Here is a 57,671-nt window from a genome sequence, read left to right on the forward strand (position 1 = left end):
TGAAATTGAAGAGATGAAGCGATTGATTGAAGATTTAGAGGATGAAGAGGAGAACGCCGAGGAAAATCGTGAGTAACAGACATGCACAGTCGAAAACGGCTGTGCATTTTTTGTATGTTGAAAAGGAAAAATAAAGAAAGTAAGTTATAATTTGTTTTCCTTTATTTGAAATATAAATGACATATTTGTCGGTTCGTTTTGGTGGTAAAATTTTTTCAGTTAGATAATATAAAAAATAAAAATTTAAATACATAATTGAAAGGATTTACCGCATCATGAAACGAAAGATGCTCTCTCTCTTCTGTGCAGTCTTACTCACCATGGTAATCTTCACTCCACCCAGTACCCCTGCTGAAGCGGCGACCATGTATTATGTCAAAGTCACGACCAACAGTTTAAACGTCCGTTCGGGTCCAGGCACGATGTATAAGATTGTCGGTAGCGCGAAGTTGGGACAGTCGTTCAAATATCTCGGCGTGGGCGGGGGATGGACGAAAATCAATTTCAACGGGACATCCCGCTACGTATCGAGTACATATGTGAAGAAGTATAGTGTCTCCACGCTTTCAACGACATCGACTGCGAAGATGATCATCCCGACAAAAGGGACGTTGACACAAAAGTATGGTCCTGCGAGCGGGCAGTACGGTTATACGTTCCATAACGGCATCGACTTGGCTGCTCCAAGAGGAACACCGGTCGTGGCAGCCGCGTCTGGACAAGTCATTGTCTCCCGAAACTACGGGGCGTACGGGAATCACATCATGATGACCCATCAGTTAAATGGCCAAACCTACATCACGGTATACGCACACCTCGACGGCCTCCATGTCGTCAATGGACAGACGGTCACAAAAGGGGCGACGATCGGAGCCGTCGGGAATACCGGCAACTCGTTCGGGAACCATCTCCATTTCGAAGTACACCGGAACAGCTATGTATATAGCAGTTCAGCTCCTGCCAACAGTATCAATCCATATACGATGTTTTGACGCAAAAGCACGCGCTCCCCAATCGATGGGGGCGCGTGCTTTTTGGTTAGTGGATCGTTGTTCGTTTGTTTCGTCCGAGTTGGTTGGCAACGATGAGGCTCGCGCCAAGAACGACACCGAACACTAATCCGAATAAGTTGTTGAAGAGTAACATGAGGATGATCCCGAAGACGAGACCGATACTCATGAGGCCAATCCGATCAAACATAGTGAATCCCCTTTTCTGTAGTTGTGCACCTCAATGATTACCCGAGAATTTCAAAGAAAGAACACCGACGAAATGGATCGATTGATTCATTATACGTGTTTGTCCGAACTAGGTTTCGTTTTGTAGAAACTATAGAGAACGCTAATCAAGATGACGAGAACGATTGTCCCGAGCGACATCCAGATCGGCATCTTGTACACATCACCTAAAATCATCTTCGCCCCGATAAAGACGAGCATGAAACTGAGGCCGTGCTTCAAGTAATAGAAGCGGTCGATCAAGTTGGCGAGAACGAAGTAGAGACTACGAAGTCCAAGAATCGCCATGATATTCGCATAGAAGATGATATACGGGTCACGCGAATACACGAAGCTCGCGGCGACCGAATCGACGGCGAAGACGATATCTGACAACTCGATGAAGATGAGCGCGATGAAGAGCGGTGTGAAGAACAACTTCCCGTTGATCCGTTTCGTGAACTTCCCAGATGAAATGTCTTGTGTGATCGGAAGGCGTCGTTCGAGCCAACGAATCGTCTTATTTTCTTCAAGTGACTCGTCTTTCCCGATATTTTTATACATCACCCAACCCGTATAGACGAGGAACGCTCCGAACACGTAGTACACCCAACCGAAGTTTTCTAACAACGATACCCCAGCGACGATGAAGACGGCGCGGAAAAGAATCGCTCCGAGAATCCCCCAGAACAACACTTTGTGCTGATACTTGAGCGGGATGGCGAAGTAGGCAAAGACGAGCGAGAAGACGAACACGTTATCAATCGCGAGTGCCTTCTCGATGAAGTATACGCTCGCATATTCCGTCGCGGCCGTACTGCCTTGCGTGTAGAACAACCATCCCCCGATTACGAGGGCAATCCCAATCCAGACAAACGTCCATGTCCATGCCTCGTGGAGCGAGACTTCGTGTGCCTTGCGGTGGAACACCCCGAGGTCAAGCGCGAGCATGAAGATGACGATGAGTAAAAACCCGATGAGTAGGGTCAACAACAATTCATCCTTTTAAGTTCATATGAACCTTTATATCGTTAATTTAAGTTCGAATGAACTTAAAGTCAAGTGTTATTTTGTTATCGAGTTAATTGCATGTAGAGAACGGGAATATATTCTGAAGCATGAGAAAGGGGATGGCCGCATGAAATATTTAGTCACCGGAGCAACGGGTAAACTAGGCTCAAAAATTGTGGAGGAGCTACTCAAATCAATTGATACGAGTGATTTAGCTGTCAGTGTACGGAATCCAGAGAAAGCCGCTTCACTCAAAGAGCGCGGGGTCGATGTGCGACATGGTGACTTCGATCAGCCGGACACACTCGATGAAGCGTTCAAAGGTGTCGAGCGTCTGTTGATTATCTCGGCAGATGGTGATAACGACACGCGAATTCGTCAACATACGAACGCGGTCGAGGCGGCAAAACGGGCTGATGTTTCATTCATCGCCTACACGAGTCTCGCCGATGCGACAGACAGTGAGAACTTGATGGCACCTCCACACGTCGTCACCGAGGAAGCAATCGTGGAATCAGGGATACCTTACGCGTTCTTACGGAACAACTGGTACTTAGAGAACGAGTTGTCGAGTATGCAAGCAGTTGTTGACGGGGCACCGTGGATCACGGCGGCTCGGGACGGGAAAGTCGGTTGGGCACTGCAACAAGATTATGCAGAAGCTGCGGCGAATGTCCTGTTGAAAGAACAGCAGGAGAGTGCTGTCTATGAATTGTCTGGACCACTTCATACCCAGCAAGATCTTGTAGACGCACTCAGTGAAGTGTTAGGCCGTGAAGTGATGATGCAAGAGCTGAGCCTCGAGGCATACGAAGAGACGATGCGTGGGGCAGGGATGCCCGATGACCTGGTCGCACTTCTTGCTGGCATTCAACGAAGCATCCGTCAAGGAACGCTCGAGATTCACGAGAGCGACTTTGAACCGGTTCTCGGACGTCCGGTCACACCGCTTCAAGAAGGAATTCGTCAATTACTCGATCGATAATACAAATGCCCCCGACCGCTTGGTCGAGGGCATTTGTATTACGTGCGTGATGCGTGATCTTCGAGTTGTGTCGTCACATCTTCAAGTGCGTTCGCCGTGATGGCAAGACGGTCTGACATCGAACTGAGCTCTTTTTGGACGGCGACCTGTTCTTCCGTTGCGGCGGCCACGTGATGAATCTGTTGTTGCAGTTCGCTTGAAGCGTGTTTCGTTGATTCGAGGCGTGTTTCGAGCGTCTCCATCTGCGTGGTCACGAGTTGTCTCGTTTCTTGAATCGACGCGATTTGTGCATCGATTTCGGACACGTCTTCAGTGAGGCGACCGAAGACGGCCGTCACGTCATTTGTGACGGTTTGACAGTTCTCTGTTGCTTGTTTGAAAAGGTGAGCCGATTTCGACACGACCGTCGTATCATCCATCAATCCACCGAGGACACGGGTCATCTCGGATGCATATTCGCGTGACTGGGCGGCGAGCTTCCCGACTTCAGAAGCGACGACGGCAAAGCCACGACCAGCTTCTCCGGCACGAGCCGCTTCAATGGATGCGTTCAAGGCGAGCATATTCGTCTGTTCACTGATTGAGCCGACTTGCTGCAAGATGCCTTGGATTTCAGAGGAACGATTCGTCATCGTTGCGACGATCTGCTCGAGTTGCTCGGATTCCGTGATGATTTCATGTACTTTTTCTTCCATGAGACGCATATCCGTATTCCCAGAGAGGGCGTCTTTGGCGATGCGGGAAGAGGCTGCTGCCGTTTGCGCCATCCGTTCCTGGATGAGTGCTGTCAGGGAACGAATCGATTGAATTTCATCAGCCCCTTGCACCATGGAAGCTTGTTGGGACGAGGCGTGCGCGACAATCGGGTCGACCGTGATGGCAATCTGTTCACCAGATTCGAGTGACTGGTTCGCAGCCGATTCGAGTTCTTCCGCGTGACTATTTAAGGACTGAACGAGGGAACTGACGTCTTGAATCGCTTGTCGCAATAACTGTCGCGTCTCCTGCTCGTGCGCCTTGACACGTTCCGTCTCTTTGTTGCGGAAATGAATCTGGGCGACGAGTACGGCACTGAGCAGAATCAAGTACACGGCGTGGACGAGCAGTAGGCTAAAAGGATAATCGCTCGTCCCACAGATGAGTGCCGGGAATAAAAAATATCCCGCCAAATGTTGAACTGCGAAGATGCCTGCACTATATAAAATCAAGTCGATTCGACGCATGAACGACAAAATCGCCAAGACGACAAAAATCGAGAAGTGATATTCAACGAGTCCTTGTCCACCGGCGACCGTCGAGATGCTCGCGAAGGTGAGCGTGAGCATCATCCAATACGGGAACGTTTTATCTTCTCTTTTTAGGCTGACGAGCATCATTCCGAAGAAGACGAGTGGGAGTGCGAAGAGCACCCACGTCACACTTGAATACACATAGTCATCTGCGCCGTTTCGTAAAATCGTATACGTATAAGCAAATTCCGTGAAACGGTGAAGCAAATGGACGACAACCGACGTCATTACAATCAATAACGTCGTCAACAACATCAACTGATTTCGTTTCGTAAAACTCATGTTTCTTTCCTCACATTCTCGTTTTCATTTGTTGTAGCTCTATACATATCGGAAGAAGTTCACAGAAGTTTATTCTATTTACACATTCACGGCACAAAAAAAGAGCATGATGCTCCTTTTCATGAGTTTTCAATTCAACCCAAGCCACTTTTTAACAGGCTCACGGAAGATATATGTGACAACAATCAACCCGGAGAAGACGAGCGCGGCGATGAAAATCGTGGTGACACTACCTGAAGCGAGGCTTGCTCCAAGAAAACTATAAGCGAACGTACCTGGAATCATGCCGAGCACGGTCGCCGGGACGAAGGCACGGAAACGGACGCGTGAGATTCCGCCGGCGTAGCTGAGTAAGTCAAAACTAACGAGCGGGATCAGTCGTAGGACAAATACATATAAAAACCCCCGGCGCTCCATCTGGGTGAACAGTTTCTCTGACCACAGATAACGGTCAACATTGATAACCGAGCGACCGAAAAAGCGCCCCATAACGTAACCGGTCGTCGCAGCAGCGGTCGCACCGATGATGATATAGAGGACTCCTGGCCATACGCCGAACGCGAGACCGGCTCCAAGTGACAGCACAGATGTCGGTAAAAAGGCGACCGGCCCGATGGCATAAAGAAAAATAAAGAAGAGTGGACCCCAAAATCCAAATGACAAGACGATGTCCCGGATGTCAGACGGACGCAACTCATAATGAAAATGAGTGATATAAAACAACGTGCCGAACACGAGTAAAAACAGAGTGATTTTTAGCCAACGTGGCATGAGGCGTCCCTCCTTTTTTCTAAGCATACCGTAAACTCAGCTCATGAAAGAATACGAATGTGCGAAAAAACCGAAGCGTTAGCCTCGGCTTCCTTCGTAGCGCTGAATCCATTCCTCGACAGTCATCTTCTCGACGAGTTCTCCGACCAAGTCAAACGGGATTCGCTTCACGTTATTGAAACGGATACAGCTTTTTCCCATATCAAGTTTCGTCGGGACACGACTGGCATACTCCCGTTCGAACCAAGCGATTAATTCAGGGTCAGCGTAAATGCCCATGTGATACAGTCCGACATGGCGCTTTTGCGCGATTACACTGATAAACGGTAGTGGCGTCCCCGGTGTGACATGATACCCGAACGGATATCGATCGAGTGGAACGACGTAATGGACACCATGTCCGTCCGTCGTTTTTTCAAATCCGCCAGGTAAATGAGCATCGATGACCTCGAGCAGATGAATAAATGAATCGAGCCGTGCCTCGTCGACGAGTGTCGTCACGTCCATCATGATTCGCCTCCTCGTAAGATTTTCTCCATTTTCTTTCCTTTTGCCAACTCATCGATGAGTTTGTCCAAATAACGGATCTCACGCATGAGCGGTTCTTCCACGTTCTCGACGCGGACCCCACAGACGACGCCTTTGATGAGGGTGCGGTCTTCGTTGAGACGAGGTGCGGCAGAGAAGAATGTGTCAAAATCAACCCCATCAGCAATTTGACGCTCGAGTCCGAATTCATCATACCCGGTCAACCACTCAATGATGGTGTCGACTTCTTCTTTCATCCGTCCTTTCCGTTCGGCTTTGACGACGTAGAGCGGATAGACGCTCGCAAAGCTCGTAGTGTAAATACGGTGTGCCATGTGTCTCCCTCATTTCGGTCCTATTTTCTTTATTTTCTCATATTTAGATCGACGTGGGTTACACCCATTCCATAATCCCGTTCAAATCTTTATAAATCGCATCCGGGTTAACATCGAGCTCCTCGAACGGCAAGTCATTCCGATTGATCCAGGCCGCGTGGAAGCCGAAGTTTTTCGCCCCGGCGATGTCCCATCCGTTCGACGATAAGAAGAGCACCTCGTCACGACGAAGACCGGACGTCTTGAACCAATGCATATAGGCGGCTGGCGTTGGTTTTGGTTGTTTGATGCCGTCGACGCTGACGACTTCATCGAAATAGTCGGTCAGTCCGGCGTTTTGAAGCAATACCTCGAGCATCTCGTCCGTCCCGTTCGAAAGGATGACGGTCTCCACGTCATGCAGCTCTTTTAGGACCGACTCGACCTCCTCATACGGGGTGAGGTGCGCATACGATGCAATCAGATGTTGTTCGATTTCATCCGTCGCTTTTGCGTCATGCACGTCGAGCGCGTAACGGAGTGCGTCCCGGGTCACTGTATCGAAATCTTCATATCGTCCCATCATGTGCCGCCAAAAGAAATACTCAAGTTGTTTCGTTCGCCACACTTGACTGATAGCTGCTCCTTTTTCAGGGAACTCTTGTTCACAGGCATCTTTTACAGAATGGACGTCGAATAATGTGCCGTATACGTCAAAGACGATGGCTTTGATCGTTGGTTTCATAAAAACATTCCTCCTTCTGTGTCGATATACCCGTCTTGTTCAGAATATAATAGGAGAAAGGGGGACATTATGTATATTCCAAAACAATATTCGGTCAAAGAGCGAGCTGAGATTTACGCATTTCTCGATGCCCATCCATTCGGTACCATCGTCACGCATGATGGGGACAAACCGATTGCGACACATGTCCCGTTACGATTCGATGAGGCGAACAGTCAATTGACGACGCATATTGCGAAAGCGAATCCGCAGTGGCGAACGATTGAAAATCAAACCGTTCTCGTCATATTTCAAGGACCAAACGCTTACGTGTCGGCGTCATGGTACGGCCATGAGGACGTTTCGACATGGAATTATCAAGCCGTACACGTGTACGGACGTGCGACGATTCTCAATGAGAAAGAATTAGTGGAGGAACTTTCAGGATTGCTCCAAGAGCATGAAGGGGAACGTGAGCATGCAGTGCGTTGGGATACATTATCAGAACCAGTAAAGCGACAAATGCACGGTGTCGTCGGATTTCGGATTGAGATCACGGACATGCAGGCGACGTTCAAACTAAGTCAAAATCGAAACGATATGGATCATGAACGGATTGTATCAGAGCTTGAAAAACAAGATGAACCGATTGCTGATGTCATGCGACGCCATCGGGAGTTGTAATCAACCTGTCCTAAAAAGACAGGTTTTTTCATATTTCTTTGCCGAATAGCGGTTGACATGACTTAGATGCACGTCTATACTCATAAATGATAATGATTATCAGTATCGAGAAAATAGAGAAGTTGAAAAAGGAGAAGAAACACGTGAACAAGAAAATGAAGAAGTGGTTACATATGTTTATTTTTGCTTCAGCGTTTGCACTTATTTTAGCCGGCTGTGGTTCGGAAGAAGCTGAGAACGCTTCCACGAACGAAGGGACGGAAGAATCAGCAGAAGGATATCCAATCACGATCGAGCATGCGTTCGGTGAGACTGTCATCGAAGAAAAACCAGAGCGTGTCGCAACGATTTCTTGGGGGAACCATGACGTCGCGCTTGCACTCGATGTCGTACCGGTCGGATTTTCAGCTGCGAACTACGGTGTCCAAGATGACAGCGGCATGCTTCCATGGACAGCTGAGAAGTTGAAAGCGCTCGGGGAAGAGAACCCGAACATCTATCAAGATACAGATGGATTAGACTTTGAAGCAATTGCCGATTCAAATCCGGACGTCATCTTAGCGGCCTACTCAGGCATCACGCAAGAAGACTATGACACGCTTAGCCAAATCGCGCCGGTCGTGGCGTACAAAGAGACACCTTGGGTCACGTCATGGCAAGACATGGTTCGCTATGACTCACTCGCGATGGGACTTGGTGAAGAAGGCGAACAATTGATTAAAGACACGGAGCAGTTGATTACAGACAAGGCGACAGCCGTTTCTGAGATTGCCGGTAAAAAAGCCGCTTTCGTTTCGATGAGCGCGGAAGACCTTTCAAAATTCTATATCTATACGACGGGTGACCCTCGCGGTGCTTTCATTGAAGAGCTCGGGATGGAGTACCCACAAAACATTTTAGATGAAGCGGAAAAAGCAGATAGCTTCTATCTTGAACTCAGTAAAGAGAACGCCGACATCTTGAATGACGTCGACATCTTCGTCACTTACGGAAATGAAGACACGTTGAAGGCGCTTCAAGCAGACCCGCTCTACAGTAAAGTACCAGCCATCGAGCGTGGTTCGGTCGTCTTGATCGAAGACAACACACCACTCGCAGCGGCTGGAACACCGACGCCACTCTCAATCGAATATACGATTGATGAGTACGTCTCACGCGTATCGGATGCCCTTGCGAAAGTAAAATGATGCAAAATCAGGTGAAACAGATGTATACCCCGAAGTACTTCCCGCTCCTGTTAGTTGGGACGCTCGTACTGACGGTGCTATGCATCGTGGCATCCCTTGCCTTCGGCTCTCGAACAGTCGGGTGGAATGAACTGCTGGACGGTTTATTCCGTCCGGCTGTTCAGTCGTATGAAGCAGACATTGTCCGGGAGCGGGTCGTCCGGACAATTTTCAGTTTTATGTGTGGCGCAGCACTCGGTGTGGCGGGTGCACTCATGCAGTCGGTGACGCGTAACCCGATCGCTGACCCGAGTATTCTCGGGGTCAACACGGGAGCGGCCCTCGCCGTCGTCATTGGAATCGCGTTCTTCAACATCGCGACGGCGAGTGCGTTCATCTGGTTTGCGCTTGTCGGGGCGCTATTGACGGCCATTTTCGTTTTCGGCATCGGTTCACTCGGAAGGGGAGGGGCGACCCCGCTCAAACTCGTCTTGGCGGGAGCGGCGACAAGTGCAGCATTATCGTCGCTCGTCATGGCTCTTATGATTCCACGCTCAAACGTCATGGATCAGTTCCGCTTTTGGCAAGTGGGGAGTGTCGGTGCGGGAAATCTGGATTCGATTTATACATTTTTACCGTTTCTTCTAATCGGTCTCGTGATTGCGGTAGTGACCGCACCTTCCTTGAACGCACTTGCGCTCGGGGAGGAGATGGCGAAGAGTCTTGGTGTTCGGACGGGGACATTGAAGTTGACCGCCTCGTTCGCAGGCGTGATTCTGTGTGGGGCTGCGACGGCACTCGCTGGACCGATTGGGTTTATCGGACTTCTCGCCCCGCATTTGATTCGACTCGTGCTCGGTCCTGACCAACGCTACCTCATGCCGATGTCTGCCTTAGCAGGTGCCATCATTCTGACCTTCTCGGATGTCATCGGACGTTTGCTTGGAAGTCCGGGTGAACTTGAGGTCGGGATTGTGACGGCGTTCATCGGGGCACCGATCTTGATTCTATTGACAATGAAAGTGAAAGTAAGAGGACTATGATGCAACCAGCGATTGAACAAATCAGACAAGGTCGCATGAAGCGACGCCGTCGTTATGTCGGGATGACGCTTCTTTTGACCATCATAGCGGTAGCATTGAGCGGGTTGATGCTCATGTTGGGCAATACGATTTATCCCGTTCAAGATGTCATCCGCGTCTTGCTCGGGGAAGACGTAAAAGGAGCGACGTTCGCCGTAGAGGTACTTCGTCTCCCGCGTATGCTCGCCGGCGTCTTCGCCGGAGCGGCATTCGGGGCCGCGGGAACGATTTTCCAAACGATGCTCCGTAACCCGCTCGCCAACCCGAACGTCATCGGAATCACGACCGGTTCGAGTGCGGCGGCTGTCTTCTGTATCGTCGTCCTTCAGTCGAGTGAGGCCATCATCTCGATTGCCTCGATTATCGGAGGGCTCGTCACCGTGCTCGTCATCTATTTCCTATCCAAAGGTGCCGCGTTCTCCATTGGTCGTCTCGTATTAGTAGGGATTGGGATTCAAGCGATGCTCACAGCCGTTATCAACTATTTACTGCTAATCAGCCGACAAAACGATGTCGCGATGGCGATGCGATGGTTGACAGGAAGTTTAAATGGGGCGAAACTTGAGGAGTTGCCACCTTTAATCATCACGGTACTCATCTGTTTACCGATTGTACTGTTACTTACCCGTCAGCTTGAAATGCTCGAGCTGGGAGAAATGGCGGCGACAGGGCTTGGAATCAACACGAACCAGACCAGACTTCTACTCATTGTGGCGGCAGTATTCATGCTCGCCCTTGCAACATCGACAACGGGACCGATTGCGTTTATTGCCTTCTTGGCAGGGCCCATCGCGAAACGTCTCGTCGGAATGAACCATGCGGGAATCCTCCCAGCGGCGCTTGTCGGGATTATCTTAGTGCTCGCGGCTGACCTCGTCGGACAATTCGCCTTCACGGCACGTTATCCGGTCGGTGTCATCACCGGCATCATCGGCGCGCCTTATCTCTTATACTTGTTGATTCGGATGAACCAGAAAGGGGACTTCTAAATGGCAACCATTATGAAAGTGGAACATCTCACCTCAGGATACGAGGACAAGATGATTTTGAACGATATCAGCCTTGAAATTCCGAGCAATCAGATCAGCATCATCATCGGTGCGAACGGTTGCGGGAAGTCGACGCTACTGAAGACGATGGCACGCCTCATCAAACCGAGTGCCGGTCAAGTGACGCTTTATGACAAACCGATCTCGAAGATGGCACCGAAAAAGCTAGCGCGTATCCTCGGGATGTTGCCACAGTCCCCGGTCGTACCGGAAGGCATCACGGTCGCCGATCTCGTCGGTCGCGGCCGTTATCCGCATCAATCATTCTTGAAGGGGTGGACGAAAGCCGATTACGAGGCTGTCGCTGAAGCGATGGAGATGATGAACATCACCGAGTTCGCGGACCGTCCGATTGATGAGTTGTCAGGCGGACAGCGTCAACGCGTCTGGATTGCGATGGCACTTGCCCAACAGACGGACGTCCTCTTTTTAGATGAACCGACGACATATCTAGATATCACATATCAAGTCGAAATTCTCGACTTGTTGACGGACTTGAACCGAAAGTACGGGACGACGATCGTCATGGTGCTTCACGATATCAACTTGTCGGCGCGTTATGCGGACTATATCTTCGCACTCGATAAAGGGAAGTTGATTGCCGAAGGGAAGCCATCGAACGTCATCACGTGTGATTTGATTCATCGGGTCTTCAACCTTCGCTGCTCGGTCATGTGTGACCCGGTATCCGGTTCACCGTCCGTCATTCCGATTGGTCGTCATCACGTGCAGACAGAAACAGAAGAAGCGCCCGTCGCGCAACTTGAATTGGTATAACTACGTATAGAGAGTCAAGAAGGGGTGAGCGCTCCTTCTTTTTTTGTTCATTCATGAAAGCGTTTGTAAAAAGTCATTGACTTCTCTTCGGGGTGGGTGTATGCTAAAAATCCTGCCTAAAAATGAGAGGCATGGGGACTGGCATCAGTTCATTCGATATTCGAGAGGAATGACTTAGATGAACCAACAACAATTAGTCGAACGCGCACGCCAATTGAAGGACAATGCGTATTCACCATATTCGAAGTTCCGCGTCGGTGCGGCACTTCTCATGAAGGACGGTACGGTCATCGACGGCGTCAACGTCGAGAACGTTTCGTTCGGAGCAACAAACTGTGCAGAGCGTACAGCGATTTTCACAGCAGTCGCTCAAGGATATAAAAAAGGTGACTTCGAAGCGGTTGCCGTGTCTGGTGACACGGAAGACTTCTTGCCACCTTGCAGCATCTGCCGCCAAGTCATGGTCGAGTTCGGCGATCCTGACTTCAAAGTACTCCTCACAAACGGCAACGCCGATGTGAAAGAAGTGACGCTTGGGGAACTCGTCCCGCTCGCGTTCACGGATTTGGATATGTGATGTTGGGCCCCTCAGATTTCTGAGGGGTTTTCTTATCCAAAAAAGCGAAAAAACAATCGTGGAATGGCCTGTATGACGTAAAGAAGAAGTTCTGAGAAATCGAGGGCTGCAATCCCATACGACCATCCCTCTTCCTCGCGGGAAGTGACCACTTTTCCACGAACTGGTCGCAATCGACCTTTTCATCGAATCGGTTCATAAAATAGCTTGTTAGAAACCATTTACCTGACGAGTAGTCCTAAAAATGCTGAACGTCTATTCGAATCCGTAAAGCAGCTGGAATAGCATAAGTCTGTAGGATAAATATTGAAGTATATAAGTTAGCATTTCAAAACACCCAGTGAATCGTTGGATTCACTGGGTGTTTGTGGTTTCATGTCTTCTCCCTGCTCGAATGATAAAGCGATATTCTTCACTCTTGAAATAGGTTTCGGTGAACTCAAATCGACTACCGTCCATGAGAAATGAATAAAGTTCGACTTTTAGTATTGGCATTCGATCGCTCACCTCGAGCATTTCAGCAATTTCTTTCGCCGGTAAGACCGGGATAAATTCTTGAACACTGTCGGCAATCTTCATGTTCTTGACGTTTTCAATATAATCGTACTTCGACCGTGTCATTACCTCGTACGTTAAATCCGGGAACAATTGGAGCGGAAGATACGTATCTTCGACAATGAGCGGCTCTCCGTTCGCAAAGCGTAGACGGCGAATGTAGTAGACAAGAGCATTTTCATCGAGTTCGAGTATTTCCCTTATTTTTTCAGTCGGAGGTTGCACGGTGAAAGTGAGTACTTTACTCGTGACTTCCTTTCCTTCCCGTTTCATATCTTCAGTGAAGCTTTTTAATTCGTACATATTATGTTCAATCTTTTCGGGTTGCACATACGTGCCACTTCCTTGTCGTTTCCAAAGCAGACCTTCCTCTTGAAGTAGTTTGACGGCTTGTCGAACGGTGACTCGACTTGCTTTGAATTCCTCGACGAGTTGTGCTTCTGTCGGAATCGCTTCACCGGGCGCCCAATCGCCTGCCTCGATAAACGTGCGCATCTCCTGAGCAATCCGCTGGTATAGCGGAGATTTGGCTTTCATGTGGATAACCTCCTGATCTCATACATTCATTACTCATAGTATACAAAAATAAAACGTTTTCAAAAAGGTGTTGACGACTTAAATAATATGTATTAAATTTGTATTGTAATCAATTAGATATGTATTGAAAGGGGAACGCACACATGAAAACACCACAGCGTCTCGTAGTCGTCGGTGGAGGTAGTACGTACACAATCGGCATGATCATGAGTTTGATTGAGGAAAAAGCACACTTCCCACTTCGTTCCATCACGTTTTACGATACAGATGAATTACGTCAAGAACGTGTCGCGAAAGCGAGTGAAGTCATCTTGCGTGAGCATTATCCAGAACTCGAGTCGTTCGAATACACGACGGACAAAGAATATGCCTTCAAGGATAAGGATTTCTTCTTCGTTCAGATTCGAACGGGTGGCTTGGAGATGCGCGAAAAAGATGAACAGATTCCGCTTCGTCATGGCGTGGTGGGACAAGAAACGTGTGGACCGGGCGGAATGTCGTATGGGATGCGCTCAATCGGAGATATGATTGAACTCATCTCTGACATTCGCGCCGGCTCACCGGATGGCTGGATCTTAAACTATACGAACCCTGCTGCGATTGTCGCCGAGGCGCTCAAACGTGCGTACCCGAACGATCAAAAAATATTAAATATTTGTGATATGCCGGCAGCAATTATGGTGAGCTATGCGAAAATTCTAGGTAAAGAGATTTGGGATCTCGTCCCGGAATATTTCGGACTGAATCACTTTGGCTGGTTTACAGGCATCTTTGATAAAGAAGGAAATGAATTAACGGAAGATATCAAACGTGCCATTTTAGAAGACGGCTTCATTCCAGAAGATTCAGAGATTGCGAATGATCCGTCGTGGATCAAGACGTTCAAGCAAGTCGAGAAGATGCTTACAGACTTCCCAGAGTACTTGCCGAACACTTACCTTCAATATTACTTGTATCCATCTGATATGGCAGAAAAAGAGGACGTCACGAACACACGGGCACGACAAGTGATCAACGGCCGTCAAGAACGTGTCTTCTCGATGTGTGACCAAATCATTGCGGACAACTCGCTCGAGAACGTCCACCTAGAAGTCGATATTCACGGTTGTTATATGATTCGAGTTGCGGCATCGTTAGCCTACAATAACGGTGATATTTTCATCGTCATGGTGAAAAATGACGGGATCATTTCGAACTTACCAGACGATGCGATGGTTGAAGTACCGGCGATGCTCACAAATCGTGGTCCAAAACCATTCGCAGTCGGGAAAATCCCACGTTTCTATAAAGGCATGATTGAAGGGCAACTAGCGTATGAACAACTCGTCGTTGATGCGTATTTTGAGAACAGCTACGAAAAAGCACTTCAAGCGCTCACGCTCAATCGTACAGTCGTCGATGCACCGGTGGCTCGTCGAATCTTAGATGATTTGATTGAAGAAAACAGAACGTACTGGCCGGAATTAAAATCGGGTGAGACAGTAGCGATGCGGTAACTAGAGAGGGGAGAAAATCCCCTTTCTCATTGTCTAGATTGATAACGCTTACAAGATGAGGAGTGAATCGAATGAGTCAATGGTTTGGAGTTTTTCAAAAGTTCGGGAAAGCGCTCATGGTACCGGTCGCTTTGTTGCCGGCTGCCGGAATTTTGCTAGGACTAGGTGCAGCACTCACAGGTCCCTTAGCAGATAGTTGGACTTTTTTACAGAACGGAACGGTAGAAGCAATCAGTGCTGGGATGTTACAAATCGGTCTAAGCATCTTTGCGAACTTACCAATCATTTTTGCCATCGGCGTCGCAGTTGGTTTGTCAGGGGGATCAGGGATTGCCGCACTCGCAGCACTCGTCGGATATGTCATTATGAATACGACAATCTCGATCTCACTCGGCATCACGGCAGAAATGGCTGCTGAGAGTGGGGAATACGGGATGTTACTTGGTATTCCTTCCCTTGAAACCGGTGTGCTCGGAGGGATTGCGGTCGGGTTGCTCGCAGTTTGGGTATATAAAAAGTTCCATACGTTCAATCCGCCAGAAGTGTTAGGGTTCTTTGCAGGTGATCGTTCTGTCGGGATTGTGATGGTCTTCTTCTCCATTTTACTTGGATTTGTCATGATGCTCATTTGGCCACCGATTCAATCGGCATTGACTTCAATGGCAAACGTCATCGCAAGTGATGCGACCAATCCGGCATACGTTGGGTTATATGGAATGTTGGAGCGGTTATTGATTCCGACAGGATTACATCATATTTGGTATGCCCCGTTCCTGTGGACATCTCTCGGTGGAACAGCGACGGTCGGTGATGCGGTAGTGAACGGCGATCAATATATTTTCCTCGCTCAGATTGCTGAAGGTGTTGAAGTGACGGCGGGTCGCTTCATGTCTGGTAAGTTCCCGATCATTATGTTTGGTTTACTCGGGGCGGCGCTCGCGATGTATCGTCAGGCTGATCCGGACAAACGTCCCGTTGTAAGAGGGTTGTTGATTGCCGCAGCCGGTACAGCCTTTTTAACAGGGATCACAGAACCGATTGAGTTCACTTTCTTATTCGTGGCACCAATCCTGTATGTTATCCATAGCGTGTTGACGGGGATTTCCTTCGCGCTCATGTATGCGCTCGATACACATATCGGTTGGGCTGGAGGATCGGGGTTGATTGACTATATTTTAGTAAACGTCTTACCAGGAACACCGCGTTGGTGGATGAATATCGTCGTCGGCATTGGGTTCTTCATCGTTTACTATAGTATCTTTACATTTGCCATCAAGAAGTGGAACTTGGCGACACCTGGTCGAGGTGGACAAGAAGCGAAACTGTATACACGGAAAGATTACAATGATAAAAAGTCAGGTCAGTCAGCGATTCAAACGACAGCACTCGCGATTGAGGAGGCACTTGGGGGCCGAGAGAACATTCTCGATATCGACGCTTGCTTCACACGACTACGTGTTGAAGTGAGAGATGTCTCTCAAATCGATGAAGACGAATTAAAAGCACTTGGGGCGGCGGGAGTCGTCAAAGTGAAAAACAACATTCAAGCGATTTTTGGAGGTCGTTCTGACCTATACAAAAATGAATTGTTACGGATCCACAAAGAAATGGATGAAGCAAACTGACAAATGGCTCAACCTCAAAGGTTGGGCCGTTTCAGTCTTTATACGTATAATGCGGCAAGGCGTTTTGTATGCTCCTTCATCATCTCCCGCAACGCACTCGGCGCCTTGACCTCCACTTCCGCTCCAGCCTTCAACAGCTGTCTCGACAAAAACGGAAGCTCTTCTTTAGGGACAACCCACTCATTCAATTCGTCGATATCGGGTAATATATCTTCAAGTAAACGACGACCGAGTGGCGTCAGTTCGAGTGCAACGGTCACACCGACCCGTTCGTCACTTGCCTGTAGTAATGTCACCAAGTCTTCGGATTCAAACGTTTCTTCCAGCAATTGTACCGCTTCGATGCGATCAACCCGATATTGACGGAGTCCTCGTTCGGAGAGCCCGAAGACGTACCACTTCAAGTCAAGGAGTGCCATGCCGACCGGCGCGACGGTGAACGTGCGTTGTCCTTTAGTCGTTCGATACGCTATCTCTATCTTGTTTCGATGTTCAACCGCCTGATAGGTGTTTTTCGTGAACGGAGCCTTTGGAATCTGTTTGTTCCCGAGCCACAGGATGTTTCGTTCCAAGCGATGAATCTTTGTCTCCAAGTCTTGTGGTAATTCGTTCGCGTACCAGTCGGACAGCGTGTTTCTTATATCACCGAATGGCACGTCGGGGATTTGTTCCATCCATTTGAGCGTGAGATAAAGGGCGACTGCTTCTTGTTCGCGGAGGTGGAGTGGCGGCAACAAGCGATTCGGTAACATCTCATAGCCCCCACCAATCCCGGGCACGCTCCAAATCGGATACCCGAGTTCTTCAAGTGACAGCATATCTCGTTGAATCGTACGGATGGAGGCGCCTGTCTCTTGAGACAGTTCTTCTGCGGTAACACGTCGTCCACGATTGAGTAGCCGAATCAGTTGTAAATGTCTTTTTTTCATCGTGACCATTCCCGTCATCTTTTGTCGTGTTTATTCGTTAAGCTGACTATATCACGAATCAAGGAGGAAGATACGATGCCAAATGTAGTGTTATATATTGCGATGAGTTTAGACGGAAAGATTGCTCGGTCGAACGACCAGCTCGATTGGTTGTACGCGGTGGAGGGAGATGGGGACAACGGGTATGCAGAATTTTTCAAAACGATTGGTGCCGTCATCATGGGACGGAAGACGTATGAGGAAGTATTGCAACTCTCAGAAGAATATCCGTATCCAAATATCCCGAACTATATTTTGACATGTCAGCTTGACCGTGAAGCCAAGCATGTCACGTTCACGGATGAACCAATCGAAGAATTGATTGATCGGTTGAAAGGAGAAGTCGATCAAGATATCTGGCTCATCGGTGGTGGGAAAGTCATCAAAGCGGCGATGGAACATGAGTTGATTGACCGTTATGAGATTGCGATTGCGCCGGTCGTGTTAGGGGAGGGAATCCCTCTCTTTCCAGAAGGCACAAAAGAGACGAAACTTCAACTGACGAATCAGCGTGCATCCGGTCAATTTGTGATGGTGACATATCAAAACTAAATTTGAGTCGAGTCCAATCAAGGCTCGATTTTTTGGTGGTATGTAGAATGATAATAATCGACTTACTTTGAATAAGCACGGAATTCATATCTCCGTCTCAATTGGTATTGCCAATGGGAAGAGGAAGTATCTTTATATGATGTGTTTTTTACGAGAAGTTGGAGACACAAGGTGAATCACAGTCGTCTTTTCATTTATCCCTTGAGTCAAAATAAGTGACCTATGTAACCGACCTAATCACACATCCGAGACACCGAGCTGATAAATCTGTTCATCCATCTCTGTCGTGAGATAAGTGAAGTTCAATTTTCTCAATAATGCGATGGACGCCACGTTCTCCTCTAAGACACCGGCTTTGAACGCTTCCGCTCCTCGGTCGGCCAAGTGACGAATCAACTCCGACATCACCTCGAACGCATAGCCTTTTCGAGCGTGAGTGGGCGAAATCGTGTAACCGATCCAATATGTTGTACCTTCCTGCTGGATATACACATCCCCAATCAGTTCACCGGTCACTTGGTCGATGATGGCGAGTTGCGCGCCTTGAAGAAGCGATTGTTCGCCGAGTAGGGCGTTTTCGTATTCTACGTAGCTAAGTCCTTTGAATGACTGATGCTTCATCCAGTCCAAGTCGTTCCGATACGTCATGAACGACTCGATGTCTTGTCGTTCAAACGGACGGATGAGACAGCGGGTTGTCGTAAGTGTTATGGTCATATCATTCAAACCATCTTCTTTTCTTTTTTGAATAGACCGACCAATAGAAGAGCAAGACCACTAAAGAAAATCACAGGAAAAATGAACCACATGATTAGTGCGGCCCAACCGTTCTGCACACTCATTGCGTAGGAGAGTCCGATTGAAAAGGCCAAGGCCGGTGAAATAGGAATCATGAGAGCGACTCCCCATATTTTAAATTTTGTGTTTCGTGATTCGCCCGTACTAAACCAATACGCCACGAACGCGCCTATACTTGCGATGAGATATCCGATTGCGATCGCCAATTCCATCAATCCCTTCTTTACTTTCCACAGTTCAATCTCGCTCATATGTTCCACACTTGTAACGAAATCTCCTGTTCCCATTCAAAAAACCGAGCCCTTGAAGGACTCGGTTTGTCTTCATACATGCTTCCGCTGAAAGGCTGAAATGGCTTCATATTCTTCCGATAGATGACGCGACAGACGAATGTAGATTGGCAAGAGTTCGCGATATACGTTCGTTGCTTCCATGTTCGGTGCATGCTCATGGGTCACTTGCGGAACCTCTTGAAACTCCTGAATGTCCCCAAAGGCATACTCCCCGAGCATGACGGCCCCGAGGCATGAACTTTCGTGACTTTCCGGCACGACGACCGGCGTATCGAAGATGTCTGCCATCATCTGGCGCCATAGGCTCGACTGGGCGAATCCACCCGTCGCATGAATCCGGTTCGGTGCGCCCGTCAACTCGTCGAGTGCGAGCATGACCGTATAGAGATTAAAGATGACACCTTCTAACACAGCACGGATGAAGTGTTCGCGCTTATGGTGAATGCTGAGTCCGAAGAAGGAACCACGGGCGTTCGAATCCCAAAGTGGTGCCCGTTCACCCATCAAATACGGATGGAACAAGAGACCGTCCGCACCTGGTTTGACCGTTTCTGCGATTCGGGTCAACACGTCGTACGCATCAATCCCGAGTCGTTTCGCCGTCTCGACCTCACTTGCCGCGAACTCGTCACGGAGCCAACGGAGGATGATGCCACCGTTATTGACGGGTCCACCGATTACCCAATGTTTGTCCGTCAGTGCATAACAGAAGATGCGACCTTTCGGGTCTTCGACAGGCTCCGAGACGACCGTTCGAATGGCGCCACTCGTCCCGATCGTCACGGCGACAACACCTTGTTCGAAGGCACCGACACCGAGATTTGAGAGTACGCCGTCGCTTGCCCCGATGACGAGCGGGAAGTCAAAACCGAGTGTCTCGGTCACGTCAGGCGTCACGTGTAAAATTTCTGTCGTCGGAACGAGTTTTGACAGACGATCTGGCGTCATACCGGCGATTTCGAGTGCTTCAGCATCCCAATCCCGTTGTTTCAAATTGAATAGTCCCGTCGCTGAAGCGATGGAGTGGTCGACGACGAAGCGTCCCGTCAACCGATAGAAGACATACTCTTTGATGGAGACGAACTTATCTGTCTGTTCAAACACATCCGGATGTTCCGCCTTCAGCCAACGTAACTTCGACAGCGGAGCCATCGGATGAACGGGTGTGCCGGTACGCATATGGAGAGCGCTCGCGTCAAAGTCGCGTTTGATTTCTTGCGTATACGGATTCGCACGACTGTCGGCCCATGTGATGCTGTTTGTGAGCGGACGTCCTAATGCGTCGAGTGCGATCAAGCTGTGCATCGCTGAACTGAATGATGCGAAGCGAATCGGACCATCCGCTTTGGCGCGGACCGCCGAGACGGCTTCGAGCACGGCCCCATAGATGACGACCGGATCTTGCTCGGCCGTCTCCGTACCGGGCGTGAGAAGCGGGTACAACACGTTATGTACCGCCAGTTGTTGATGACCGTTGAACAGGACAGCTTTCGTACTCGTCGTCCCGATATCGACCCCAATCGTAAACACACAATCACTTCCTAACTTAGATGATAAATAGACTAATCAAGAACACGACGGCGAAGCCGGTGAGTCCGATAATCGTTTCCATGATCGTCCATGACTTGAGCGTGTCTTTCACATCGAGACCGAAGTAACGGTTGACGAGCCAAAAACCTGAATCGTTGACGTGCGAGAGGATAATCGCTCCTGAGGCGATGGCGATGACGATCAAACCGAGTGCCGCGCCCGTGATGTTTTGGATTTCGAGTAGCGGTGTGATGAGTCCCGCTGCTGTGACCATCGAGACCGTTGCCGACCCTTGGGCGACACGGACGACCGTTGCAATCAAGAAGGCGAGGACGATTGCCGGAAGTGGTGAACCGGCCATCATTTCACCGAGGACGTCACCGACACCTGAGTCGATGAGTACTTGTTTGAACACACCACAGGCCCCTGTGACGAGGATGATGATCCCGGCTGGTTCGAGTGCTTTCGTTGCAATCTCTTGTACTTCGTCACGTGAATACCCACGGCGTGTCCCGAGGAAGACGAACGTGAGAAGCGTCGCGATCGTCAAGGCGACGAATGGATGTCCGAGGAACGTCAAGAAATCACGGACGGCGTTGCCTTCGTCCAAGAGTCCGCAGAGAGCGTGTTCGCTAAAATCAACACGAGCGGGATCAAGATGAGCGACAAGATCTTTTTGAAGCTCGGCAATTCTTTCGATGTATCGATTTCTTTGAATTCCATGTAATCCGGAATCGTCACATGAATCTTCTTAGCAATATACTTCCCAAAAACAGGACCTGCTAAAATCATGGATGGAATCCCGGCGAGGACACCGAACAAGATGACCCATCCGAGGTCAGCACCAATCAAGTTGGCCACGGCGATTGGACTAGGTGTCGGTGGGATGAAGCTATGCGTGACTGCAAGACCTGCGAGGAGCGGAATCCCGTAGTAGAGAAGCGAACGTCCCGTCTTTTTGGCGAGACCGTATACGATTGGGACGAGAATGATGAATCCAACATCAAAGAAGACCAGGACGGCGACGATGAAGCCTGTAATCCCGAGTGCCCATTGCGCTTTATCTTCTCCGAACTTACTGACGATCGTCTGGGCGAGGCGTTCCGCTCCACCTGACACCTCGAGCATCTTCCCGAACATCGCACCGAGACCGACGACGACGGCGACGAAGCCGAGCGTTCCGCCCATCCCGCTCTGGATGGAAGCGATGACGTCCCCGAGTGGCATGCCGGCCGCGACCCCGACGATGAGACTGACAAGTAACAATGAAACGAATGCATGAAGCTTTGTGCGAATGACTAAAAATAAAAGCAAGAAGATCCCGGCTAAAGCGATCAAAATAAGTGTTGAGCCAGACATTGAGTGTTCCCCATAAATTCCGAATATGTAACCGTTTACAGTTTCTTACAAAGGAAAAGGCCAACTCCCCCGTGACCTTTTCAAACATTCCTTACTTCTTGACGACCGCGTGGCCACCGAACTCATTGCGAAGCGCGGCGACGACTTTTCCAGAGAACGTGTCATCTTCGAGTGAACGGTAGCGCATCATGAGCGAAAGGGCGATAACCGGTGCCGCTGCCTGAAGTTCGAGTGCTGTCTCGACCGTCCATTTTCCTTCACCGGACGAATGCATGACCCCACGAATCTCATCAAGCTTCGCATCTTTCTTGAAAGCATTCTCTGTGAGCTCCATGAGCCAAGAACGGACGACCGAGCCGTGGTTCCAGACACGTGCGACTTGTTCGTAGTCGTAATCGAACGGGCTCTTCTCTAGGATGTCAAATCCTTCCGCGATCGCCTGCATCATCCCGTACTCGATTCCGTTGTGGATCATCTTCAAAAAGTGACCGCTTCCGGCTGGACCTGTATACAGGTAACCGTTCTCGACAGACAAGTCTTTGAAGATCGGCTCAATCGTTGGCCATGCGCTCGCGTCACCACCGACCATCGTACAGGCACCGTTCCGTGCCCCGTCCGTCCCGCCGCTCGTCCCGCAGTCGAAGAACTTGATTTCCTTCTCGGCGAACTGCTCGGCGCGTTCGACCGACAGTTTGTAGTTCGAGTTGCCGCCATCGATGACGATGTCACCTGGTTCGAGTCGCTCATATAGTTCGGCGAGCACTGCTTCTGTGACGTCTCCGGCAGGAACCATCGCCCAGATGATGCGTGGCGTCGACAGCTTGCTCACGACGTCCTCGAGTGTCGGCACAATCGTGAACGCATCCGATGTGACGTCTCCAACGTCCGTCCCAACGACCGTGTGACCGTGGTCACTCAAGTTGAGGGCCAAATTATATCCCATCTTTCCTAATCCAATCAAACCAATTTCCATAATGTCACCCCTAAAAAAGAATTTTTTTCCGTCTCTGCATTCATCGTATCAAAATAAATTCGATTTACAAGTAGGTTTACGGAATTTTTTTCTTTTTATAACAAAAAACCGACCCCCGTTATGGAGGTCGAACGAATCAACTTGATGATGCTTTTTTGAATTGTTGGAAGAAGACTTCGATTTCTTCCGCAGGTAAAGGACGATTGTAGAAATACCCTTGCGCCTGGTTGCATGATTCGGCTTTTAAGAAAGCGACTTGATTCTCCGTTTCGACACCTTCTGCGATGACGTTCAAATCAAGCTCGTGCGCCATGCGGATGATCGTTTTGACGAGGGCGGCGTCTTTCTCATCGCTCTCGATATTCTTCGTGAAGTGTTGGTCGATTTTCAGCGTATCTATTGGGAACAGCTTCAAGTAGCTGAGGGACGAATACCCGGTCCCGAAGTCGTCGATTGAGAGATGGACGCCGAGAGCGACGAGCTCATGCATCGTATCGATGGCCCGGTCTGCACTTTGGATAACGCTTTCTGTCAACTCCAGTTCTAAATACTCTGCCTCGAGACCCGAAGCGTCGAGCGCACGGCTGACGACTTCCGGCAAGTCTTTCTGGGCAAACTGGATGGCCGAGATGTTGACGGCGACCCGGAATGGGGGAATGCCGGCATCTTGCCACGCCTTGTTTTGGCGACACGCCTCGTTCAAGACGAACTCACCGAGACGATGGATACTTCCCGTCTCTTCGGCGATTGGAATGAACTCGCCCGGGGAAATCATCCCAAGTTTCGGGTGCTGCCAACGAACGAGTGCTTCCATGCCAATAACAGTCTCCGATTCTAACTGGATTTGAGGTTGATAGTGAACAGTGAATTCGCCACGACCGAGCCCTTTACGGAGTGCCATCGATAAGTTCGAACGACGGGACACCGACTCATTCAATTCATTGGTGAAGAACTGATAGCCATTTTTCCCGTCTGCTTTTGCCCGATACATGGCGATGTCGGCGTTTTTAATCAACTCATCGGCCGTGTCTCCATCTGACGGATGGAGGCTGATGCCAATCGAGGCACCGGTGAACACTTCCTCGTTCTCAAGCTCGAACGGAGGATGGAGGACGTTAATCAACTCCTGGGCGTGATGGGCCGCCAAGTTACTTTTCGTATGCGGCGACAAGATGATGAACTCATCTCCACCGAGACGTGCGAGCGTGTCCGATGTTTGAATCGTCGATTGGAGGCGGGTCGTGACTTGTTTCAAGAAATGGTCGCCGATCGAATGACCGAAGCGGTCGTTGATGACTTTGAAATTGTCCAAGTCGATATAGAACAAGGCGAATTGTTCAGATTGGCCTTGACCGAGTAATGCATTAAGCCGATCACTGAATAGGCGGCGGTTCGGGAGACCGGTGAGCGGGTCCAAATAGACGAGGTCGTTGATTTGTGCCTCGATTCGTTTCCGTTCACTGATGTCACGGATGATGCTACTGAAAAAGATGCCCTTTCCCGTCTTCCATGTCCCGAGAGACATCTCAATCGGTACTTCGGCACCATCTTTTCGTAATCCGATGAGTTCCACTGTTTGACCGATCACACGTTTTTCACCCGTTGTCTCGTAACGTTTCATGCCACGTTCGTGCGCTTCTCGGAAGCGCTCTGGGATGATGGTGGCCATCGACTGTCCAATCACCTCTTTAGATGTGTACCCGAACAAGTCGGTCGCCCCTTGGTTCCACTGAAGGATGGTGCGATTGTGATCGGCGACGATGATGGCATCCGAGGCAGATTCGATGATGGATTCGAATTTTAATTCTAGTTCTTCCGACTGTGCCTCGAGTTGTGATGCCGTCCGGAGCGAGATGTACATCAAGATGAATAGTGTCATGACGCTCGCCGCGATGACATAGGCGAGGAGGGTGCGATCGATCGCATAGCCACTCAAAGGCTGAGCGACTCCTTCCGTCGGCGTGAAACGGGCTGCGCCCATCCCGACATAATGCATGCTAGAAACGGCAACCCCAATCAAGACCGAACTGGCTAGACGGCGCCAATGAAACCTTGAGACGTTTGGGATATAAAAGAGAATATAAAGTCCGACGAGCGACGCAACGAAGGCGGCGATGGCAGATGCAATCCACATGATGGGGTCGTATGTGAGGATGGCGTTCATTTGCATCGCTTCCATCCCGATGTAATGCATGGAGACGATGCCGACGCTAATCAAGAAGGCACCGAAGACGAGCTGGATGGGTCGTGTCTCCGGATGGCTGATCATCCAAAAGGCAAGTCCGGAAGCGACGACGGCCGGCACGATGGATAATAGGACGATGCCGAGATGGTACGTCACATCATCGTGCAAGTGAAACGCCAGCATACCGATGAAGTGCATGGCCCAAATGCCGAGACCGAGGCTGAAGGCACCAGCGACGACCCACCTGAGTCGCGAGGCGTGCTTCGCATATTTCAAACGACTGCTAATATCGAGAGCGACACCGGCAGCGAAGATGGCGACAGCGATGGAAAGAATGACGAGTGGGAAGTTATATGAGCTACTCAGGTGATGTTCGATGAGAAACAGTCCTTTCAATTTCAAATGGTACAAAGAATGAATGAAAAAGTGCTTTATTAGAGTAGCACACTCGGGAATCACGCTTCTTGCCTACTTTTGTAAGGTGGGTCAATCATTTGCATGAATCACACATTGCGGAATTTTTTTCGAAACGGTATCGTTAGATGAAGAAGAGAAAGGGTGATGCTTGATGGAAAAGATGAACGGGACGGCTCACATCCGTGGCGCCTATTCGACACTGAGTAAGAAAGAACAACGCATTGCCGACTATATCTTGAAACAACCCGAAAAAATTATCCACCATACAATCAATCAAGTGGCAGAAGACCTCGACGTGGCGGAATCGACCGTGTTCCGTTTTTGTCAGCGGGTCGGATTCAAGGGCTACCAGGCGTTAAAGATTGCCCTCGCCTCGGATGTCGTCGCACCGTTGCAAGATATTCATGAAGATATCACGGAGATGGACACGGCGCTTGAAGTTGCCGAAAAAATTTTTTCGACGAACGGGAAGACGATTGAGTCGACTCGTCAGATTTTAGAGGCGTCTTCACTCGAAAAAGCGATTGAGCTGTTTCTCACAGCACGTCGCATCGAATTTTTTGGGAGCGGCGGGTCGGCCGTCGTCGCACTGGACGCCTATCATAAGTTTGTCCGGAGTGGGCTTCAGGTGAGCGCAATCCTTGAATCGCATATGCAACTCATGTCGGCCTCGCAATTGACGACAGAAGACGTAGCCGTCGTCATCTCGCACTCCGGTGCCTCAAAAGAGACGCTCGACATCGCAAAGCTCCTAAAAGAGAAGGGTGTACCGATGATTGCGATTACGAACTATGCGAAGTCACCGCTTTCTAAATTTGCGGACGTATCACTCTACACGGTGTCTCAAGAGACGGCGTTTCGTTCGGAGGCGCTTGTCTCTCGAATCGCTGAACTCAGTCTTGTCGACGCACTGTTCACAACCGTCATGATGCGGCGCGGTGAAGCGGCTCGCACCTCTCTTCAGCAGATGAGTGAAGCGATTTCGCTACGTCGAATTTGAGTGAAACAGGGTTAACTTCTACAAAAAGGTGGAAATTATAAACCCTGAGAGCAAAGCGAGGCTTAGAGAGAGAAGGTGGACCGATGAACCATATTGATTTTTTATCTTCCGACCACTACAACGAGTTCAAACGGTTGGCACAACGGCTCACGGATCCGGGCAGTACCGGTCGAGAATATTTCGCCGCGCTGTATGTGATTGCGGGAAACACCCATGTTCGTGAACGGTTGCTTCCTTATATGGATTTAGAAGCAGGGAAGATCCGGACCTCGACCATCATCGATGACAATACGTTCGATAAACGAGAATTTGTGCTCACCAAGCTCGTCATCCATCTGTATAACTCAAAAGAATGGGTCCTTCCGACCGAGTTGATTGCCTTGCCGGAAGAAGACTATAAGTTGGCGATGCAAGCAATCACGCTATGCCGCAATGAACAATTTGACGGGGTCACGATCCCGAACGACTGAGGACACCCTGTTCCTTTGACGGGGTGTTTTTTTGTTGAGAACGGGTGTGATGATATTTTGTATATGACGGCCGATTTAATCAGGTATAAAAACTTTTGGAAAGGGAACAGCTAATTGTGTTGACTCATTTGAAGGAGGGATTAGATGAAAGCTCTATTCTTGAACTGTACGTTAAAAGGTGGCGACACGACGTCGCATACGGAAGGGTTGATTCGTGATATCTTGCCACACTTCGATTTACTCGGGGTCGAATCAGAAATCGTTCGCATCGTCGACTATAATGTTTCTTTTGGGGTGACGGAGGACGAAGGAAACGGGGATGAATGGCCACGGATTTTTGAGAAGGTGAAAGAGTCAGACATCGTCGTCATCGGCACACCACTTTGGCTCGGTGAGAAGAGCAGCGTTGCGACACAAGTGATTGAACGGTTATACGGTGGTAGCGGGCTGACGAACGAGGTAGGACAGGCGATCTACTACAACAAAGTCGGTGGGGTCGTCGTCACGGGGAATGAAGACGGGGCGAAACATGCGTGTGCCGGCATTCTTTATGCTTTGTCGCATATTGGCTTCACCGTGCCACCGAACGTCGACACGTATTGGGTCGGGGAAGCAGGACCAGGTGACTCATATATCGATGCCGGGCGCGACAACGAGTTCACGAAGTCACATGGGGAAACGATGGCGTATAATCTCGTGCATTTTGCGCGCATGTTGAAGGCACACCCAATCCCGGCAGAAGGAAACAAGATGGAATAAAACATACGGAGGAACAACCATGAACACCTTTCCGAGTAAGACTCAATATTATCAAATGATTGAACTCTTTGAGAAAGCAAATCGGAACTTTCTAAATGACCATCTCATGTTACTAGAAAGTCGGGTTTCTGAAAGGACAATGTGTGGTCAGCTCCAAATCAATATCAATGATTTAATTAAGGGCGATGAGTTTTATGAAGGATATTATGTAGACGTCGAATACAATAGAAATGTGGGAAGAAGGGGTAAGAGAATCCGGAATGATCGATTCGAAAAAGTGAATATCAATTGTGATTTAATTGTGCACAGTCGAGGGAAGGATTTGGAACAGGATAATCTAATCGCCATTGAGATGAAAAAAGTCGAGCAAAGAAGTTTAAGAAAGGAAGAAGAAATTGTTAAAGATAAAGAGCGCTTAATGGCGTTGACTCGACCGAGTTATGGTGAAGATTGGCGATACGATGGTGAAAATTTACCTGATTTCGTATGTCGATTTATATTAGGTGTCTATTATGAAATCAATTATATAAACCGTAAGATATATATTCAATATTATCGGAGTGGAGAAATGGTGGATGATCGAGTCATTGACTTTGCTGAGATTGGATTATAAAGAAGAGCCTCACCTTGATTCAATCAGGTGAGGCTTCATTAACGTGTATTACTCTTTCTTCTCCACTGCATGCCCACCGAACTCATTCCTGAGCGCGGCGACGACTTTACCTGAGAACGTGTCGTCTTGTAGCGAACGTTGTCGCATCATGAGCGAGAGGGCGATGACCGGTGTCGGCACGTCATATTCGAGTGCCGTTTCGACTGTCCATTTCCCTTCTCCTGACGCATGCATGACTCCTCGAATATCATCGAGCTTTGCATCTTTCGAAAATGCGCTTTCGGTCAGCTCCATCAACCAAGAACGGATGACCGATCCATGATTCCATACGCGTGCGACATCCTCATACTCATAGTCGAACGGGCTTTTTTCGAGCACTTCGAACCCTTCGGCAATCGCCTGCATCATCCCGTACTCAATCCCGTTATGCACCATCTTCAAGAAGTGACCACTTCCGCTTGGCCCCGCGTAAAGATATCCCTGGTCGGTCGAGACGTCTTGAAAGAGTTGCTCGATTTTTCCGAACGCCTCCATATCGCCCCCAATCATCGTACACGCTCCGTGACGGGCTCCTTCCATGCCACCACTCGTCCCGACGTCAAAGAAATATATGAGTTTTTCTTTGAAATGGTCGGCGCGCCGCATCGACTCTTTATAGTTCGAGTTCCCTCCGTCGATGACGATATCACCAGGTGAGAGGGCGTCATACAAGTCGTTGAGTACATGCTCGGTCACTTCGCCAGCTGGTACCATCACCCAGATGACACGTGGTGCCTGAAGCGCCGAAACGACTTCTTCTAGCGATGATTTTGTTTCAAATTGACTCGTTGACACATTTCCCGGGTCATAGCCATGGACGTGATGTCCATTGTCCGTTAAATTCAGAGCCAGGTTCAGTCCCATTTTACCAAGTCCAATCATGCCGATTTCCATTCGTTCCACCCCATTTTTAAAATTTACTCTTCTATAGGGCATACCCGAAATACAGCTTGCTCAAAAGGACAGGTTGATTGAGGTGTAGAATGATATAGATGAATACTTTATTGAAAGGCGGGCAGCTATGGGAGAGAATTTGTTTCGTTTGGCGGTGGACGTCAGGCACCGCTTCAAAGATCATCACATAAATGACTATAGCGCGACACTGGCCTTCTTCTGGTTTTTAGCCATCTTCCCGACGTTCTTTGTCCTCTTTGCCGTGATGGCATGGTTTCAAATTGATGATGCACTTCTCATCGAACAGATTGAGACGCTCATTCCAGGTTCGAGTGTCCGTGAGCTGTTGTCGGTCGTCTATGATGTCAGTGGGAATTTAAACGGAGGCTTGTTGTCAGTCAGTGCGATTATCGCGTTTTGGTCTGCTTCGAACGGGACGGCGCGACTCGTCAAACTGACCGTATTCGCTTATGGAGAAACGGAGGCGCGTGGTTACATTTTCCGTCGGTTGATTGGGTTACTCGTGATTTTAGCAGGCAGTATAGGTGCCGTCATCTTGATTGTCTTTCATCTATTTGGTCAGGAGTTTGTTCAACTTATTTATGCTCTTTATCCTGAAGTCGAAGAGTTTGACCGGTTGTCGACGATGACACGCTATACGGTCTCAACGCTCATCCTGATTATTGCATTCTCACTTTTCTATAAAATCGCACCACAACAGCGTGTGCGGTTCATGGAAACGATTCCGGGAGCCGTGTTTGCGGTCATCTCGTGGCAATTGTTATCAACCGGATACAGTATCTATGTCGAACGTTTCTCAATCCTCGGTGACACATACGGCACGATTGGTGCGGTCATCTTGCTGCAAATTTGGCTCTATTTGACGGCTGCGACGATGCTGATTGGTGCGGAAATCAATGCGGCTTGGTCGAACCATATGACACGTCAACCGGAGAGGACGCACTTTCCGTGACAAATGAGGGGATATGACTATCATTTTTTGTGAACATACTTTAAAACAACCCGACCGCCGGGAATAAAATAGTACTATTTCACGGAAGAAGGTGTGGCCACGTGGCGAAACAACGTAAACCATCAAAGTGGAAAATCGTACTAGGGGTTGTAGCAGGCGTCATGGCCTTGTTGCTCATTACAGGTGGAGCATTTGTCTGGTCGATGGTACAGGAAGTCGATGACACGGTTGCGCAAGTGAATGACAATTTAAAGATTAGCAAAGAACGTAAACAAGTGGAGACAATCGAACGAAAAGAAGCGGTTTCGATTTTATTGTTAGGAATTGACCGTCGGGGGAGCGAACAAGGACGGAGTGACTCAATCATCGTCCTGACGCTCAACCCTGAACTCGATGAAGGAGCGATGCTGTCGATTCCGCGGGACACAAAGACGGAGATTGTCGGAAAGGGGACACGTGACAAAATCAATCATGCTTATGCATTTGGTGGGGCCGAAATGGCCATGAACACGGTCGAGAACTTCCTCGATATCCCGATTGATTATGTCATCGAAACAGATATGGAAGCGTTCAGTGATGTGGTCGATGCGCTCGGCGGGATCACGGTCATGAACAAATTCGCCTTTGCGACAGACGGATTTACGTTTCCTGTCGGTGAAGTGAAGTTAGATGGAGAAGCAGCGCTCGCTTACACCCGAATGCGCTATGATGATCCGAATGGTGACTTTGGACGACAAGAACGTCAGCGAGACGTCGTCGCCGCCATCGTCGAACAGGGGCGGACGGACTTCTCTCTCGACAAGGTCACTGCGTTACTCGATGTCGTCGGAAATCAAGCGAAGACGAATATCGAACTCAATGAATTCGTCTCTTTGTCGACAGACTATATGAACGCATTTCGTAATGCGAGCGTCTTACGACTAGAAGGTACAGGAGGTTTAGAAGGGGATGGAATCTATTATTGGAATCCGGACGAGACCTCGTTGAGTGGCCTACAGGAAGAATTGAAGCGATTGATGGAGTGAGCTGTCTGACTAAGGTCAGGCAGTTTTTTTGTTTCAAACCGAACAGAAAGTGGGAGAAATAAAGAGATGCCAAGGAGGGATGAATCATGAAATGGGAAGCGATTGAAGAAGTGCTCCATGAACTCGGGGACACCGCACGACAAGACTGGAACCGATTGTTTGAGAAGTGGTCGAATCATCACTGGCACGATCATGAGCACCCTTCTGAAAAAACAAATATCTTGTTAGTGGATGCAGGCTTTATCCTCACGGACGGAAGAGCCAATTTAGAGGCGCTCCATCAATTGTTGGCGGATCACGTCCAAACGACAGTGAGTGACCTCTATCTCGTCTCACTGTTTCCATACAAAACGAGACAAAATGATACAGCCATCGACTCGCGCGTGCAACTGTTTGAAGATTTGGGGCGTTTCACGGATGAGTTTGATCTCATGTACGAGATGGTACCTGAAGCGTATAGCGAACATCAATTTGACCTGATCACCGAAACGGATGCACTCATTGAACGTTTAGCGTACGGAGCGACGAAAATCAGGGTTCACGTGGAATCGTTTCGTGGAATCGAACCAGAACGAATTAAACTAGTCCTCAAGCTGTGGAGAATGGTCATGCATGCGTATAAGCCGAATGCACAACTCGTCGTCGCCAATGAGCGAGTCGATTCTTCTCTCGTGTACGAGCAAGAGGCGGATGTCGTCTGTCATTTTGATTTATCTAGTCATGTAATCTTAGCGTTTGCGCAGTCGGATGTGACAAGGTTGGCAGACTGGGTGAGACAGGTTCATCCGCTATCATCGGATAAAACGTATTTTAATTTCCTATCTTCAGCGGAACGCGACCCGTTTGAGAAGAATTTAATGGATGCTACACCTGATGCGATTCTTGCTGCACACAGTGTGCTGTTCTCGCTTCAGGGCATTCCGTTGATTGACTACCGAACACTGTTTGGAGCGGCACAACCAATCGAGCAAGACGAGTTGCTTCAAGCGCTAAAGCGTGATCCGAACCGCCTTCGTGTCTATGAGGGTATATTGAGTCAATTGAACGTCAAACGACTCCACCCGGCATTTTCACCTTATATAGGTCAAGAAGTGGTGAGTCTCGATCGTCGTATCTTTGTGGTCAAACGACAGCACAAAGATGAGACGCTTCTCTTATTGACGAATATGAGTGAAGAGACGGTGCAAACCGACTGTGAGGGGATGAGTCTTTTCACAGAAGAGCGGATGACAAATGTAACGCTTCGCCCGTATGAATACGTTTGGCTAAAACAATCTCACATTGGAGAGTGAACCCTCATGATCGATGTACATTGTCATTTGTTGCCTGAGGTGGATGATGGCCCACGTACAATCGAAGCGTCACTTCAACTGGCGAGACGCGCGGTGGAAGAAGGTGTGACATCGATTGTCGTGACGCCTCATGCGTATCATCCGTACTTTGAAACACGACATCACGATGTGGCGCTAGAAGTCGCACAATTGCAGCAACGACTAGACGAAGAAGGCATTTCATTAACTTTATACGTCGGACAAGAAATTCGAATTTTTGGGGAGTTGGTTGAAGCACTTGAGTCTGGGGAAGCACATTCACTCGCCGGATCTCGCTATGTACTCGTGGAATTACCGAGTCAAAGCATACCGGCGTACACGGAAGCGTTGTTTTTTCAACTCCAAACGGCGGGTTACATTCCGGTCATCGCGCATCCTGAACGGAATCGCGAACTCGCGCTTCATCCTGAAAAATTGCATCATCTCGTATCGTCTGGCGCATTGTCGCAGGTAACGACAAGCAGTTTGACGGGGCAATTCGGAAGACAGGTGCGGGAACTGGCGCTTACGTTCATCAGTAACGGCTTGAGTCAAATCATCGCGTCAGACGCTCATAACGTAGAACATCGCGATTTCAATTGGCGAGCAGCGAAACAAGAAGTCGTCAATGAACTAGGAGAAGAGATGTGGGAGCAACACCTCCATTTCACGGAGCAAATCTTAGCAAATAAACAGATTGCGATGAACCCACCACGATTGCCAGAGAAAAACTGGCGGGGGCGTTGGAAGTGGTAAAAAACTACCCGATTACGAATCAACCGGTCATGGTCGGCCACAGGTAACTAGAGATACTGACCCTTGATGGGCGCTAGAAACACAGTACGATTTGTCTCGAGTTGCAGGTGTCCCCGGATAGCACGACTTCGATTCAACTTAAATCGGGTGAGCTATATCACTCGCGGACAGTGTAATGGTTTGGGATGGAATGTACTAAAAGACCTGATGACGCAGTCGCGTTGTCAGGTCCATTTTCGTTAAGTTCGCAAATATTCTTCGATTAATACATCAATTAAGACAAATAATGGAGAACGAGGCGTGATATCATATCCTGATCGTGATTCTGTTGGGAAAGCCGTACTCAAGTTAAAGTGGACAAGTTGAGATACCGTACTATCAGCCGCGTTAGTGAAGGCGAATAGTTGAGCTCCGGTGAAACGGAGCTTTTTTACGGATTGGATGAGGGTTTGTGTCTCGCCGCTCATCGAAATGAAGATGACAACATCGTTCGGTTTCAGTAAATTTGGCAACAAGTCGATTAAATGTGATTCGTAAGCATGCATGGCAGGCTTGTTTGCTTGAATGAGTCGTTGAGAAGCATACTCCCCGACCGTTTTTGTTAAACCTACAGATACGATAAAAATAGAAGGGGCTTGTTTAATAATGTTACCCATTCGTTTTAAACGAATGGGATCGATTTGATCGAATGTTTCGGTTAAAAATGGGATATACTCCTGTATAAATGATGAATAAGCAATCGTTTTTGATTGGTTCATTTGTTTCAATTTATATTTTAAATCAGAGAAACCTTCTAGTCCGAGTTTATGTGTCATTCGAATGACTGTCGTTGTAGAAACACGCGTTGCCTCAGCCAGTTTGACCAGTGTCAAGGCATCTATATCATCGATGTGGTTATCCAAATAATATAAGACAAGCTTCTCTGATTCACTTAACTGTTCCATTTCATTATGAAACGTAGCAATGATTTTCCCCATCTAACCCCTCCTTATTCCTTGTACAATTATACACAATCCGTACAAAACGAAAAGCACTACCATGATAAAAATAGAGTGTAGATGAAAGCGCTTCAACTAACAATGGGTATTGGGGGTATTAACATGGAACTACGGCAGATGACCAATGACCGTCTGTTGTTTCTCGACGCAACGTTTGCGTCAAAAGAAGAGGCAATCGACCAACTCGTCGGTGCCCTATATGAACAAAATATCGTCTCTTCCAAAGAAGGATTCAAACAAGTCGTCCTCGAGCGCGAGGCTCATTCGGCAACGGGACTTGAAGCTGGACTTGCTATCCCGCATGGTAAGTCCACACTCGTTAAGGAAGCGAAAGTGGCGATTGCTCGACTTCAGACACCACTCACAGATTGGGAATCCATTGACCCTGAGAATAGAGTGGACTTGATTTTCTTGCTTGCTATTCCTGAAGCAGAAGCGGGATCGACGCACTTGACGTTGCTCGCCGAACTATCGACTCGACTCATGAAACCTACCTATCGCGAAGGGTTGTATGCGGCGAAGACAAACGAGGAGTTCCTCCAAAACTTAGATCGCCTCGAACAGACGATCCAGTCTTCACCAGAAGCGGCAGAGAAAACCGTCCTCGCTGTCACAGCTTGCGCGGCTGGTATCGCGCATACTTACATGGCTGCTGAGGCACTCGAACAGGCCGGACGTGAGCTCGGCATTCGTGTCCTCGTCGAGAAGCAAGGGGCGAACGGCATTGAAGATCGTCATATGAAAGAGATCATCCAAGAGGCAGACGCCGTCGTCTTCGCAGTCGATACGAAAGTGAAAGACCAAGAGCGATACGCCGGACTTCCATACGTACAGACTCGTGTAGCAGATCCGCTCCGTCGGGCGAAAGAACTTCTCCTTGAAGCAACATCAACGACGCAAAAAGTAGCCGGTGACGCGAGTGACGTCACCGATGAGGCTCCAAAGAAAAAAGGTGTCAAAGGGTTCTTTGGAGAGATGGCGCAAGCCGTTATGACGGGGATTTCGTATATGATTCCACTCCTCGTCGCCGCAGGTCTCATGCTTGGGATTGCCAAGCTGACATGGATGTACGGACTTGGGCTTGATATCGCGGATCTTGCAAATCCTGACAACGGGACAGCTGGCGGTGCGATTCAGTTCTTCTACTTCTTAGATTTATTCGGCGGTATGATTTTTAAATTCTTATACGCGATTTTTGCTATGTTTGTCGCTTATGCGATTGCTGATCGTGTTGGTCTCGTACCTGGTTTTCTTGGTGGATTATTTGCCAACGGGCTCCATTACACGTTCTGGGGAATTGAAGGTGGAATTCCAAGTGGATTCCTTGGCGCACTTGTTCTCGGTCTCTCTGCCGGTTACTTGGCCCGTTTCTTGAACCAGAAGATTAAACTATCGCCAAACTTCCAAGCGATGAAACCGATGTTCCTCATCCCGGGGATTACCGTGCTCGCGGTCTTCATTTTGAACCAATACGTCGTCGATCCAATCTTTGGTCAGTTGAATGCTTCGATGGCGGCCTTTATCACGAGCATGACCGGTGCTGGTGAACTTACACTTTCGGCTATCATCGCGGCAGCGACTGCTTTTGATCTAGGTGGTCCAATAAACAAAGCAGCTGGTGCGATTGCGATTGGTATGGCAGCGGATGAGATTTTCCCACTCACGCCGCGCGTCCTAGCCATCGTCATCCCACCGATGGGACTCGGTCTTGCCACCATCATTGACCGTTTCGTTGTCGGACGTCGCGTATTTGACGCCAACTTACGCGTCGCAGGAAACACTGCATTCTTGCTCGGTTTCCTTGCCATCTCGGAAGGGGCGATCCCGTTCATGCTGCGTAACCCGCTCATCACGATTCCAATCAACATCATCGGAGCAATCATCGGGGCATGTACGGCCGTCTATCTCGGTGCGATTCAGTGGTACCCACTCCCAGCAGTTTGGGGTTGGCCGCTCGTTGAGAACTTCTGGGCTTACTTCATTGGCCTAGCATCAGGCGTATTGTTTATCGCTTTCGCCAATATCTTCATTCGCTATGCATTCATTAAACGTCGCGAGCGCCGTGGAGAAGAGATCTTTTAAACAGTGAATAGAGACTGGGGAAACCTGGTCTCTTTCTTATTTCTAGGAGGGTATACTATGAAAACAGGCAAACCGAACGTCCACGTCGTCCCACATTCGCATTGGGATCGGGAGTGGTATTTCACAATCGAAGATTCGAATGTTTTACTAGTCGAAAATTTGGACCGTCTGTTGGACGTCCTCGAAGGAGATCCGACCTACGTTTCCTACGTATTTGATGGACAAGTTTCAATCGTCGAGGAGTACTTGAAGATTCGTCCGGAAGAGCGAGACCGCATGAAACGTTTCATCACCGAGCGTCGTCTCTTCGTCGGCCCGTGGTATACACAGACCGATACGCTTCTCGTCAATCGCGAGTCAATCATCCGAAATTTGTTGTATGGGACACGGATTGCCAAAGCGATGGGTCACTCAATGAACGTCGGGTACCTCCCTGACATTTTTGGACAAAATGCGTATCTGCCTTCATTTTTTAAAGACTTCGGAATTGATTATAGTGTCTTACAGCGCGGGATTTATCACGATGAGATCAAGGGTGATTTAAACTTCCATTGGCAATCTCCTGACGGTGCCCGGGTCAAGACGAACTACATCTTTTTCGGCTATGGGCCTGGTAAGTTCTTAGAGGCGACGGACGCATATAAGACAGAACGACTCGATCCAATTCTCAAGACACTTGAGTCAATGAATAGATCGACGGATGAACTGTTGCTCCCGTCGGGTGGAGACCAGGTGCTCGTGCGTGAGCATTTCCCTGAGGCCGTTCGTCGTTTGAACGAAATGGACCGAGAGCGGACGTATCAACTGTCTGACTACGAGACGTTCATGGAAGCGGCGTTTGCGAGAGAGATTCCAAACACGATTGAAGGCGAGCTGATTGCCTCACAAAAGTCACGGATGCACCACACAATCCGTTCGCAGCGCGTCGACTTGAAGCAAGGGAACTATGCGGTCGAGACGAAACTGATTGACCAGCTTGAGCCGCTCGGTGTCATCGCTGAATCTCTCGGATTCCGATATCCGAAGGCGTGGATTGATCAAGTGTGGAAAGAACTGTTCGACGTCCATTCCCATGATTCGATTGGGGGTTGCAATTCGGACGCGACGAATGATGACATCAAGAAAAGGATTGAAAAATGTGAGCGAATCGTCGATGGGCTGATCAATTTGCTGAAGAAACAGATCGCCCGTGCCGTCGACGTGCCAACAGGAGAGCTCGTCTTGTTCTTCAACTATGTCCCAAAACAGCGCACGCTGATTGAAGACGTCGTCGTCTTTACGAACGAATCGGATGTCGGGCTCGTGACGTTTGACGGCGACACGGTCAACACCGTCATCCGCGAGCAAAGTTATGTGAGCGGTGGCAAGAAAATCGTCGTCACGGCAGATGGCGAGAAAGAAGTTGAAGTGCCAGGCTATTACCGGACGGTGCTCGCGGCTGAAGTCACATTGCCGAGCCTAGGGTACGCGGCATACCGAATCGTGAACGAGACGAAGGCGACACTTGGAGCGACGGACGTGGCACGGATCGAAAATGACCAACTGGCCGTCACGTTCGCAGAAGGACGTGTCACGATGAAGGCCGGAACACATGATGTCGAACTGTTCACGTTCGAAGATACGGCGGACACGGGCGACTCGTATGATTACTCACCGCTCGTCGGTGAGACACCGATCACGACAGCACAGGCTGAACTAATCGACGTCTCCGAGAGCGATCTCGTATCAACGATGACCGTTAAGCACACATGGTCGCTCCCAATCGATTTAGAGGCAAGGGGAACGGACAAGTTGAAGCAACAGACGATCGTGACGAAACTTGAGGTGCGTCAAGGCGAAGCGTTCGTTCGTGTGAACCACGAGATTGATAACGACGTCAAAGACCATCGTGTCCGTGTCTTGTTTCCATGGGCGCTTGAACGCACATTCGCCGACCAAGCATACACGGCGTTTGAGCGAAAGCAAAACCCGCGTGCCACCGTCTGGAAAGAAGAGAAGTATGCCGAGAAGCCCGTCTCGATTTATCCACTCGAGAATTACGTGGTCGCGGAAGGCGTCGCCGCACTCGGCGTCATCACCCAAGGGCTAAAAGAGTATGAACATCTCGATGACGGTCTCGCGCTCACGTTGTTCCGCTCTGTCGGCTTGCTTGGGAAAGACAATCTCGCTTGGCGCCCTGGTCGCGCTTCGGGAATCAACAATAAAGTCGTCGAGACGCCTGACGCGCAAATGCTTGGACATATGAGTTTCGACTACGCAGTCGGCGTCGCGGACTGCTTCGACACGGTTGACTGGACAGAACGGACCGAAACGTATAAAGCGAATCGTGCCAGCTACCATAAACAATCGCTCAACACGTTCGAGGAACGGTTGGAGCGCTTCGAGATTCCGCAGCCGGTCGATCATGTCCCGACGACTTACTCGCTCTTGACGACAAGTCACTTCGTATCGGCCATCAAACAAGGTGCGGACGGCGGACGGATCGTTCGACTGTTCAACCCGTCAAGCGAGGACGTCCCGCTCCACATCGAGACGGCAGGGATAATCCAACATGTCTCGCTCGCGGAGATTGAAGTGGACGCGCAAGACGTCATCAAGGCACACGGATATACCACGCTACACATCAAGGAGGAAACCTCATGAACTGGACTGTGATCGAACAACATTTACGCTTTGTGTATAAAGAACGGGCCGATGAGGCGGTGGAAGGGATGTGCGCGCTCGTCGACCGCTTTGAACAGGTCTCGTTTGACAAGACGTCGCCGCTCACGGAGAAGAACGTCTACTTGATCACGTATGGGGACGCGATTCAACGGAAAGGTGAGGTTCCGCTGCAGACGCTCCATCGCTTCTTGAACCGAGAAGCAAAAGGTGTCATTACGGACGTGCATCTGTTGCCGATGTTCCCTTACACGTCCGATGATGGTTTCTCGGTCACGGATTACCGTGCCATCAACCCGGACTACGGGACGTGGCAAGACATTGTCTCATTCTCTCATGACTTCCGGCTCATGTATGACTTCGTCGCCAACCACTTGTCGAAATCGAGTGACTGGTTCAAAGGCTATGTCGCCGGTGACGAACGCTACGCAGAATTCTTTATCCCGGAAGACCCGTCGTTCGATGCGAGCCGTGTCGTGCGACCCCGTACGTCACCGTTGATTCATACGTACGGCGAGAAAACAGCGTGGACGACGTTCAGTGAAGATCAAGTCGATGTGAACGTGGCACACATCCCGGCGTTTCTTGAGTTGACGGACGTGCTCCTCGATTACTTGGCGAAAGGGGCGTCCTCAATCCGCCTCGATGCCATCGGTTTCCTGTGGAAAGAATCAGGGACGACGTGTATCCATTTGCCGGAGACGCATGTCTTGATTCAAGTGTGGCGTGAACTCGTCGACCACTTCAAACCGGGCGCACAGATTATCACGGAGACGAACGTGCCACACCAAGAGAATATCAGTTACTTTGGGAGCGGGAACGACGAAGCGAACCAAGTGTACCAATTCTCACTTCCGCCACTCGTGCTCTACAGCTATACGACAAACGATGCGACGAAGCTCTCTGACTGGGCGCGACAAATCAAACCGGTATCGGAGACGGCGACATACTTCAACTTCCTCGCGTCACACGATGGCATCGGTATGCGCCCGACCGAAGGAATTTTAGACGAGACAGACCGCCAACTCCTCGTCGACAAGGTCGTCCACAACCATGGACGTGTGTCCTATAAATCGAACCCGGACGGCAGCCAGACGGTATATGAGTTGAACATCAACTACATGGATGCGCTTGCGAATGCTGGCGAGGAAGACACACCGCTCCATACTCAAAAAATGTTGTCCGCTCATAGCATCCTTCTCTCCGTCGTCGGTGTGCCCGCGATTTATTATCATTCGCTGTTCGGCTCGCGAAACGATGAGGCAGCAGTCGAATCGAGCGGTATCAATCGTCGCATCAACCGTGAGAAACTCGACGCGGACACGCTCCATGAGGAGCTCGAGAGCGATGCACGCCGTCGCAACGTGTTCAGTGGTCTGAAGCATATGATCTCTCTTCGTGGTCAATACGATGCGTTCAGTCCTTATGCTGATCAAGACGTTCTCGATTTGGACACGCGTGTCTTCGCGGTGAAGCGGACCGGTGCGACGTCGACGATTGTCGCGGTCGCCAACGTCAGTCCGGAGACGGTCGAGTTGGACCTGTCCGGAAATAACGTCTTCAAGGACACGACAGACCCGATCACGCTCCAACCATATGGTTTTGCCTGGATTGAGGTGTGACATGCGGGTCATCTGTGCGATTGATTCATTCAAAGGCTCGCTTTCTTCACGGGAGGTCGGGGAAGCGGCCGCAAACGGAGCGATTCGGGCCGGCGCGGAAGCGGTCGTCTTCCCTATCGCTGATGGGGGCGAAGGGACGCTCGAGGCACTAATGAGTTTTTTGCCCCATGAGCTAGTTCATGTCACCGCAGAAGATTTGATGCATCGACCGTTCGAGTCGAGCTACGCTCGGTTCGGCGACTTCGCACTCATCGAATGTGCGGAGACGCTCGGTATCACTAAATTCACCCCTGGCCCTGAGTTCGTCCCATATGTGAGCAGTTACGGTCTCGGGCAACAGATCAAAGACGCTTTGCCGGCCGCGCGAATCGTCGTCACCCTCGGTGGGAGTGGGACGACGGACGGGGGGACGGGGATGCTCCAAGCGCTCGGAGCTGTCTTTACTAGTAATGGGCGCGTTATTCCGCACGATACGAACCCTCTATGGACGTTTGATGACGTCGATTTGTCGGGACTCGATTCCAGGTTGCAGTCGACAGAACTGGTCATCGCGACCGACGTCACGAACCCACTCGACGGAGAGACAGGAGCGGCACACGTCTTCGCCGCCCAAAAAGGAGCCATGGTCGAACAGATTCAACGGTTGGACCGTCAACTTGACTTACTTGGACATAAGCTCGGGGATATCGCTGACATCCAGGGAAGTGGAGCGGCAGGAGGTCTTGGGGCAGGCTTGCTCGCGCTTGGCGGACGTATCATTTCAGGGTTCGATTGGGTAGCAGAGACGATTGGTCTGAGAGAGGCGTGTCTTGGAGCGGATTTGATCATCACAGGAGAAGGGCGAATCGACCACCAGTCCGCCAAAGGCAAAGTACCGGTCGGTGTAGCGAGACTTGGTCAAGAGCTCGATGTCCCCGTTGTCGCATTGGCTGGCAGCGTTGGAATGGAGCTCGGCGACTTTGCGGATCAATTCGCTGGCGTCTTTTCGATTCAAAGCACATGCCGTCCACTCGAAGAAGCGATGTTGCCTCATATCGCACGGGCTGAAATCGAACGAAGCGCAGAACAAATTGTTCGTTTGAGACGGGCTTGAACCTCGATAGCGATATCGAAGTTTTTCCTTGTTGTACAAGAAACGTAAAAACCTATGAAAAAATTATGCTATGCTTTTGGTGGAAAACTGCCAAAGGTGGAATGGACCATGACGGAACGACAACGTAAACTGTTAGATTTGCTAAAGCATAAGGACTGGATGTCGACAAAAGATATCGCCTGGTCACTAAAGTGTTCGGAACGCACGGTACGAACCGAGTTACGGCTCCTCGAACAACTGCCGGATGTCATGATTGAGACGAGCCGCGGAAAAGGCGTTCGATTAATCGAGAACCGCCATGTCGATACGCCAGAGGCAGAAGATCGTGACTCTCGTATCAAGCATGAACTCGTTCAACTATTACTTGATGAATTGAACTCGATGCAAGCTGCTGAACAAATGTTTTACGTGAGTGAAGCCACTGTGAAGCAGGACATGGATGAAGTGGAACGATTGCTCACTGAACACGGACTGACATTCAATCGACGTACCTTTCATGTAGAAGGAGAAGAACTTGTAAAGCGTGAGCTTTTGACACAACTACTTGTTCACGCTCGATTTAATTGGGCTCATAGTCAAGATGTACAACTCATTGAGACCTTCCTGCTTCAATGGGAACATCGCGTCGGGAAGCGATACGCCGATTCGGCGGCGGAATTGCTTCAGACCCGATTTCTCGTCACACTAAAACGTATGCGACGACGTAGCTACGTTGAACTGTCACCAATTGGTTACGAGATGGTAGAAGCGACGAACGATTATCCATTGTTATGCGAACTTGTGGAAGACCTCGAGCGAGCACTTGGACTATCCATCCCGTTTGCCGAACGTGCTTACATGATGCTGGCACTCGCTGGTGCCCAAGAATTCCTCCCGTCAGAAGATCGGGTGACGACAGAACTCGCACGGACAACGAATCGATTCGCCCTCGCTGTAATTGGCACGATTTATGGGGGTGTCTTGCAACGTGAGTTATTCCAATCACTACTCGCTCACATTCGACCGATGGTGTATCGACAACTGATTAAAGCGCATGTCGACAACCCGCTTTTGGACCAAATTAAACGTCGGTTTACAGCGACGTATGCAGCGGTTTTACGTCACGCATCGATTTTAGAGGAAGAGTTAGACTTATACGTGACCGAGGCTGAAGTCGGTTTTTTGACGCTCCATTTCCAAACGATGCTTGAAGAACGACGCCCCGTCGACAAGAAGCGAATCTTACTCGTCTGTACGTACGGTGTGGGTACGAGCAAGCTGATTGCGGCACGACTCAAGAATCATTTCCACGATACGGTTGAGATTGTCGGTTTCTCGTCATTACGCGATGTTGAGCATCAAGTTTCCATTCACACTCCTGATTTGATTTTGTCGACCGTTAGCTTAAAGCAAGACCTTGTTCCGGTACACGTCGTTTCGGCCGTATTGACGGAACAAGACGTGGCACATTTAAGGCAGACGTTTGGAATCGGCGGTGTCTCATATGCCACGATCGCCTCGCTCATCGAACATATTGTTTTCATTGATAGTGTACTTTCACGTGGACATGCGCTTAGTTTATTGATGGATCAAGTCAAAATCGATTCGACCTATGCAGGAACTGTATATGCTAGGGAACAAACTGGTCCGACTTCCATTGGACAAAGCGTTGCCATTCCACATGGAGATTCTGAGCATGCAACGATGAACCGAATCGATGTACTCGTTTCAAAAGAACCGATTGAGTGGGGACAAGAGAAGGTTCAGCTCGTGTTTCTTCTTCAATTTCGAGACTCAGACGCAACGTTCTCGAGTCATTTGTTTGAAGAGATTGCAGCTCTTACAGAAGACCCGGGTCTCGTCCGAAAACTCATTGAGACGAACGACAATACGGCATTCCGCAATTTGCTGTTGCCGTAGACAACGGCAAAACGTTATCTGAAACCCCTTTCATATACGAGTAAAGTATAGATGTAGCAAGTGAAAATCAAATACTTACACGAAAGGGGAATACGATAATGAAAATTGTTGCTATTACAGCCTGTCCAGTCGGGATTGCGCATACGTACATGGCGGCTGAGAAGCTCTCAAAGACTGGCGCGGAACTTGGTCATGACGTCAAAGTCGAAACACATGGATCAATCGGGATTGAGAACGGATTGACTGAACAAGAAATCAAGGAGGCAGACGGGGTCATCATCGCCGCCGATAAGACGGTGGACCTCGAACGCTTCGCTGGGAAACGTGTTGTGGTGGTACCGGTCGCCGAGGCAATCAAACAACCGGCAGAACTGATCGAACGCATCAAAACTGCTCCGATTCAAAAGGGAGCAGTGAAGGACGTCAAGAAAGAGAAAGATGGAAACATTGTCTATCGAGCTCTCATGAACGGTGTCAGTCACATGATTCCATTTGTCGTCGTCGGGGGGCTGTTGATTGCTCTTGCTCTCGCTATCGGAGGCGAACCGACAGCTAACGGACTTGCGATTCCAGAAGGTTCGATTTGGCAGAAGGTGTTAGACGTGGGGGCGGCATCCTTCATGTTCATGGTTCCAATTCTAGCCGGTTATATCGCTTATGCGATTGCAGATCGTCCAGCCCTCGCACCGGGTATCGTCGGAGGATACATCGCTGCGAACGGTAGTTTTTATGGATCTGAGGCAGGAGCTGGTTTCTTAGGCGGTATCTTAGCAGGTTTTGCAGCCGGTTATCTCGTTCGGTGGATTAAGACGTGGAAAGTTCCACAGATGATGCAGCCAATTATGCCGATTCTTGTCATCCCAATCATCAGCATGGTCGCTATCGCGGCACTCTTTATTTTCGTCGTCGGGGCACCGATTGCTGGATTGATGGAAGGCCTTACGACGATGCTTCAAGGTATGGAAGGGTCAAGTAAAATCGTTCTCGGTCTCTTGCTTGGAGCGATGATCGCCTTTGATATGGGTGGTCCGGTCAACAAAGTCGCCTTCTTGTTCGGAGCCTCAATGATTGCCGAAGGACAGACTGGCATCATGGGTGCCATTGCGGTCGCGATTTGTATCCCGCCGCTCGGTATGGGAATCGCTACATTCATCCGTAAAAAATTGTTCGTAAAAGAAGAGCAAGAAGCTGGTAAGGCGGCCTTCATGATGGGGCTAGTCGGAATCACGGAAGGGGCCATCCCATTTGCAGCCGGCGACCCGCTTCGTGTCATTCCCGCGAATATGATTGGTGCGATGGTGGGAGCGGCCATCGCTATCACAGTCGGAGTGACGAACAATGTCCCTCATGGTGGACCAGTCGTCGCGGTACTCGGTGCTGTTGACAATGTCATCATGTTCTTTATCTCCGTTATCATCGGATCGCTCATCACAGCGTTCACGACGATCTTCTTAAAAGAACGGGCACAGCGTAAAGTCAAACAGTCGGAATCACTCAAACAAGTCGGGTAAGGAGAGATAGAGATGAAACTCATGAACTACATGGAAGAGACATTGATTGAATTGGACTTAGCGGCAACGTCACGTGAAGAAGCGTTTGAAGTATTGACGCGAAAATTAGACGAAGCCGGGTACTTGAATGATCGTGTTGCATTTGTCACGGCACTTGAAGCGCGGGAAGCACTCAGTTCGACGGGAATCGGTTTTGAAGTCGCGATTCCGCATGGAAAGACGAATGCGGTGAATCGTCCAGTCATTGCCTTCGCAAAAGCACCGAAAGGGATTGAGTGGGATAGTCTTGACGGCGAACCGGCTAAATTGATATTTATGATTGGTGTACCTGAAGCGTCAGAAGGGGATGAGCATCTACGGATTCTTGCTCTCTTGAGCCGACGTCTCATTGACGATGAGTTCCGTAACAAATTAAAGGAAGCGACAACTGTTGAAGAAGTCGTCATGCAACTTGAAACGGTATACGCATAATGTATAGGACGCTCATGACGAGCGTCCTATTGGTATGCAATTAAATAAAAAATCAAAATAGGAGGATTCATGATGACGATTTTAACATGTAAACCAGTCTTTCAAGAACGACTTTGGGGTGGACGGAAGCTCGAAACGATGTTCGAATATGACATTCCAAAAGGGAACATCGGCGAGTGTTGGGGCATCTCGGCCCATCCGAACGGGATGAGTGTCATCACTTCTGGAGAGTACGTGGGGCGTACGCTTGCTGAACTATGGGAGAAGAAACGTCATCTCTTCGGGGATTATACACTCGACAGCTTCCCGCTTCTCGTTAAATTGCTTGATGCGGCGGATGACCTTTCCGTCCAGGTTCATCCGAACGATGAGGAAGCGATCCGCTTAGAAGGGGAGTCGTACGGAAAGACGGAATGTTGGTATGTCGTAGAGGCCGAACCTGGAGCAGAGTTGATTCTCGGTCATACAGCGGAGACGAAAGAAGAGTTGGCAAAGGCGATTGCGGACAGTGAGTGGGACACGTTGTTACGTCGTCAACCGGTGAAGACAGGCGATTTTATTTTCGTGCCGAGCGGGACAATCCATGCGATCGGGGAAGGGATCGTCATCCTCGAGACGCAACAGTCTTCAGACACGACGTATCGGGTATATGACTTTGACCGGACAGACGATGCGGGAAATACCCGTGAGCTCCACTTGGCTCAAGCGATTGAAGTAACGACGGTACCGGATACGCCGTCAATCGTCCATCCGACGACGACAGAAGTGACGGGTGGAACGATTCAGACATTGATCGAGACGGACGAGTTCAACGTCTATCGGATGGATGTCACAGATGGGTTCACACTCAAGCCGCTAGACCGCTTCCGTCTCATCAGTGTACTCGACGGGACAGGTACGTTAGATGGGGTTCCGCTCGAGAAGGGCGACCACATCGTCGTAACGGTGAGCAATCAACCGCGCATCGTTACAGGTAGCATGGAGTTCATTGTAAGCGATTGCAACCCGAAATGATGACGAACCGAGACTATTTTGATGGGAAGGGGATTTTCATATGTTTGGAGCGATTGAATTAGGAGGAACGAAAATCGTCTGCGGCGTCGGCACGGAAACAGGAGACATTATACGCCACGTGTCCATCCCGACGACAGATCCGAAAGAGACGATGGCGAGCGTGTTCGAATTTTTTGAAGGAGAGACAATCGAGGCACTCGGCGTCGGCACGTTCGGTCCGGTCGACTTGAACCGAGATAGTGAAACGTATGGGCACATTACGACGACACCAAAAGTAAAGTGGGCAAACTATCCGCTCTATGAAGTATTGAAGGCACACTTTCAAGTTCCAATCGTACTCGATACCGATGTGAACGGGGCAGCGTTCGGGGAGATGACGTTTGGCGGGGCGACGGACGTCTCGAGTTGTCTCTATATGACGGTCGGGACCGGAATCGGAGCGGGCGCCGTCATTGATGGGGAGCTCGTCCACGGGATGGGGCATCCGGAGATGGGACATATGATTGTCCGTCGTCATCCCGAAGACATGTCGAAAGGCGTCTGTCCGTATCACGGAGACTGCCTCGAAGGTTTGGCATCAGGTCCCGCCATCGAGGCGAGACATGGCAAGAAGGCACACTTGCTCGATCCGACCGACCCGGCGTGGGACATTGAGGCGGATTATTTGGCGCAGGCGCTCGTCAACATCGCCCTCATTCTCGCACCGGAGCGGATGATTCTCGGCGGTGGTGTCATGAAGCAGTCACACCTGTTCCCGAAAGTACGTGAAGCGTTTCGACAGAAGATGAACGGCTATATCCAAAATCCGTATGTGAATGAGTTGGAGACATATATCGTGCCACCGACACTCGGTGATTTCGCCGGATTAAAAGGAGCACTCGCCCTCGCCATCAAGAAAGGGGATGTCGTCCATGCCGGGCGTTGATGGTTGGTAAGAAAGTGTATGAAGGTGACTTTCAATTTTTAAGGGAAATGGTGCAGATTGTCTCGATTCCTGTCATTGCGGAAGGGAATGTGATTACACCGGAGCATGCACGTAGAGTTCTTGAAATTGGGGCATATGCGGTCGTCGTCGGTGGCGCCATCACACGACCACAGCAGATTGCAAAGCGTTTTGTGGAAGGGATTCACAGCCTGTCACCGAGGTAATGGAAGTGTAAGTCGTTCGATATGAGGGAATCGATAGGGAACGACTTTATAGGATGGGTGATTGGATGAAACAAGCAACGATTCAAAATAGTAACGGCATGACACTATCCGCCATCGACTATGGCTGTGCGATGACGGAGCTGACGGCCCAGGACCGAGAAGGTAACCTAGAATCGGTCATTTTGAAATACGGGGACGTCTCTCAATACTTAGAAAACCCGATTTATCTTGGATCGGTCGTCGGGCGAATCGCCGGACGCATCCGAAACGCAGAGATTGATGGTGTCGCCTTGTCCCCAAGCGAGGCGCCTCATCATATCCATGGAGGAGACAAAGGCATCACGGCCCGTTACTGGGAGATGGATGCTGAAGAGCGTTGTATCCAGTTTACCTACGTGAGCCCGAATGGGGAGGAAGGATATCCCGGGAATGTCTTCTTCAAAGTGATTTATGAACTGACGGACGATAATGAGCTGATTGTCACAATGACGGCGGAGACGGACGAACTGACATGGGTCAACCTGAATCATCACAACTACTTCAATCTCGGCGGACGATCGACCATCCATGACCATATGCTGACGCTACCAGCGGATTCGGTCGGGGTGCTCGATGCAGAATCGTTGCCGACAGGAGAGTTGCGAGACGTGAGCGGGACGCCGTTTGACTTCCGAGATAAGAAAGCGGTCCGAGAAGCGCTCGAGTCTGGAGATGAGGCGATTGAGCGTGCTGATGGACTCGATCATCCTTTCATCTTGAAGGATGAACCGATCCGATTGCATGACCCGGTGAGCGGACGGACAATGACAATCGAGACGAATCAACCCGTCATGGTCGTCTATACGGGCAACTTTCTCAGTGAAGCGACGCCGGTGACGCTTGATGGTCGACAAAAACATAGCGCGATTTGTCTCGAGGCACAGGCGTTCCCGGACGCTCCGAACCATCCACACATCGCGACCTCGATCGAACTGAAACCGGGTGAATTGTATCATTCGCGAACGGTGTATCGGTTTTCAGCGAGTTCACATTAAAAAACACATCCGATTCGACAATCGGATGTGTTTTTAATGTGAACTTTTTGGCTTTTTGAGCATGTAGACGCATCGGTTATTTCTTTTTGTTGCGACGTAGATAGAAAAGGATTGCGACAATAAGGGCAATCAATGCGATGAATCCGACGAAATACCAAGTCGGGTTCATCGAAGTAGACTCGTTAGACGTGACATCTCCTTCTGCTTGCTCACTTTGGATACTCGCACTATTCGTAAAAACTGCGCCATTCTGATTTTTTACCGCTACACTAAACGTCTCACTCGGAAAAGCAAGTGTTTGAATGAGGGCTGAATCGATCGTATCGTTCGTTGACACAACAATCATTGCCTTATCCTCGTTCCAAGGAGAAGGTTGAATCCATGCATATTCAGAAGACGTCTCTGGAACGAATCCATACTGCGATAAATCCACTTGATTGTCTTTTGTGACGAGCCAGCTCTCTTTCTGCTCGTTGAAGAGGGGACTTTGCTCCGGATCTCCGATATAGATGATCGAGCGGTTAGAGACCGTCTCCTCGGTCACGTCTTTGGCCCGAATAAACTCGACTTGTTGCGTTAAAGGTGTGACCGGTAAACCACTCATCACGCCAACCATGTTTTGCAAAGTTTGTGCATTCGATTCGTCCGGGATCACGAACACAACACCAGGATCAGTCGAAAACAGACTGGCCATATTCGAGAAAACCTTGTTATTTGCTTCTCCACTTCCTTTTGGCAATGTCAGCTGACTGTCACTCGAGATGAAAATCCAGCGATCTAAATCACTCTCGTTACATGGCGCTTCAGAACGAAGACCGTTCGCTTCAAACGATACATCTAAAAACGTATCTTTTTGAAGTGTCGATGCATCGATTTGAATCGTATATTGCTGCCATTCTTGATCATCCTCTAAAGGCGAGAGCGGGATGGAGTGTGGGGTGCCGTTCACCCATGCAATCAACTCCGGAGACACGTCATTGTTCTGCTCAGACGTTACGTACGCCGATGTCTTGAAACGGACCTCCATCTCCACGGTGGATTGCCGATCGATGACTGGCAACGGATAAAAGTAGTTTTGACTGACGGCTTGGGTCCCGCTCAACATAAAGTCAGAGGCTCCGAGTGTACGTAAATCAATCGTGTCACCACTTTTTTGAACGGAAGGTGCACTTGATAGGGCGAGTTGACTCCCGTTCAGCTGTTGTCGCTGCGTCGTGATGAGAAGATGGTCCACCGTCCCTTCGAAGGAAGCCGCATCTTCTGCGAGGACGAACATCGCATCGACGGCCGTATCGTCGCTGACGATTCGAGCTTGCTCAAACAAGACATCCTCACCTTCAGGGAGGGTCTCTAGTTCCTCGATTAACGTTTGGACGGGACCGGTGAACGAATCCGTCTGACCGACGAACACGTACCGTCCATCCAATGTTTTCAATTGTCCTTCATATTGAAGCGATACGTTATTCGGGTTGGCTGCGTCCCCTTGTAGCTGTCGGAACAGAAGAAGTCCCGCTTCTAAAGACATCGTGTCCGGTGAGTCCGGGAGTACGATTGTCAACTTCTGGTTGGTCGTTTGAATAAAGGGGTTCGGATAATCATTTAAAGTGAGTTCGACTTTGCTTCCGATTGAAAGAAAGCTTGATGGAAGGACCGTCAGCCAACTTCCCGATGTGTTTCCGGTATCACACATGCGCCCTTCAATCACGCCCGTGAAGCGCACGGTGACTTCATGTGTCCCTTTCGTCAAGTGCTCGTCTTGAAGTGGTACACGTACGTTACCTTGCGAGGACTCCTTGGATAATGCGACTGACTTAAGCGGTTCACCATCGATATCGATGGTGAGTGCCGACGGGGGAATCAACAGTTCAGAGTGCGCCCAGTCGACGGATACGTATTTTGAGGAAGCCGCTTTCTCATCTCCGAGCATGGTATATGTGTACGTTCGAGAAGACGTTTCACCAGGCAATACATCATCTCCGGTCGTCAATAAGCGTTCTCCCACATCGCTTGCGGAATCGATGGGTAGTGAGGAGCGAAGCTCTGTTGCAGCTTGTACTGAAAAAGTTGAGAAAATCAAGAATACGGTCAATAAGTAGAGTGTAATTTTTTTCATAATATCCTCCCCTTCATTCGAATCGGTCTGTTTTGTACCATCTCACTTCTTGATTAAACAAGACGCGTTTGATCTCGAGGTAAAGCGAGTAGATGACGAGTAAAATCCATAACTGGCTGTACGTGAAGTACATCAGAATGACAGTGAAGAAGTTTGGAATGTTAAATTCAGAACGCTCGATACTCAGTGTCACAAATACTTCCGTCACAAAGAGAAGGAATGCAAGAACCCATAAAACCAAAGTGATGTTTCCTACCTCGAGACCGATGTCGAAAAACAAATTGATGATAAATAAACCATTTGATAAAATGACCCCAAAGAAAAACAAAAAATAGGTGAAGAAAAAGTAAATGATGTCGAAGACGATTTTCTTTCGTTTCAACGAGAACAGTTGACGCATAAATTTGAGGACGACGTATTGATTCCCACGTGCCCAACGCGTTCGTTGTTTCCACCATACTTTTAGCGTCTGTGGCTCTTGTTCCCATGTGATTGCGGCCGGGAAAAAGCGGATATGCCACCCGAGTTCGTACACACGAACCGTCAATTCAGTGTCCTCCGCGAGTGCCGCTTCGTCCCATCCCCCAAGTTCTTCGATAATAGTACGGCGTATGGCGAAGTTTGTCCCAGGAATAGTGGAGATGTTGAACCATTTCCACCTACCTGCCTGTGCCATCCATTGGAAGCAAATCGTTTCAATGTTAATAAAACGGGTCAATAAAGTCTCATATGCATTCGTCACTCGGAATTTTCCGACGACGGCCCCCGCATCCGGGTCGTTGACAAGTCCCATCACGAGGTGATACACACCATCCTTTTCGGGTGTGTTATCCGCATCATATATGACGAGAACATCACCGGTCGATTGGGTCAATCCATAGTTTAAAGCAGAGGACTTTCCTTTTCCTGCGTAATCCGGTGTTGTTTGGACGACATGGATAAATGAGAATTTTTCTGCGAACGTTTGGGCGATTTCACCAGTGCGGTCAGATGAGTTGTCATTGATCAAAATAACCTCAAGTTTATCGTGTGGGTAGTTGATTCGAGACATTGCCCGAAGCGTAGCGGCGACGACAACCGCTTCATTATGGGCGGGAATTAGGACCGAAACTTTTGGCAAGTTCTTCATGTTCTTCGACCATTCAGGGATTGGATTACGAAATGTCATGTAATGCCAAAATCCACCCTGCATTAAAAACATATGGTATAGAAGCATCGTCCAAATCATGACGAGCGAAAATAGGAATAAGAGATTTGCCATGATTATCCACGCTCCTTAAATAATCGTTTTTTGCGCTGTCCACGCAGGTAGAGTGTATATAACAAAAATGTCAGGACAGCGACGAACGTGATGAGGGCAAGGACTAAGAGCGCTCGTTCAAGAAATGAGGTCGGGGCATACAGGCTCAACTGACTCATTACGCGAGAACGGTCGTCTTGCAGTGTAAGATCGCCGTTTGTAGCTGTGATGGAGACATTTTCTGTACGAACCCATTCATTTTGCTCACGTAAGTCAAGCCAGCGAAAGTCGGGTGTGGACTCCATCATGTTGACGAGGTCCGATAAATGTTCTGTTCCGAGATAAGGGTGATAAAAACCGCCAATCATCGAATCACGTACAATCATCAGTTCGTCACGCGAGCGACGCATTTCGTCGACCGGTCTTGGAAGGTCGGTTCGAACGTATCCAATTGTTTCTGGGTATAAGGTCATTCCATGTAGAAGCGACGGTTTAGCAATATAAGGAGTCGAGCCCATAACTTCCCAATTTGTGTTACTAAATTGTACTTGTCCAAATATATTAGAAAAATAATTCGATGTTAAGGCATATCCTGAATGTGACATCGTGTAGTGTGGTGCTTCAAATCCTAAAGGCTTAAGGTCGAGTGACACAAGCTTATGAATCGAGTTCGTTAATTTTGACTGCATATAAGCCGTTTCTCCCTCTAATAACGTCGTTACGTATTCAGTATAATCACGATTGTTACTGAACGCTTCACGTTTTTTTAGAAGGGGAGGCGTTTCATTCGAAGGAACGAGTACCGGCTGATTGTTCTCGACATCCCAAAACTCAAATCCTTCTCCTGTTTCTGAAGAACGATATTGATGAGTATAGCCATGTGAGATGACGGAAGCACCACGTTTTTCAAGACTTTGAATAACATCAAGCAGTTCTGGACGGTCGGTATAGTGAACAAGTTGCTCACTCCCTGGTTCGGCATACACTGTAATTACCGCTAACAGAATTGGTACGTCTCGGTCTAACAGATAGTTCCCTACCTTTTCAAGGAGTTTTGGATCTGTGCTCGGATTAATATCTTCTAGTCGAAGATACCCAAGATGCTCATTTGATGATTCGACTTTAAAAAAGTCAAATAGGCTATCCGCTACGAGTAAAGAAGAACGGTTCAATAAATTGTGAATTCCTGAATAAAAATGGTCATCTGTTTGAACGATGACCGCTTGTTTTTTATCATTGTGCATCGAACTTGCGTGCACAATTGAAGCTGGGTCATCTACAGTCAGGATTGAGTCAGCTGATTCGAAAGTTAAAAAATGGTCGGTACGCGCTTGATGGAATTTGGAGACTCCTTGTTTCGTTGTTGTTTCTAGTTTGTTAAAGATATCAAGTTGATTCACGTTATAGCCGATTCCATACAATGGAGAGTCTAACTGGTTAATTCGCTCACGAGTTGATTCAGGAATTGTCGCAGGATTTGCACCGAAGTAAAATAAGTGAGTTGTCCCACTAAACGATTCTTTTGATACTTCAGTGTCGCGAAGGATGTCGATTTTCTCCGAAAAGTGGGAAATCAGAGCATCCAATTTGTAGACTTCTGGTGGAATATCATTTGTTTCTGAACTAAAAACGATTGTAACGCTCGGTTCTTTTGCAAAAGAAATTTGTGGGATACCAACTAAGACAAGAATGAGAATAATCATTTTATAACGCATAACTCTTCAACTCATTTCTCAATAATCCGAGGACGTCATCAGGTGATTCGATCTTTGCTTCTTTTGTGACGGTGTAGTGGGCGATATGGTTCGTGAAGGATACCTTTTTGCCGTTTGACAGCTCGTAGTCCCCAATCAATTGTCGGAAGCGATTCAAAATGATAATCATATCCGATTCAGAAGCATAAGGTAGAATGAGCGCGAACTCTTCCGTGGACAATCGAAATTTTTTATCGGTCGTTCGTGTCGATTGGTGAAGACGTTCACTAAAAAATGTTAAAAAACGTGTTGCTTCCTCATTTCCATAGAGTCGTATAAATTCTGTGAAGTAGTCGATTTGATAGAGCAGGACGGTGAATGATTCTCCGTGACGGTTTGTACGATTGATTTCCAACTGAAGTTCAAGTTCAAAACGTTCTTTATTGTCAAGTCCCGTCTCCTCATCGATTGATACGAGTCGTCTGACCTTCTCCTGTAATGAAAGGTTTAATCGGTTTAATTGATTGATTCGTGCATAAATACTTCCGCTTAAAATGACAAAAACAATCAACCAGACACCAAACTGTAAGAGGGTGGCTTCTGAGAACAAAAACATTTGGTCGGTAGGTCGGAAAAATAGGTTCCAAAAGTACAGGCTTCCGAATAAAAATAAAATTACCAGGGCCGTGAATAATCCTGCACGCATCCCTGCAAACAAGCTAATAAATAAAGCTAAAGCAATTAGTAAAGACCCTTCAATCGTTACATTTCCTAGGTCCGGCATGTACAGTAGAAATAGAACGGCAGCGATCAACAAAAGTCCAATTTGTAAACTGACTAAACTTGTTTTACGGAATGAGGTATCCATCGATTAGTCCCCCTTCTGCTAATAAAGGCAGTAAATTGTCAAAAGCGTGAGTCTCTTTCGTATCTACATCAAGATACCCTCCATAGTAATCAGATGATGAGTCGGAAACCATCGATGAGGTGAGTCGATTCATCACTCGCTCTGCAAAGTCCCGTTCATCACGCTCGAGTAAATAAAAGATTGCCAACGCATAGACTGCTTGAGACTCATAGTTGACAGTTGGTTTTTTTGAGTTGAGGTCGTACCGTCCGTAGACAATCCCGTCATTGAATGTCTCTTTAAAGAAAGAATAAAACGATGCGGTCGATAATCCGAACTGTTCATAGCGCAAGGCGACATATAATTGATCAATCATATTGATTTCCTCATCGAACTGATACGTCTGAGTTGAGATGACGTAAGATTTTGCGAAGAACGGATCGCTCAGCGGCGCATTACTCAATACTTGTTTGCTGTTGTCGTACAAGTCGTTCACGGCCATGTGGCGTAGGGCGTCCTCATCTAAGTAGCTTAAAGTCAAAACGTCTCCACGTTCCTTTGTTGCCAAATCGACGAAGTCAACGGGGATCCCATCTTTGACCCCAATTGATGTGAGTGAAGTGCCAATCTGTTCAGCCAATTTAATGTAAGAAGGTTCATCAAACGCATCTCCCGCTTCATACAGGGCGTGAACGATTCGAGCATCATCAATCCAGGCATTCGCAGGGCTTCGTGTAAGCTCATCGTTCGTCCTTTCAAGTCGCCAACTAATTAAATTAGATGCATGCAAGAAATGCTCGGTGAGTACATCGACTTGTGAGGCAAATTCGTCTGCGCGATCCCGTTCGACTAAAAATAGCAAATAGAGTCCGAGAGACTCAGATAAAAATTCGTTCTCGCGATTGGTCACATTCGTTTGGATGAGACCTTTTTCTGTTAACAGATGACTCCGAATGAATGATTCTGTTGGAAATTCACTCTCGTAGTCTTGAGGAAGCTCAATTTCTTCTTTGTTATCTGAACATCCGTACAATAAAAATAAACATGAGAGTGAGATAGAAATAAGGTGTCGCATAGACTCCCCCTTGATAAAGTGTAGTTTTTAAATGTTTATAATAATTTATACCCTAATAAACTCCTGCCTACTTCCTTATGTTGTTGAACCTTGAAAAAAATGACTTCTTTTCTAGTCGGTTAGAAGAACTAAAGTGATGACATCGATGATGAATGTCTTTTTCGATTGTTTTACAGTGCGGTCTGAATGAATAAGTTTATTATATCGATTCGTTACACATAAAAAAAACCCTGAATGCTCGATACTTAGAAAAAGTGTCGATATTCAAGGTTCAGTTCATAGGGTTTAGTACGAATTTCTTTGTTTTTATAAATATGTCTCTCGGACTTCACGGCTACGCGTGACCTTAGCTGGTGTTCCATAAGCAATTACTTGACTTGGTAGGTTGGAGACAACAGTCGCTCCGGCGCCGACGACTGTGTCGGGTCCGACGTGAATGTTATGAATGACCGTGGCCCCCATGCCGATGAAAGATCTAGTCCCGATTGTTACACCACCGCCAAGATGTGCACCAGGTGCAATCGAGCTAAAGGGTTCAAGACGACAATTGTGATCAACCGAAGCCATCGTATTGACGACACAATGTTCTTGAAGGACAGAATTCGGATTAATGACACTACCCGCCATCACGGCGACCCCAGGACCGATGGACACGTTACGTCCGACAATCGCGCTCGGATGAATCGCTGAAATAAATTCAAAATCTGGCATACGTTCTCCTACCTTGATTGCGATGGACGCACGACGATCGTTATCCCCGACACCGATGATTCCTTTTCGAATGATAGAATTAGCACCAATTAGACCAAGAACGGGATAACCATAGATGAATTTCCCTACAAGTTCTGGACTGTCATCGTAAATGCCCGCAATTCGATAGAGCCCCATTAATTCTAAGATATCAATAATGACTTGTGCGTGACCGCCTGCACCAAAAATCACAATCCACTCCATCGGAAGTCACTCCTTTTTTGTTGAAAAATGTCGAATAGATTTGTCTGTAATGACATTATTTCCGATTCTTTTGATTTCAAACAGAATGACAATGAATAAACGAACATGAAATGGTATCGTGATTGATAAACGATGAGATGAAGGTATTTTAAATGATGTTATTTATTTCTGTTTCGTTGTTCTCGAAAACGGATATTTTGTTAAAGTCCTTTATCGCGCTCAGGAAGGAGAAGAGACTATGTCTTTTACGTTAATGTACATTACAAATCAACCTGAAGTAGCACGTGTTGCGGAGCAAAATGGAGTTGATTGGATTTTTATTGACCTTGAAATAATGGGGAAAACGGAAAGGCAAGGTCATTTGGATACAGTGATTTCCCGACATAACTTTCAAGACATCAGTCGGGTACGTGCAGTGTTGAAACATTCAAAACTACTTGTAAGAGTAAACCCGATTTTCCGAGGGTCCCGTCAAGAAATTGACGAGGTGATTAATCGCGGTGCGGATATCGTTATGTTGCCTTACTATAAAACGACGGACGAGGTAAAGAGACTGATTGAATATGTTCATGGTCGTGCCAAAGTTTGTCTTCTTTGTGAGACGAAAGAAGCTGTAGAATGCATGCCTGAT

General features: G+C 48.7%; 54 protein-coding genes and 1 pseudogene (2 of these 55 cut by a window edge). 32 read left to right on the forward strand and 23 right to left on the reverse strand.

Annotated elements, in window-relative coordinates; genetic code table 11:
* Positions 1-76, forward strand: the 3' end of a protein-coding gene (locus tag KNO96_RS07465; RefSeq protein WP_214703201.1) for a DUF305 domain-containing protein. 401 nt of this gene lie to the left of the window's left edge; the window shows 76 of its 477 coding nt (coding positions 402-477); its start codon lies beyond the left edge, outside the window; its stop codon occupies positions 74-76.
* Positions 77-275: 199 nt separating this feature from the next.
* The gene (locus tag KNO96_RS07470; protein WP_214703202.1) at positions 276-992 is read left to right on the forward strand and encodes a peptidoglycan DD-metalloendopeptidase family protein; all 717 of its coding nucleotides are present in this window, start codon (positions 276-278) and stop codon (positions 990-992) included.
* Positions 993-1,038: 46 nt separating this feature from the next.
* Here KNO96_RS07470 and KNO96_RS07475 read toward each other — a convergent pair whose 3' ends face one another.
* Entirely contained in the window at positions 1,039-1,200 is a 162-nt protein-coding gene (locus tag KNO96_RS07475; protein ID WP_161634144.1) for a hypothetical protein, read from the reverse strand.
* Between the two features lie 89 nt (positions 1,201-1,289).
* On the reverse strand, positions 1,290-2,207 hold the full coding sequence (locus tag KNO96_RS07480) for a TerC family protein (protein WP_214703203.1): 918 nt from the start codon (positions 2,205-2,207) through the stop codon (positions 1,290-1,292).
* Between the two features lie 148 nt (positions 2,208-2,355).
* Here KNO96_RS07480 and KNO96_RS07485 point away from each other — a divergent pair, with 148 nt between their 5' ends.
* Positions 2,356-3,213: an SDR family oxidoreductase gene (locus tag KNO96_RS07485; protein WP_214703204.1), complete on the forward strand. Its 858-nt coding sequence runs from the start codon at positions 2,356-2,358 to the stop codon at positions 3,211-3,213.
* A 38-nt stretch (positions 3,214-3,251) separates the two neighbouring features.
* Here KNO96_RS07485 and KNO96_RS07490 read toward each other — a convergent pair whose 3' ends face one another.
* The 5 genes from KNO96_RS07490 to KNO96_RS07510 form a co-directional block, all read right to left on the reverse strand.
* Complete coding sequence (locus tag KNO96_RS07490) at positions 3,252-4,784, reverse strand: methyl-accepting chemotaxis protein (RefSeq protein WP_214703205.1); 1,533 nt, start codon at positions 4,782-4,784, stop codon at positions 3,252-3,254.
* A 129-nt stretch (positions 4,785-4,913) separates the two neighbouring features.
* The gene (locus KNO96_RS07495) at positions 4,914-5,555 is read right to left on the reverse strand and encodes a TVP38/TMEM64 family protein (protein WP_214703206.1); all 642 of its coding nucleotides are present in this window, start codon (positions 5,553-5,555) and stop codon (positions 4,914-4,916) included.
* 78 nt (positions 5,556-5,633) lie between these two features.
* Positions 5,634-6,065, reverse strand: a complete 432-nt coding sequence (locus tag KNO96_RS07500; RefSeq protein WP_214703208.1) for a DUF1801 domain-containing protein — start codon at positions 6,063-6,065, stop codon at positions 5,634-5,636.
* A complete protein-coding gene (locus KNO96_RS07505; RefSeq protein WP_214703209.1) occupies positions 6,062-6,418 on the reverse strand; it encodes a DUF2200 domain-containing protein in 357 nt (118 codons plus the stop codon). Before KNO96_RS07505 ends, KNO96_RS07500 begins: the two co-directional genes overlap by 4 nt.
* A gap of 58 nt (positions 6,419-6,476) precedes the next feature.
* Entirely contained in the window at positions 6,477-7,142 is a 666-nt protein-coding gene (locus KNO96_RS07510) for a haloacid dehalogenase type II (RefSeq protein WP_214703210.1), read from the reverse strand.
* Positions 7,143-7,211: 69 nt separating this feature from the next.
* Between KNO96_RS07510 and KNO96_RS07515 the strand changes: the two genes are divergently transcribed.
* From KNO96_RS07515 to KNO96_RS07540, 6 genes are all read left to right on the forward strand, one after another.
* The gene (locus KNO96_RS07515; RefSeq protein WP_214703211.1) at positions 7,212-7,805 is read left to right on the forward strand and encodes an FMN-binding negative transcriptional regulator; all 594 of its coding nucleotides are present in this window, start codon (positions 7,212-7,214) and stop codon (positions 7,803-7,805) included.
* Between the two features lie 155 nt (positions 7,806-7,960).
* Positions 7,961-8,992 (forward strand): iron-siderophore ABC transporter substrate-binding protein, encoded by a 1,032-nt coding sequence (locus KNO96_RS07520; protein WP_214703506.1) that lies wholly within the window; start codon positions 7,961-7,963, stop codon positions 8,990-8,992.
* A gap of 20 nt (positions 8,993-9,012) precedes the next feature.
* Entirely contained in the window at positions 9,013-10,014 is a 1,002-nt protein-coding gene (locus tag KNO96_RS07525) for a FecCD family ABC transporter permease (RefSeq protein ID WP_483297384.1), read from the forward strand.
* On the forward strand, positions 10,011-11,042 hold the full coding sequence (locus KNO96_RS07530; protein ID WP_214703213.1) for a FecCD family ABC transporter permease: 1,032 nt from the start codon (positions 10,011-10,013) through the stop codon (positions 11,040-11,042). Before KNO96_RS07525 ends, KNO96_RS07530 begins: the two co-directional genes overlap by 4 nt.
* Positions 11,043-11,879 (forward strand): ABC transporter ATP-binding protein, encoded by an 837-nt coding sequence (locus tag KNO96_RS07535; protein ID WP_214703214.1) that lies wholly within the window; start codon positions 11,043-11,045, stop codon positions 11,877-11,879.
* A gap of 178 nt (positions 11,880-12,057) precedes the next feature.
* Positions 12,058-12,456, forward strand: a complete 399-nt coding sequence (locus KNO96_RS07540; protein ID WP_074035820.1) for a cytidine deaminase — start codon at positions 12,058-12,060, stop codon at positions 12,454-12,456.
* Positions 12,457-12,810: 354 nt separating this feature from the next.
* Here KNO96_RS07540 and KNO96_RS07545 read toward each other — a convergent pair whose 3' ends face one another.
* Positions 12,811-13,548, reverse strand: coding sequence for a GntR family transcriptional regulator (locus KNO96_RS07545; RefSeq protein WP_214703215.1), 738 nt, complete (start codon positions 13,546-13,548; stop codon positions 12,811-12,813).
* 143 nt (positions 13,549-13,691) lie between these two features.
* Between KNO96_RS07545 and KNO96_RS07550 the strand changes: the two genes are divergently transcribed.
* Together KNO96_RS07550 and KNO96_RS07555 are read left to right on the forward strand one after the other, a co-directional pair.
* The gene (locus tag KNO96_RS07550; protein WP_214703216.1) at positions 13,692-15,044 is read left to right on the forward strand and encodes a 6-phospho-alpha-glucosidase; all 1,353 of its coding nucleotides are present in this window, start codon (positions 13,692-13,694) and stop codon (positions 15,042-15,044) included.
* Positions 15,045-15,115: 71 nt separating this feature from the next.
* Positions 15,116-16,669 carry a PTS transporter subunit EIIC gene (locus KNO96_RS07555; RefSeq protein WP_214703217.1) on the forward strand — a complete coding sequence of 518 codons (1,554 nt, stop codon included), beginning with the start codon at positions 15,116-15,118 and terminating at the stop codon, positions 16,667-16,669.
* A 38-nt stretch (positions 16,670-16,707) separates the two neighbouring features.
* On the opposite strand, the gene KNO96_RS07560 is transcribed toward KNO96_RS07555, so the two are convergent.
* Complete coding sequence (locus KNO96_RS07560; protein ID WP_214703218.1) at positions 16,708-17,598, reverse strand: helix-turn-helix transcriptional regulator; 891 nt, start codon at positions 17,596-17,598, stop codon at positions 16,708-16,710.
* 75 nt (positions 17,599-17,673) lie between these two features.
* Here KNO96_RS07560 and KNO96_RS07565 point away from each other — a divergent pair, with 75 nt between their 5' ends.
* On the forward strand, positions 17,674-18,189 hold the full coding sequence (locus KNO96_RS07565; protein WP_214703219.1) for a dihydrofolate reductase family protein: 516 nt from the start codon (positions 17,674-17,676) through the stop codon (positions 18,187-18,189).
* Between the two features lie 237 nt (positions 18,190-18,426).
* On the opposite strand, the gene KNO96_RS07570 is transcribed toward KNO96_RS07565, so the two are convergent.
* The 6 genes and pseudogenes from KNO96_RS07570 to KNO96_RS07595 form a co-directional block, all read right to left on the reverse strand.
* Positions 18,427-18,906, reverse strand: coding sequence for a GNAT family N-acetyltransferase (locus KNO96_RS07570; protein ID WP_251125107.1), 480 nt, complete (start codon positions 18,904-18,906; stop codon positions 18,427-18,429).
* Positions 18,907-18,911: 5 nt separating this feature from the next.
* Positions 18,912-19,238: a hypothetical protein gene (locus tag KNO96_RS07575; RefSeq protein ID WP_251125136.1), complete on the reverse strand. Its 327-nt coding sequence runs from the start codon at positions 19,236-19,238 to the stop codon at positions 18,912-18,914.
* 72 nt (positions 19,239-19,310) lie between these two features.
* Entirely contained in the window at positions 19,311-20,810 is a 1,500-nt protein-coding gene (gntK, locus tag KNO96_RS07580) for a gluconokinase (protein ID WP_214703221.1), read from the reverse strand.
* Positions 20,811-20,826: 16 nt separating this feature from the next.
* Positions 20,827-22,169 (reverse strand): annotated as a pseudogene (locus KNO96_RS07585) (GntT/GntP/DsdX family permease).
* Between the two features lie 91 nt (positions 22,170-22,260).
* Entirely contained in the window at positions 22,261-23,142 is an 882-nt protein-coding gene (gene gnd, locus KNO96_RS07590) for a phosphogluconate dehydrogenase (NAD(+)-dependent, decarboxylating) (RefSeq protein WP_214703222.1), read from the reverse strand.
* A 136-nt stretch (positions 23,143-23,278) separates the two neighbouring features.
* Positions 23,279-25,786 carry an EAL domain-containing protein gene (locus KNO96_RS07595; RefSeq protein ID WP_353047591.1) on the reverse strand — a complete coding sequence of 836 codons (2,508 nt, stop codon included), beginning with the start codon at positions 25,784-25,786 and terminating at the stop codon, positions 23,279-23,281.
* A gap of 109 nt (positions 25,787-25,895) precedes the next feature.
* Here KNO96_RS07595 and KNO96_RS07600 point away from each other — a divergent pair, with 109 nt between their 5' ends.
* The 4 genes from KNO96_RS07600 (at position 25,896) to KNO96_RS07615 (ending at position 28,586) form a co-directional block, all read left to right on the forward strand.
* Entirely contained in the window at positions 25,896-26,744 is an 849-nt protein-coding gene (locus KNO96_RS07600) for a MurR/RpiR family transcriptional regulator (RefSeq protein ID WP_214703223.1), read from the forward strand.
* Between the two features lie 83 nt (positions 26,745-26,827).
* On the forward strand, positions 26,828-27,214 hold the full coding sequence (locus KNO96_RS07605) for a hypothetical protein (RefSeq protein ID WP_012727263.1): 387 nt from the start codon (positions 26,828-26,830) through the stop codon (positions 27,212-27,214).
* A gap of 144 nt (positions 27,215-27,358) precedes the next feature.
* Positions 27,359-27,973 (forward strand): flavodoxin family protein, encoded by a 615-nt coding sequence (locus KNO96_RS07610; RefSeq protein WP_214703224.1) that lies wholly within the window; start codon positions 27,359-27,361, stop codon positions 27,971-27,973.
* A 19-nt stretch (positions 27,974-27,992) separates the two neighbouring features.
* Positions 27,993-28,586 carry a hypothetical protein gene (locus tag KNO96_RS07615; RefSeq protein WP_214703225.1) on the forward strand — a complete coding sequence of 198 codons (594 nt, stop codon included), beginning with the start codon at positions 27,993-27,995 and terminating at the stop codon, positions 28,584-28,586.
* Between the two features lie 48 nt (positions 28,587-28,634).
* On the opposite strand, the gene gnd (KNO96_RS07620) is transcribed toward KNO96_RS07615, so the two are convergent.
* Positions 28,635-29,561 carry a phosphogluconate dehydrogenase (NAD(+)-dependent, decarboxylating) gene (gene gnd, locus KNO96_RS07620; protein ID WP_274356607.1) on the reverse strand — a complete coding sequence of 309 codons (927 nt, stop codon included), beginning with the start codon at positions 29,559-29,561 and terminating at the stop codon, positions 28,635-28,637.
* 85 nt (positions 29,562-29,646) lie between these two features.
* On the opposite strand from gnd (KNO96_RS07620), the gene KNO96_RS07625 reads away from it, so the two are divergent.
* The 4 genes from KNO96_RS07625 (at position 29,647) to KNO96_RS07640 (ending at position 33,583) form a co-directional block, all read left to right on the forward strand.
* On the forward strand, positions 29,647-30,492 hold the full coding sequence (locus tag KNO96_RS07625; protein ID WP_214703226.1) for a YihY/virulence factor BrkB family protein: 846 nt from the start codon (positions 29,647-29,649) through the stop codon (positions 30,490-30,492).
* A gap of 101 nt (positions 30,493-30,593) precedes the next feature.
* Entirely contained in the window at positions 30,594-31,517 is a 924-nt protein-coding gene (locus KNO96_RS07630) for an LCP family glycopolymer transferase (RefSeq protein ID WP_214700037.1), read from the forward strand.
* Between the two features lie 86 nt (positions 31,518-31,603).
* Positions 31,604-32,809, forward strand: coding sequence for an alpha-amylase family glycosyl hydrolase (locus KNO96_RS07635; RefSeq protein WP_214703227.1), 1,206 nt, complete (start codon positions 31,604-31,606; stop codon positions 32,807-32,809).
* 6 nt (positions 32,810-32,815) lie between these two features.
* Complete coding sequence (locus KNO96_RS07640; protein WP_214703228.1) at positions 32,816-33,583, forward strand: tyrosine-protein phosphatase; 768 nt, start codon at positions 32,816-32,818, stop codon at positions 33,581-33,583.
* Positions 33,584-33,822: 239 nt separating this feature from the next.
* On the opposite strand, the gene KNO96_RS07645 is transcribed toward KNO96_RS07640, so the two are convergent.
* Positions 33,823-34,560 (reverse strand): MurR/RpiR family transcriptional regulator, encoded by a 738-nt coding sequence (locus tag KNO96_RS07645; protein ID WP_214700031.1) that lies wholly within the window; start codon positions 34,558-34,560, stop codon positions 33,823-33,825.
* 123 nt (positions 34,561-34,683) lie between these two features.
* Here KNO96_RS07645 and KNO96_RS07650 point away from each other — a divergent pair, with 123 nt between their 5' ends.
* The 11 genes from KNO96_RS07650 to KNO96_RS07695 all read left to right on the forward strand — a co-directional run bounded on the left by KNO96_RS07650 (position 34,684) and on the right by KNO96_RS07695 (position 49,117).
* A complete protein-coding gene (locus tag KNO96_RS07650; RefSeq protein WP_214703230.1) occupies positions 34,684-36,663 on the forward strand; it encodes a fructose-specific PTS transporter subunit EIIC in 1,980 nt (659 codons plus the stop codon).
* A 57-nt stretch (positions 36,664-36,720) separates the two neighbouring features.
* Positions 36,721-39,306: a glycoside hydrolase family 38 N-terminal domain-containing protein gene (locus KNO96_RS07655; RefSeq protein WP_214703231.1), complete on the forward strand. Its 2,586-nt coding sequence runs from the start codon at positions 36,721-36,723 to the stop codon at positions 39,304-39,306.
* Positions 39,303-40,946 carry an alpha-amylase family glycosyl hydrolase gene (locus KNO96_RS07660; RefSeq protein WP_214703233.1) on the forward strand — a complete coding sequence of 548 codons (1,644 nt, stop codon included), beginning with the start codon at positions 39,303-39,305 and terminating at the stop codon, positions 40,944-40,946. Before KNO96_RS07655 ends, KNO96_RS07660 begins: the two co-directional genes overlap by 4 nt.
* A gap of 1 nt (position 40,947) precedes the next feature.
* Complete coding sequence (locus KNO96_RS07665) at positions 40,948-42,039, forward strand: glycerate kinase (RefSeq protein WP_214703234.1); 1,092 nt, start codon at positions 40,948-40,950, stop codon at positions 42,037-42,039.
* Positions 42,040-42,147: 108 nt separating this feature from the next.
* Entirely contained in the window at positions 42,148-43,938 is a 1,791-nt protein-coding gene (locus KNO96_RS07670; RefSeq protein ID WP_214703236.1) for a BglG family transcription antiterminator, read from the forward strand.
* A gap of 98 nt (positions 43,939-44,036) precedes the next feature.
* Positions 44,037-45,449: a PTS fructose transporter subunit IIC gene (locus tag KNO96_RS07675; protein WP_251125106.1), complete on the forward strand. Its 1,413-nt coding sequence runs from the start codon at positions 44,037-44,039 to the stop codon at positions 45,447-45,449.
* A 12-nt stretch (positions 45,450-45,461) separates the two neighbouring features.
* The gene (locus KNO96_RS14330; protein ID WP_034770860.1) at positions 45,462-45,920 is read left to right on the forward strand and encodes a PTS sugar transporter subunit IIA; all 459 of its coding nucleotides are present in this window, start codon (positions 45,462-45,464) and stop codon (positions 45,918-45,920) included.
* 69 nt (positions 45,921-45,989) lie between these two features.
* Positions 45,990-46,934 carry a mannose-6-phosphate isomerase, class I gene (gene manA / locus KNO96_RS07680; protein ID WP_214703237.1) on the forward strand — a complete coding sequence of 315 codons (945 nt, stop codon included), beginning with the start codon at positions 45,990-45,992 and terminating at the stop codon, positions 46,932-46,934.
* 40 nt (positions 46,935-46,974) lie between these two features.
* Positions 46,975-47,859 (forward strand): ROK family protein, encoded by an 885-nt coding sequence (locus KNO96_RS07685; protein WP_214703238.1) that lies wholly within the window; start codon positions 46,975-46,977, stop codon positions 47,857-47,859.
* On the forward strand, positions 47,859-48,083 hold the full coding sequence (locus KNO96_RS07690; protein ID WP_214703239.1) for a tRNA-dihydrouridine synthase: 225 nt from the start codon (positions 47,859-47,861) through the stop codon (positions 48,081-48,083). The genes KNO96_RS07685 and KNO96_RS07690 overlap by 1 nt, the downstream gene beginning before the upstream one ends.
* 65 nt (positions 48,084-48,148) lie before the next feature.
* Complete coding sequence (locus KNO96_RS07695; protein WP_214703240.1) at positions 48,149-49,117, forward strand: aldose epimerase family protein; 969 nt, start codon at positions 48,149-48,151, stop codon at positions 49,115-49,117.
* Positions 49,118-49,193: 76 nt separating this feature from the next.
* Here the strand turns inward: KNO96_RS07695 and KNO96_RS07700 are convergent, their stop codons facing one another.
* The 6 genes from KNO96_RS07700 to KNO96_RS07725 form a co-directional block, all read right to left on the reverse strand.
* Positions 49,194-51,230 (reverse strand): cellulose biosynthesis cyclic di-GMP-binding regulatory protein BcsB, encoded by a 2,037-nt coding sequence (locus KNO96_RS07700; RefSeq protein ID WP_214703241.1) that lies wholly within the window; start codon positions 51,228-51,230, stop codon positions 49,194-49,196.
* A gap of 13 nt (positions 51,231-51,243) precedes the next feature.
* Entirely contained in the window at positions 51,244-52,491 is a 1,248-nt protein-coding gene (locus KNO96_RS07705) for a glycosyltransferase family 2 protein (RefSeq protein WP_026825201.1), read from the reverse strand.
* A 2-nt stretch (positions 52,492-52,493) separates the two neighbouring features.
* A complete protein-coding gene (locus tag KNO96_RS07710; protein WP_214703242.1) occupies positions 52,494-54,185 on the reverse strand; it encodes a DUF2334 domain-containing protein in 1,692 nt (563 codons plus the stop codon).
* Positions 54,175-55,032: a GGDEF domain-containing protein gene (locus KNO96_RS07715; protein WP_026825203.1), complete on the reverse strand. Its 858-nt coding sequence runs from the start codon at positions 55,030-55,032 to the stop codon at positions 54,175-54,177. Before KNO96_RS07715 ends, KNO96_RS07710 begins: the two co-directional genes overlap by 11 nt.
* Complete coding sequence (locus tag KNO96_RS07720; protein WP_214703243.1) at positions 55,013-56,086, reverse strand: hypothetical protein; 1,074 nt, start codon at positions 56,084-56,086, stop codon at positions 55,013-55,015. Before KNO96_RS07720 ends, KNO96_RS07715 begins: the two co-directional genes overlap by 20 nt.
* 306 nt (positions 56,087-56,392) lie before the next feature.
* Entirely contained in the window at positions 56,393-57,040 is a 648-nt protein-coding gene (locus tag KNO96_RS07725) for an acetyltransferase (protein WP_214700003.1), read from the reverse strand.
* Positions 57,041-57,278: 238 nt separating this feature from the next.
* On the opposite strand from KNO96_RS07725, the gene KNO96_RS07730 reads away from it, so the two are divergent.
* Positions 57,279-57,671: the 5' portion of an aldolase/citrate lyase family protein gene (locus KNO96_RS07730; RefSeq protein WP_214703244.1), read on the forward strand. The gene runs 453 nt beyond the window's last position; 393 of the gene's 846 nt are visible here — the first part of the coding sequence; the start codon lies at positions 57,279-57,281; its stop codon lies beyond the right edge, outside the window.

It is taken from the genome of Exiguobacterium sp. s89, assembly GCF_018617735.1.
Lineage (GTDB): Bacteria > Bacillota > Bacilli > Exiguobacteriales > Exiguobacteriaceae > Exiguobacterium > Exiguobacterium marinum.

Bases quoted from the DNA above. Each gene is read 5' to 3' on its own strand.
- KNO96_RS07470 (WP_214703202.1), top strand. From the start codon at position 276: ATGAAACGAAAGATGCTCTCTCTCTTCTGTGCAGTCTTACTCACCATG.
- KNO96_RS07475 (WP_161634144.1), bottom strand. From the start codon at position 1,200: ATGTTTGATCGGATTGGCCTCATGAGTATCGGTCTCGTCTTCGGGATC.
- KNO96_RS07485 (WP_214703204.1), top strand. From the start codon at position 2,356: ATGAAATATTTAGTCACCGGAGCAACGGGTAAACTAGGCTCAAAAATT.
- KNO96_RS07490 (WP_214703205.1), bottom strand. From the start codon at position 4,784: ATGAGTTTTACGAAACGAAATCAGTTGATGTTGTTGACGACGTTATTG.
- KNO96_RS07495 (WP_214703206.1), bottom strand. From the start codon at position 5,555: ATGCCACGTTGGCTAAAAATCACTCTGTTTTTACTCGTGTTCGGCACG.
- KNO96_RS07500 (WP_214703208.1), bottom strand. From the start codon at position 6,065: ATGATGGACGTGACGACACTCGTCGACGAGGCACGGCTCGATTCATTT.
- KNO96_RS07505 (WP_214703209.1), bottom strand. From the start codon at position 6,418: ATGGCACACCGTATTTACACTACGAGCTTTGCGAGCGTCTATCCGCTC.
- KNO96_RS07510 (WP_214703210.1), bottom strand. From the start codon at position 7,142: ATGAAACCAACGATCAAAGCCATCGTCTTTGACGTATACGGCACATTA.
- KNO96_RS07515 (WP_214703211.1), top strand. From the start codon at position 7,212: ATGTATATTCCAAAACAATATTCGGTCAAAGAGCGAGCTGAGATTTAC.
- KNO96_RS07520 (WP_214703506.1), top strand. From the start codon at position 7,961: ATGAAGAAGTGGTTACATATGTTTATTTTTGCTTCAGCGTTTGCACTT.
- KNO96_RS07525 (WP_483297384.1), top strand. From the start codon at position 9,013: ATGTATACCCCGAAGTACTTCCCGCTCCTGTTAGTTGGGACGCTCGTA.
- KNO96_RS07530 (WP_214703213.1), top strand. From the start codon at position 10,011: ATGATGCAACCAGCGATTGAACAAATCAGACAAGGTCGCATGAAGCGA.
- KNO96_RS07535 (WP_214703214.1), top strand. From the start codon at position 11,043: ATGGCAACCATTATGAAAGTGGAACATCTCACCTCAGGATACGAGGAC.
- KNO96_RS07540 (WP_074035820.1), top strand. From the start codon at position 12,058: ATGAACCAACAACAATTAGTCGAACGCGCACGCCAATTGAAGGACAAT.
- KNO96_RS07545 (WP_214703215.1), bottom strand. From the start codon at position 13,548: ATGAAAGCCAAATCTCCGCTATACCAGCGGATTGCTCAGGAGATGCGC.
- KNO96_RS07550 (WP_214703216.1), top strand. From the start codon at position 13,692: ATGAAAACACCACAGCGTCTCGTAGTCGTCGGTGGAGGTAGTACGTAC.
- KNO96_RS07555 (WP_214703217.1), top strand. From the start codon at position 15,116: ATGAGTCAATGGTTTGGAGTTTTTCAAAAGTTCGGGAAAGCGCTCATG.
- KNO96_RS07560 (WP_214703218.1), bottom strand. From the start codon at position 17,598: ATGAAAAAAAGACATTTACAACTGATTCGGCTACTCAATCGTGGACGA.
- KNO96_RS07565 (WP_214703219.1), top strand. From the start codon at position 17,674: ATGCCAAATGTAGTGTTATATATTGCGATGAGTTTAGACGGAAAGATT.
- KNO96_RS07570 (WP_251125107.1), bottom strand. From the start codon at position 18,906: ATGACCATAACACTTACGACAACCCGCTGTCTCATCCGTCCGTTTGAA.
- KNO96_RS07575 (WP_251125136.1), bottom strand. From the start codon at position 19,238: ATGAGCGAGATTGAACTGTGGAAAGTAAAGAAGGGATTGATGGAATTG.
- gnd (WP_214703222.1), bottom strand. From the start codon at position 23,142: ATGGAAATTGGTTTGATTGGATTAGGAAAGATGGGATATAATTTGGCC.
- KNO96_RS07600 (WP_214703223.1), top strand. From the start codon at position 25,896: ATGGAAAAGATGAACGGGACGGCTCACATCCGTGGCGCCTATTCGACA.
- KNO96_RS07605 (WP_012727263.1), top strand. From the start codon at position 26,828: ATGAACCATATTGATTTTTTATCTTCCGACCACTACAACGAGTTCAAA.
- KNO96_RS07610 (WP_214703224.1), top strand. From the start codon at position 27,359: ATGAAAGCTCTATTCTTGAACTGTACGTTAAAAGGTGGCGACACGACG.
- KNO96_RS07615 (WP_214703225.1), top strand. From the start codon at position 27,993: ATGAACACCTTTCCGAGTAAGACTCAATATTATCAAATGATTGAACTC.
- gnd (WP_274356607.1), bottom strand. From the start codon at position 29,561: ATGCCCTATAGAAGAGTAAATTTTAAAAATGGGGTGGAACGAATGGAA.
- KNO96_RS07625 (WP_214703226.1), top strand. From the start codon at position 29,647: ATGGGAGAGAATTTGTTTCGTTTGGCGGTGGACGTCAGGCACCGCTTC.
- KNO96_RS07635 (WP_214703227.1), top strand. From the start codon at position 31,604: ATGAAATGGGAAGCGATTGAAGAAGTGCTCCATGAACTCGGGGACACC.
- KNO96_RS07640 (WP_214703228.1), top strand. From the start codon at position 32,816: ATGATCGATGTACATTGTCATTTGTTGCCTGAGGTGGATGATGGCCCA.
- KNO96_RS07645 (WP_214700031.1), bottom strand. From the start codon at position 34,560: ATGGGGAAAATCATTGCTACGTTTCATAATGAAATGGAACAGTTAAGT.
- KNO96_RS07650 (WP_214703230.1), top strand. From the start codon at position 34,684: ATGGAACTACGGCAGATGACCAATGACCGTCTGTTGTTTCTCGACGCA.
- KNO96_RS07655 (WP_214703231.1), top strand. From the start codon at position 36,721: ATGAAAACAGGCAAACCGAACGTCCACGTCGTCCCACATTCGCATTGG.
- KNO96_RS07660 (WP_214703233.1), top strand. From the start codon at position 39,303: ATGAACTGGACTGTGATCGAACAACATTTACGCTTTGTGTATAAAGAA.
- KNO96_RS07665 (WP_214703234.1), top strand. From the start codon at position 40,948: ATGCGGGTCATCTGTGCGATTGATTCATTCAAAGGCTCGCTTTCTTCA.
- KNO96_RS07670 (WP_214703236.1), top strand. From the start codon at position 42,148: ATGACGGAACGACAACGTAAACTGTTAGATTTGCTAAAGCATAAGGAC.
- KNO96_RS07675 (WP_251125106.1), top strand. From the start codon at position 44,037: ATGAAAATTGTTGCTATTACAGCCTGTCCAGTCGGGATTGCGCATACG.
- KNO96_RS14330 (WP_034770860.1), top strand. From the start codon at position 45,462: ATGAAACTCATGAACTACATGGAAGAGACATTGATTGAATTGGACTTA.
- manA (WP_214703237.1), top strand. From the start codon at position 45,990: ATGATGACGATTTTAACATGTAAACCAGTCTTTCAAGAACGACTTTGG.
- KNO96_RS07685 (WP_214703238.1), top strand. From the start codon at position 46,975: ATGTTTGGAGCGATTGAATTAGGAGGAACGAAAATCGTCTGCGGCGTC.
- KNO96_RS07690 (WP_214703239.1), top strand. From the start codon at position 47,859: ATGGTTGGTAAGAAAGTGTATGAAGGTGACTTTCAATTTTTAAGGGAA.
- KNO96_RS07695 (WP_214703240.1), top strand. From the start codon at position 48,149: ATGAAACAAGCAACGATTCAAAATAGTAACGGCATGACACTATCCGCC.
- KNO96_RS07700 (WP_214703241.1), bottom strand. From the start codon at position 51,230: ATGAAAAAAATTACACTCTACTTATTGACCGTATTCTTGATTTTCTCA.
- KNO96_RS07705 (WP_026825201.1), bottom strand. From the start codon at position 52,491: ATGGCAAATCTCTTATTCCTATTTTCGCTCGTCATGATTTGGACGATG.
- KNO96_RS07710 (WP_214703242.1), bottom strand. From the start codon at position 54,185: ATGCGTTATAAAATGATTATTCTCATTCTTGTCTTAGTTGGTATCCCA.
- KNO96_RS07715 (WP_026825203.1), bottom strand. From the start codon at position 55,032: ATGGATACCTCATTCCGTAAAACAAGTTTAGTCAGTTTACAAATTGGA.
- KNO96_RS07720 (WP_214703243.1), bottom strand. From the start codon at position 56,086: ATGCGACACCTTATTTCTATCTCACTCTCATGTTTATTTTTATTGTAC.
- KNO96_RS07725 (WP_214700003.1), bottom strand. From the start codon at position 57,040: ATGGAGTGGATTGTGATTTTTGGTGCAGGCGGTCACGCACAAGTCATT.